Origin of the sequence: Fibrobacter sp. UWR4 (assembly GCF_003149045.1) — a bacterium.
In the GTDB taxonomy this organism is placed as follows: domain Bacteria; phylum Fibrobacterota; class Fibrobacteria; order Fibrobacterales; family Fibrobacteraceae; genus Fibrobacter.
This window is the reverse complement of the sequence record NZ_QGDU01000027.1, coordinates 1-54,638: the sequence shown is the minus strand read 5'-3', so window position 1 is coordinate 54,638 and position 54,638 is coordinate 1. Positions and strand designations below refer to the sequence as shown.

The following is a 54,638-nucleotide window of genomic DNA, read 5'->3' as shown; positions in this document are numbered from 1 at the left end:
ATTAAATTTTAGAAAATAGCCCATTTTTTGTTTAATTTAGGCGAAAGTCAACAAAAAAGGGTGGCGAAGCCACCCACACATGTTGATGAAGAGCCGAAAAATGTTGTTTTTGTTGCTGCCTTGTCAAGCTTAACAGGCACAACTTTCGCTGCAAATTACGATCTTTTGGGCAGAAAGGGAAGTCAAATGAATTCCCCAATGGTCTATAAGGGATCAAATCTTGGCTCAAAAATCGCAAATAACCGCCTCCAGGAATCCAAAGCAATAGCCCGCCAAGGGCTTAGCAACGTCCAGGCAATCTCCGGCACCTTTTATACCAATAACTTTTTTGCAGAAAACGATTGCGACTACGATTATCTGTACGAAATCTACACATCAAATGGGCACACCATCAAAACAACAGATGAGAGCGGTTACTTTACTGCGATGAATCAAAACTTCACTCCGGTAACTTTCGATGATCCTGAAAGTTCAGAAATGATAACCGTTCCCATGACCAAAACCAAATACACGGTAAAATTTCTTAACCAAGTCTACAACACAATCACCACGTCATACCTAGACATTGCGAAATATAATGGTCGAGGAGAAGACGCCCATGAGCACGACAATCACACTAAAAACATTGGCGTTTTCTTTTCTCACGACGCAGACTTCGTCAAGTTTTCCGAAAACGACAATACCCGATACATAGCAACACAAGAATGCTACAATAGGCCAGATCCATATGATGAAAGCAACGTATCTTCATACTTAGAAGCCGTCAAACGCTTATCAGGAAATTATATCGTTCCTTACTCCCATAACACACTGTGCACATCTAGATATCCCGTATCCCCAGAATTGAGAAAACCTCAGCTATATATGGGATTGCACACTCGCAAGGCAACCACATTAAATGGCGGCTCTGGTACCCAAAATTACACCTCTAGAGCAAAAGCTTTGGATAACTACATCTATCAAAACCACACCGTAGACATCGTTGCTGCAGGCGATTTTGGCAATTACATGACAGAAGAAGGCCACGCCGCAAATGCAATTACAGTCGGAGCAGTGACCTTAGACAAGAATAGACTTGCTAAAGCCACCTACTCTTCTTATATAAATCCCTCCTACGGAGCCGAAAAGCCCGAAATCGTAGATTATACGGATTTTGTACACGCCGAATTCCACTCTTATCCAAGGCGTAATATGGTGTCCCCTGTTACGCCAAGACAGTATCCCAACGGAGACACTTACGTTCCTTCCGTATGGAGAACTCCGGGCGCAGCATCACATACCGCCGCAACAGTTTCCGAACTTTTGGCTAAACAACCGTTCTATAGATGGCATCCGGAAGTAGTAAAAGCAGTCCTTCTCTCCTCTGGGGAAACCATCCCCTTTGACATGGACAGCGATCCAAAACTCGCTAACGTGGATGCGGTATTAAGTAGAGACCCTTACAAATGCTCTTTCGTAAACAATCGTCTTTCCCGTTTTTGGAACGGTAACACAAACGCCATATTCAAGGACTATAATGGCAGTCGCGAAATCCGCCTTACCGTCAAGGTTCGTAAAGGCTACAGCTATAAGGCTGCAATCTCCTGGCTTAGTAGCGGAAACGACATCGAAAAATTAGGTGCAATTCCTCAAGACTACGATCTAGCAGTTTACTACCATGACAAGGCAACCAAAACAACCATTAACGGGATTGAGGAGTACACCACCGATTACACCGGCGGCAGAAGCAATTTCATTGCCTCATCAAGGACTTCCTACAATCCGTATGAAGCCGTTTCCTTTAACGCTAATCGCGACAGCTACGCCACCTTCATCATCACGCTTTATTCAGACAACCCCCAATCTGAAAACTACGGAACAGCGCAATTAGGATTTAGTTTGTACGAAAAAGACAATGATTACAGATATTGCTTTGTCAGTATTTGATAGCCTGCATTCTTCATAAAATTACAAACATCCCTAGAAAAAGTTATTACAGCCAGCGCCTTAATGGCGCTGGCATTCTTTCACTATTCAGAATCTAAACAGAGTTTTTTTCTCTAATAGAGAATCGACTAGTTATCAATTTTCCATCCATATAGCTGTATTTAAAGAGAATCCTCGGATTCTCATCCAAGAATTTTTATTGTCTATGTATTCGACCGCATCATTCTGCATCACAGCCACAAGTCTATAGTATATTCTTCACCCGAATAAGGTTTAACACACCTGCCAAGAACTATCTAGACAAACGCAACCTCTCGCAGAGCATCATTGCACTGCGTCAAAACAGAATAACTTTTCACGTAATCCTCCTAACGGATTACGAAATTAACAAAGACGAAAAAGAAGCGAGGAAACATGTACCAAAATGTACAATAATTATAAAAAGACCCACCAGCTTTTTTACTGGTGGGCTCCTTTCTTACTTGCGCTTATGCTTCTTGGCTTTTTTCTTAGGCTCATCCTTCTTGGGTTCTTCCTGTTCGTCCTTCTTTAAATCGCTGAGACTTACAGGTTCTGCATCCAGCTCGGAGACCGCTGTTCTGACGCCCGCGATTTCAGTTTTCAGATCTACGATTGCGGGGAGCATATTATTCTCGAGGACGCCTTGAATCTTTTCCAGAGGCTGAACCACAGCAGCGGACTTGTCTTCGGAACCCTTTTCTGATGAGTTCAGAGAAGAAACAACCACACCTGCAACGGAAATGATTACTGCAAGGAACGCCAGAATGATTGCCCTGCCTGTTTTCTTGGTCTGAACCTTGGCCTGGGCAAGCATGTCGTCTTCGATACCCTTGAACTCATTGGTCAGAAGTTCCTTGAGGGAGTCGGTTACGTAAATGGAATTATTGACGAAACGCACCAGCTGTTGAGCAATAAGATCAGTTTCAATGTACACTCGGGATTCTACCAGACCGGCAGAGACATAAGATACGTCATCCCCATAAATGAGGGTGGAATCCTTATTGGATTCAAGTTCCAGAATCAGGCCTTCCTTCTTGAGGTAATCCAGAAGGGAAACTGCTTCAAGAATCTTGTTGATGAAGCCCTTGGACTTTTCACTGACGGATTCTTCCTTGCCTTCACTTACGTAAAAATTGAAATAGGCCACTTCGTCATTATGGAAGGTAACCTTGTTATCCTGGAAAACGGATTCCAGAGCCTTGATCGGGAAATTTGCAGTAGCGTCTGCGGAATTTGCGACAAGCTTGCTAACAAGCGTCTGTTCACTAAAATTAAGTTTTCTCATAAAGAGCTCCTGTTTTATTCTTCCTTTCAGGGAAACGAATAAAACATAGTCTTTTGAGACAAAGTTTTGCAGACAAAAGAGTGTAAAAAGATTTTTAGGACAACATTTGTAAAATAACGAGCGGAACATTCCCGCGTCAGCTATTTATCGGTTCCAGCCGTTGGGGGCATCCACTTCGATGAGGGGGTCGCTGTTCCCAACAATGCAGTGGGTTTCCACCGTACTTTTCACGCCCATCCATCCGCGCATTCTCTTTATGCGGTCAGCCCTAGCCTTTTCCGCAGAATCACGAGGGGAACTAGCTGCGGCATCGTCTGCCGGGATGTTCAATTTCTGTTCTTCGTTCATATTTTACCAGCTTAGTTCACCACCGGCTTACTCTTATCGGCAACCTTGGGACGGACCGTAAAGCAATTGCTCAAGCCCAGTTCCGCCAGGAAATGAAGCAGAATCTTGTACTCGTCACCGGCCACAAAGGAATCCATATTGCGACGGAAGATATTGTACATGTGAGCGGCATCGTCCACGTACTTCTGAGCTACGTCAAAAACGTTTACCATATTGACGCCGTACTGGCTCTTGAAAAGAAGAGCGGGCAGAACGAACATGACGCGGAACCAGTCCGTTACGGTTTCAGACTTCTGCGGTTTGGAATTCTGCTGCTTTACAATATTTGCGCAGGTGCGGACTTCCTTGCCCAAGGCATTCAACTGCAGCGGACGGAATTCAGCCATCTGGTAGATCTTGGCATCGGCCACCATATCCAGGGTTTCGCTGACGAAGAAGTTGGTGAAATCAGAATAGAGAGCCTGGGACATGGAAGCAAGAACTTCCGGCTGGTTACCGGGAACAATCTTTTCTAGATCCGCCTGGAACTTGCCCAATGCGTTCCTGTAATTTTCCTCGGTACAGCAGATTTCATAATCCATATTGGTAAGAACCGCCTCGCGGGACATTTCAAAGCGGACCACATCACGCAACTTGCGGTAGAGATCGTTTTCATCTTCGTAGGGGGCCATCTTGACACCGTATTTTTGTTCGGCGACACGAGCCTTCTGGTCGATGAGAGCGGCAAAATCCGTTTCGGCACAGATTTTCATGGAAGCCGAAATCATCTGCTTAAAAAGGGTGTTGAATTTCTGCTCCGCATTCTTTTCGGAATGGTCAAAGTTCAGCAAGCCTTCCAGGGCGTTTTCAAATTCTTTTTGCATTGTGTTTCCGCATGTATAATTTTTCAGATTAAATATAAAAAAAATGGGCACCGAAATTTTTATTCAAGAACATTAAAAATATTGATTCATAAATTATAAAAAACTATATTTCATACCATGCAACCAATTACAACCTACAAGAATTACCGTTCCTATATCCAGGACTATTACGAAGAATTTAAGAACCGGGGAATCCTTACCTGGCAGATTTTCGCCGACAAGGCGGGCTTTACATCGGCCTCCTACCTCAAGCTGGTCTGTCAGGACAAGGCGAACCTCAGCGACGACGGGATCGAAAAGACCGCCGATTCCATGAACCTGGTAGGTTTCGAAAAGGACTATTTCAAGGCACTGGTACACTTCAACCAGGCAAAGAAAATTGCCGACAAACAAAAGGCGCTAGAGAACATTTCCGCCGTAGCCGAAAAGTACAATGTGAAAATTCTCAACGAGGATTTTTTCAGTTTCTTTTCCAACTGGTATAACGTAGTCCTTCGCGAATTGGTTCCGCTGGCGCAGCCAAATACAAACCCCGCAAACATCGGACGGCAGGTCATTCCGCCCATTTCCGGGACTAAGGTTTCCGCCGCCATCAAGTACCTGGAAAATCAGGGCCTTCTCAAGAAGAACGAAGACGGCAGCTATGTCCAGACGGACGCAATCATCTCCACGGGAAACCTGGAGACATCATCCATTATCCTGCACCAGTATCACAAGCAGTTGGCACAGCTTGGCCTAAACGCCATCGATGAAATTCCTTTCGACGACCGCGATATTTCCGAAGTGGTCGTGGGAGTTTCAAACGAGAACTACAAGCGAATCTGCGAAGAAATCGCAGCAGCCCGCAAACGCATTCTTGCCATTGCCGCAGAAGACCAGAAAATCGAAAGAGTCTATTGCGTACAGACAAATGCATTCCCCCTCTCCACACCCCTTCGCATCAAGAAGAAGGAACAGAAAAATGAACCGTAGGATTTCTTTTTCAAAAGTTTGTAAGTTTGCTCTGCCCCTGACCCTAGGCACCTTTATCGCCTGCTCCGACGACAATAGCGTTGCCGGCGGCACCGAATGGACCACCCTGTTCAACACCGTTGGCGGCGCCGATATCGCAAGCAAGATGCTGCGATCCAGGGGCGGTTGGGACCTGAACATAAACACCGACATTGTTGAAGACAAGGATGAATTCTGCTTCTCCGGATTGCCCAGCGGAGTTTACCCCTACGGTGCCGAAGGCGTTCACGGCTACTTCTACGGGTCAACAACAATCCGATGCATTAAGGACGAAGAATAACGAAAAGGAGCCAGTTCATTTTTGAGCTGGCCCTTTTTTAACCCGACAACTATAGGATTTTCCACTGGCCCAAGGTGCGCTTTTCGGCATCGAAGGCAACACCTATCTTGAACAACTTTTTCGGTGTGCCGTCTGCGGCCTTAGTCACGGTATAGGGCACCAAGTAACCCTTGTCGTCGATTTGCTTGAGGGCATCGTCTGCGGTGCCGTTTGCATCAAGCTTGAATTCAAAAACATAAACAGCGTCGGCAGTTTCTACGACGGCATCGGCGCGGCCTGCGGCGCTGCATTCCTCGGTGCGAACGAGGTACGGCGTACATAGCTTAAAAATCAAGAAGAACAACGTCTTGTAATGATTTTCGTCTTGACGCTCCGCATTGTAGGGAATGCTGCTGAAAAATGCTCGCATCTGCAAAAGGGCATCTTCCAGCTTGCCAGCACGCATGGCGCGGGTAAAGGCAAGGACAAACGATTCGTTCGTCACCACGTCTTCAAAAGCATAATAAGGCATCAGGCTTCCACAAAAACCAACCTTGACCTCTTCATTGGGGAATCCCAGGACATATTCATAGCCATCAAAATTCCGGATGGTCAGGTAGCCACTTTGGTAAAGCATGGGAATAGGATTCGTAGCCGTTTCCGTAGGCGCATCAAACATGCCAAGCGTCGCAGGAAAACCCACATTAAACGTTTCCGGCTCCATCTTGAACTTGCTCACAAGCTTTGTCAAAACGGTCGGCGTTCCGGAGGCAAACCAGTAATTTGCGAAATTCAGCTTACTTAAAGAGTTTATCAAACTGAATGGATTGTAGATGTCCGGTGAGTTTTCGCTAAAATGGTAGCCGTCATACTGACGCTGTAAAGCAGCCACAGCCTCGTCGTAGGTCATTTTCTGCTTGTCGGCCAGCGCCTGGATTTCGGGCTGCATCTGGGAGAGCAATTCTTCCTTGGTGATGCCGCAGATGGCTGCGTACTCGTCATCCATGGTAATGACATTCAGATTATTCAATTCGCTAAAAATGCTGAGCTGGCTGAACTTGCTGATGCCCGTGAGGAACACAAAGCGGAGAATGCCGCCAAGGGCCTTGAGGGGTGCGTAAAGGTCCCGCATTGTATTGCGAACCTTTTCAAGAAGTTCCGCATTATGCATAGCCTCTAGCACTGGCGCGTCATATTCGTCAATGAGCACCACAACCTGTTCAGATGTTTGCTCATTGGCGGCACGGATCAACGCAGAAAGACGACTTCCCCATGCCTGGTTTGTCTTGTCGTTTTTGATTCCGTAACATTTTTCATAAGGCGCAAAGATATCGTTCATGTTGGAAGCAAAGACCTCTGCATCCAAATTTTTCACGGTACTCATATCGAGCCGGATGACCGGGTACTTTTTCCACTCGGTCTCCAGGCGTTCCATGGCTAGGCCAGTGAACAGTTCCTTGCGGCCTTCGAAGTAGCATTGCAAAGTGCTAATTAAAAGGGATTTTCCAAAGCGGCGAGGACGGCTGAGAAAGTAATACTTGCTTGTATGAGTCAACTTGTAAACAAGGTCCGTTTTGTCTACATAAAAGAAGCCTTCGTTGCGAATGCTCGCAAAGTCCTGGATGCCGATGGGAAAATTCTTTAACGCCATGCTTACAATATAACAAAAGGCGAAAGCAAGGACAACCGGGCTTATTTAAGCGGGCATTGCCGAGCCACACTACATGCATGCAAAGTATGCCATATAACAAAAGGGCTCCGTCCAAACGCTGCACCCTGATTTTTTTATATTTGAAGGCGTATGATTATTTATTCAGAACCTTTTGACAAAAAAATTCTCCTAGAAATGCAGACTCACTACTTTGGCGATATGGTCAAGGGAGTTGTTGATATCTCCGAAAGAAAAATTGCTTTAGATGCAGAAATGCATGCTGACCTAGAGACACTTCTTTTGCAGGAAGGGTCTCAGCAAAAGAATCTTTGGGGGATTAACCTTTACCCCGAAATGGAGGGAGAGGATTTTTTGGAATTTGACTCTCTAATAAACATTCGCCCCAACCAGGGCAACCGTAGTCGTGGAGTCGAAGACCCGGCTATCCAAGATGCTATCAAGGAGATAATCGCAACCTTATGCAAATAGATAACGCACAACATAAGGAACTTGCGGCAGGACGTTGGGCAGAAATGCCCCTCGCTCTTCAGATGCTGAATATCGGCAGTGAAATCTCTCGTGCAAACCGCTGGAAATCAAAGGGCAACCAGAATCAAGTTAAACGCGCCATTTTCAGGGCTCTGGAACTGATTGATTTGACGATTGACGCCCAGAGAGGTAAGCACAATCTCAAGGAATTCACCCGCATGCGTGAAGCCGTATGCGACTACTATCTTGGCGACAACTTCTACAAATCTACGGGAGAACAGATTCAACGGGATTTCGACATGTTCCTACCCTGCTCCAATAGACCTTAAGTTAAAAATTTGTGCAACAGATTAAACGAATTGAAATGTCCTAGCAAGCCACAGTAGCTGATGACACGGTTCTTTTGGCGCCAGGCAGGCTGCCACGGACACTTAAGACAGCGCTTAAAACTTTTTACAAGTCGGCGACTCGGATAGATTCGCCAAGGCAAAATGAACGCACCCAAAAAAGAAAAACCGTGCTGAACATTTTGCAAATACACCTTATTGGGGTGCAATTGCAACGACAGATTTTTCTCCAAATAATTGCGAATTTTTTCTGTTGCATCCAGGAGAATCGATTTATCCCGATGAACAAGCACCATGTCATCTACATAGCGTCCATAGCAGTGTATCCGCAAGTCGCGCTTTACAAACTGATCCAAAGGATTGAGATAGACATTCCCAAAAAGCTGGCTTGTCAAATTCCCGATAGGGAGCCCACAATTGTCTTGGGTATAACGCAACGACTTATTCCTGGGCAAGTCAGACCACATATCTTCAGAACTTTTGAAAACGGCATCTTTTAACGGATCATTGTATATAAATGTCTTCAGAAGGAACACACACAAATCCTTGTCTGGAACTTCCTTCCAATGAGTGCGGTAAAGCCCTTCTATGCATAATCTATATAAGACATCCCGATCTATCGACATGAAAAAGCCACTGATATCCAGCCGCAATACATAACAGGGATACATAAAATTACGGCTTTCGCTCTTGATAAAATGAGCAGCCCGCTTGATTCCAAAAAGAGTTCCCTTGCCTTTACGACAGCTATAACTATCGTAAATAAATTGTCGGTCAAAAACCGGATAAATCCAGTTATAGAGCAGGTGATGAACAACTCTATCTCTAAAGTTTGCAGCGATAATTTCTCGTTTAACAGGCTTTGTACTGATAAAGCACACCGACGGTTTCAATTTATATGTACGGTTTTCTAACTCATGAGCTAGCTTGACTAAATTTTCATCTAGGTTGCACTCGAATTCCAGCTGATTTACCGTATTACGCTTGTGCCGTCTAGCATCATAGTAAGCCTGTACTAATTGCGAATAAAACAAAGGAGTCCTGGAGGCAACGCACAGAGAACCCGTTGTTCTTGTTGTTGTTGTTGAGGTTCGCATTGCTCGCATTCATGTTCCAGTTGTTGGCGTTACTAGCATTGTTCTCAGTAGCACTCCAGAAGTTAGCGTTGGAGCCAACATTGTTGAAGCCGCCATTGTAGTTGCCAGCAGGGAGCGCAGTACGCCCCGATGGAAATGACAGCAGCCGCTAAGCAGTGATTCAGCAGGTTTCCAGACACTTATAATGCAGGACGAGCCACCGAATCGTTTTGTTTACTCTATCAAGGCACAAGTTACCCTGGGGCGAGTGGGCTGCTGGACTCCTGGGCGGCATCACCGGCGACCCTTGAGTCACCGGACTGTAGCCTAAGAGTTTTCTTGACTGTCAAAAGTTTATCGCTGATATAAAACCACTGCTCCTTGGAAATCTGCTTTAGATCCATGAGCAGACGAAGAATTTCAGATATTTGTATAAACTGTTTTTTCGAGAACTCCTTGTCAAAGGTTTCTAAGCCGTGTTGGCACAGGTCCAGATGATGGTACAAGTCCAGACATGCATTTCGGATTCGTTCAACAATGCTTACACGAAGACTTCTTGAAATTTCGGAGGTGCGGCCCACGATATAGCGGGTGCATTCATAAAATTCCTTGGTGGCGAACATCATCTGTGCAGGCTTTATATCGCAAGAGTGGGAAGGCTTTTGATTTGGCAAAGCGGGTGGTTCAAGCCCCGAATTTTTTTGTTCCGACGGAACGGAATCCTCCACCGCAGATTTTTCCGCATGAGCCTTGAACTTTTCCCGTTTCCAGAGGTCATAATCCGAATAGACCAGGAAGCCCGTAATGACAAAATGATTGTCGTCCACCTTGGTGAAGTTCATCTTCTTTTGTTGAGCCATGGTCTGGATTTGCGGTAACGAGCTGTTCGGAAAACCTAGATACAACATTTCGGCATTGATTTTCTTTACATACTTGCAATGGACTTCGTATTCAAAGAAATGCCTGGAAAAATGGAACGCAGACCTATTGTAGGCATGCATAAAACCACCTGCACGCAGAAGGTGTATTTCGGCGTGGTTGGCCTGTTCCATTTTTTGGATTTCCAGGGAATTCATTTACTATTCGTCTAGCTCATTTTTTTTCAAAAATTTTCGGACCGCCGCTTTCGCGGCGGATTGTGCGCGGGGGCGCTCCGCAGCCCCGCGGAATTGGATTGGGGCCCCGACCCCAATTCAATTCAGGTCCTGGAGGCAACGCACAGAGAACCCGAAGTTCTTGAAGTCGAAGTTGATGTTGAGGTCCGCATCGCTCGCATACATGTCCCAGTAGTAGGCGCTACTAGCACTGTACTCAGTAGCACTCCAGAAGTAAGCGTAGGAGCCAACATTGCAGAAGCCGCCACTGTAGTCGCCAGCAGGGAGCGCAGTAAAGCCACTTGCATTGGTAGCGTTAGGCCAACCCGGATTGCCGATTGCCTGCTGGGCTGCGTAGCCACCAGATTTTGAATTCATTGTACTCCACTCACTACTGGTCGGAATGTGCCAGCCCTCGGGGCAGATTCCTCGGTGGGGATTCTGGATCATGCCTGCAGGAACACTGGTAGATTGATAGCTCTTGTTAATATTCATGGCAGCAGTCCAGGTATAGTAGCGACCCATAGTTTCGCAATTTTCCGGTTTATGGTTGTAACACCAAGAATTTCCCTTTAGGTTCAAGGTTGCAACAGAGTCCGCGTACTGCAGATTTTCGGCCATCCAGACCTGGGTTCCGATGGTCACCTTCTTGTACCAGCGGCCATCGCGAGCATCCTGGAAGGAATCCAGTTTAGGCAGAGTCTTTTCCAGGTGGGCCTTCCAGTTTTCAAGGGTATATTCTTCCCAGCTGGCACGGTGCCAGCCCTTTTCGGTACAGAGCCAGTCAATCGTATTGGCAACCACACCATTAACGGCGATGGTATCCACATCGAACATTACATTGCCGGGGTTCTCCCTGTCGCACTTGGTCTTGGCGTTTTCCGCACTGATCTTTGTCTTGACCCAGGCATTGGAAGCGCAGCCATATACCACTTTGTCGAATGTGGCGAAAGTTCCTTCGGTAGATTGGGTACAGGCATTGCACACGCCATCCAGATAACAAGCCTCGTATTCGGCCTGTGTGGCCTTGCGCCACTGGTTTGCATCGCACACATAATACCAAGTATCAGCAGTTCCCGGAATTACGGAGCCATCGTTATCCGCGTTGCAAGTCAGCTTGTAAGTATTTTTCTGAACATCGTCGCTTATTAGATTCCATTTATTGTTTTTGCACATATAGTAGTTGCCATTCTTGGCGTACTTCATCTCGCCCTTGGCTTCCACCGCCTTGGTGCAACCGTTCAAGCCCAAAGTGCAATCCGTACTTTGACCGGTACGCCAGCCATTATAGGCGGGTGCGGTATCATAGACATAGCAGACATTCGTATTTACGGAACCCCACTGGGCAAATCCGTCGTCACCTTCGGTAAGGTTTGCGATATCCACCACGGCACTGCTGATCTGTTCCCACCTGCGGGTTTTCTCCTGGCACTGGTAATAGCCGGAGCTATCCGCACCAGTGTACTTCACGATTTTTTCGTATGAAATTTCGGTGCAGCCGCCATAGACGGATTCCGGCTTGGAGGCGGTACGCCATCCGGCCTTGTGGTCAGCCGTGTACTTGCCAAGACCATCGTAGATATACACCTTTCCGGTCACTTGACCATTCATCGTCTTGCCATCAGTCCCAGCCTTCCAATTGTAGGTATCCTTTTCGAAGTCAGTGGCGATGCGCCATTCATTTTCTCCGTTTGCATTTTCCGCACAGACAAAGCGGACCTTTGTCTTGGTCGTGTCCGTGTATGTCTTTGCGTAATACTTGCTGTTGGCGTTAGCGACAAAGGAAATTGACCCTGCCTTGCCAGCATCACATATTCCAAGTTTCAATTCTTCCACCCAGAAGTTTCTGATGTACGGTTCAAACTTCGGAACCATGGAGCCCAGCTTCCAGGCATCCACCTTGCCGCGGATGTCGGCCAGACGGTCGCTGGTGTCAGCGGCCATGGCCCAGTCGGCAATTTCTGCCTTAGCAGTTGCGTCTTCCCACTTACCTTCCTTTTCCATGGCGGTGGAGACGCGGGTCAAAAGTTCCGTCAACTGGGAAACGCTGCGGTCGCCCTGGAACAGGATGGAGAATGCAAGCAGTGCGCCGTCTTCGTCGCTGGAGCCTGCGATTGAAAGGTCTTCTGAATTGCTGAAGTTGGAGTTATCGATATGGAGGATGTCGAAGATTTCCTGCTGGGCCTTTTTCTTGGCTTTCTTGACAGTGTAACCTTCCTTGGTCACCAGATAATAGACACGCTCATATTCCAAGTGCGTCAGCAAATTGATGTTCACGATGTCGCGGCCGGTGACATCGGTAATGCCAAAGAGAGTCAGCGGTGAACTGGAATTTTCGCCGGTGACTTCGTTACGATAGTAACCGTTGGCTTCCAGCATCACATACTGGGAGACCAGCATGCGGGCGGTAATGCGGAACTCGCCCTTGTCATTCAAGATTTTACCATCGAAGTTGTTACCGGTCTGGGTCAGGCTGCGACCATCGCGAAGCTCCTTCACCAGCACCTTGGAACCGCTGAGGAACGGCCCCTTCTGGGAGGCACCCTTCACAGAGTCCAGAGAGACGGCCACCTGTTCGGAGTCGAGGACAATTTCCTCACCACCAATCAGCGAACCGTCCTCCCCTAGTTTCATCACAACAGACTTGTCGCCACAGGTAATAGTCAGCGCACCATTTTCGTTGGCTACAGTACAACCGGCACCATCTTGACCATTTTCACCAGGTTTGCCTGTTTCGCCAGCATCGCCCTTAGCACCGTCAACGCCATCCTTACCGTCAGCACCATTCAGCACAACGCCGATAGAATCGCCGTTGCAGATAATCTTAATGCCGCTATCGTCCTTCAGTTTTTCCGTTGTGCAGGCAAAGTCCCCACCCACGAAAACGGTATCGTTCTTCGATACAAAAATTGTATCTGCGGCCCCCGAACCCGCGCTGCCCATTGTCGCATACCACTTGCCATCGGAACAATAACGGATCGTCCCATCATCCTTAACGATGATTTGTTCACCTTCGTTATCGGAGGTGCACTTGGGCAAGTCTTCGACGGAGGAGACCATGTCGAGGCCGGTCTGGTTGATCTGGGTAACTTCGTCGCCGCAGGCAATGAGTCCTGCGAGGGAAAATGCTACACCGAAGGTTCCAAAAACTTTAGTCATTTTGTTATTCATATTTTACTCCCTTACGCAGCGGACAGAGGCGTAGTATATTTCGTCAAGTTCTTCGTTGTTGAACCATTCGTCGGAATTGCCGGACAGTTTCAGGACATATCTGAAATCAATGCTGGATTCTTCGGAGGTCCACCAGAAGCCGAGTTTTCCCATCATTTCGCATTCGGCGTCCTCATCGCAATAACCCGCGGGAAGGCCGTTGAACTTCGCCTTGTTGGAACCGTTTCCCGGCTCGCCGCTCCAGCCATTCTCAGACTTGAGCCAGTTGCCGGCCAGTTCGGAGGTTGCCTTTTTCAGGTAGTCGTGAAGATTGTCCAGGTCGGTCTTTGTGGGCAAGCGCCAGCCATCGGGGCAGACTTCCTTAGCACCAGCAAAGTTGTACATCAGGCCGTAGGTGGCGCAATCAGGATCATCGTCCAGGGAACAGGTGTAGTTCTTTTCGGGAATGGCATCCTTGTAGCGCAGGTTTTCCGCAGTCCAACAGAGCTTACCGATTCTGACGGTTTCGTATTCCACACCGCCGCGGGTCATCGTGGAATCGCCACAGGGGAACCCCGCTTCGCTGGAACTGGATTCTTCGGCGGGCTCGGGGACCTTGGAGGAGGAACTGCCGGGATTATCAACCGCGGAGCTGCCTGCGGATTCGACCTTCTGCGAGGAGCTGGACGGATTGACGATTACCACATAGGTGGTATCTTTTTTGCTGCTACTGGATTCCTCGCTACCGCTCGGAATGACGGAGGAGGAAGAATTGCCGGTCCCCTCGACGGATTCGGAGGAGGAACTGCTGGAATCTATGCTTGCGGTGGCGTCCTGCATCAGGTCGATGTCGTAGTTGTCATAGACGGAACAGGAGGCGAGCAGGAGAGTGGCCACGGAGAGGACCGCTAGATTCCCGGTCAAGCCGGGAATGACGTGAGAGAAAGCGGCCATGGAATGAACTCCTAGATTCTTCGCTTCGCTCAGAATGACACGAGGGAAAGAGCTCAGAATGACACGGGAGATTACTTTCAAAAAATTATTCATTGTTAATTTTTCATTGTTCATTTTCAATCCTCCCCCTTACAGGTTCCAGAACAGCGTGACATAGCCGCCGTTGCCGAGGTTTGTAATCACATCAAAGCCGGCTTCCACGCCGAACATGCCGAAGCTGTAGAACACGCCGGTCTTGAACTGCATCCATTCCTCGGAATCCTTTTCCGGGATGGCGATAACCGCGGTCTCACGAAGGCCGAAGTCCAGGTAGCCCAATTCCAGCTGGGCCACAGGCGCAAAATAGACGCGCTGCAGACCGTCGCCAAGACCTGCGCCCACATAGACACCCGCACCGAAGGCCACATGGAATTCAGCCTGATCGCCAAAGCCCACTCGCAGGCGGGCCGCCGCAATCAGGTCCGGCAGAATCATCAGCTGGTCTTCTTCAAGAGCAAAAGCCTTGTAGTTCTTGTCGCTGAAGGGAGCAAACGCAGCGGACACACCCACCCAGGGAGAGAAATGAACACCACGACGGTTCTCGACAGCGGATGCAGCCTCCGCAGCCTTGGCGGCCTGTTCCGCGGCATAGATGCTATCCAGCGCAGCCTCGTCCTCCTCGGGGCCAAAATCCACGCCGGCGTTGTTGCCCTGGTTTTCCCAGATCCAGCGGCCGTTCAGACGGGCGGACTTTTCGGCAAACTGCACGGAACCCTTGAACTTCTGGGGTTCGCCGCGCTTGATGACCACAGGCTCGCCGGCGACCTTCACGGCCTCCTTCTCGAAACGAATCTGCACCGGGCTTTCTGCAGCGGGGCCAGCACTGACGCGGGCATGGAACAGCTTGACGCCATTCAGGTAGTAGGCGCTGCGCACCGGCTTCGCGATATCCATGAAGACCGTGGGCGCGTTGACATCCGCAGTGTCGGTTTTATAGACGGCCAGGGATCCATTGCCGGCAAGGTCCGCATTTAAACTTTCAAGGCGTTCCAGGAAGTAAGGAGCAAAGCCCTCGCCGTCCTGACGCACCACCATTTCGCGGCAGGTCTCACCCCATTTCTGGGCAATTTCAAAAGAATGCCTGCGATGGTTGGGTTCGTACTGCAGGGTAAAATCGTAGTTGGCCTGGAAGCCTTCGCTGAGAGGTTCCAGAAACACGCCGCCCTCCAGATTCAGGAACTGGTCCTTGCTCTGGGCGAAGCTGTAAAGCGCATCCACGCAGGCGTTGATCTGCAGCTTGCGATCCTCGAGACCGCGGGCAGTCTCCATGTGGCCCAGCCGCACCTCGCCGGAGACCTTCATGTACTGTTCCTCAAAGGCGGGCAACTCAACGCGATAGAAAGTCCAGCACTCGTCATCCATCACATCGTTGATACTGATGGAGGAACAGCGGTCGTTCATGGCGGTAATGCGGTTGGTCCGCTCCAGCAGGGAATCAAGCCCCTCGTTCTTGCCCTCCACGGAGGCCTTCAACTTTTCCAAGTCCGCTTGACGCTGGTGGAAAATCGCCGGATCCTGCACGAAGATGGACGCGGACTGGGGTGCAGCCTCGCCTGCAGATTCAGCCACAATTTCGTTCGCGGACTGAGCGGAAGCTGTCCCTAACATTAAACCTAGAGTTATAAAAAATCTTTTCTTCATCATACGTATTTCACTTGTTTCAAAACGCAAAAAAGGCCACGCCAGAATATGACGCAGTCCACAGAAAGCATCGCCGAATTTGCGACGCGGTTAAAGTTTTCAGAATTTCTTAAAGATTTTGCCCATCCAGGGAGCCGATTGCGAACAAACTTGCTAGCCCCCCCTGCACACATTAGCACTAGTCAAACATAGCAATACAGAAAAATATATACAACTAGCAACGCCAGTCATATATCCATACACCTGTTTTGAGCAAAGTTTTCTCACTCTGGTAAATATACCTTAATTTGTAAAAATTCGTTTATCCTACTTCGTTTTACAAATCGGAATGTGACGAAGCTTATACACTCTGCGTATTTTTTTTGAGTTTTTGAAAAAAGACCAGCGATTTCTCGCTGGCCCTTTTGGGATGTGTGTATGAGATTCTTTTATTTCAAGTTCACAATCGTTGCGGCACCCTTTGCAGGTTTTGCAATGAATATGCCGTCGGTCTTTACCAGCTGGCGAGTACGGGCAGCCAATTCAAAAGCGTTGCCGCGAACCATTCCCAGAAGCTTTCCGCTCATAGAGAATACGCGATAATTCTGGACGATGTCGCGGTTCAATTCCAGAGTCTGGCCAATTGCATCGCAGTCGTCGCAAGGACCAACGGGAACCGGATCAACTTCTTCCTTTCCTTCGATGGGAGCATCGTCCTTGCCGTCCTTACCCTTCACGAAGTTGATGTAGTCGATGTCCATCCAGCTGCCGGTCACCGTGAAGCGCAGTACATGTTCACCGGCTTCTAGCGTTACGTTGGCGGATACCTTGTTGTAGTCGTCGTAATTGTCTTCGCCAGCAGTAGCCTGGGGAACCTTGATGGTATCGGTAATGTCCTTGCCATCCATGGAGAGCTTGAAGCTGGAGGTATTGTTTGCAGATGCCACCGCGGCAAACATGGTGTAATCACCGTTTTCAGCAACATTCACCGTGTATTCCAGCCATTCACCTTCTGCATTGTAGCCCACGATAACGCGGTCATTGGGTTTCTTGTACAGGTCAACGCCGGTATCCTTGCGGTAGTCGGAATCGCCGTGATTCTCCTTGTCGCTATCCTTATAGGAATCGTTACCGTTGCCAACGCCCGGAATGTCAAAATCTTCTGCCTCGATTTTACCCGGAATTGCCCAGGCCTTGCCTGCGACAGCAGCACCAGACGCATCATAACCGCCGAAGGGTTCCTGAGGAACAGGCTTCACTTCAACCGTATCGGTCCAGGAATACTGCATGCGATCTACGCCGGACTGATTCACAATATTCAAGGTGGTGTTGGCACCTTCCCCAGAACGGGTCACCATGCTGTACCAGTCTCCATCGCGGAGGCCCACCCAGTAGAAGCTACCCATCTTCCATTGACGCAGCTGTTCGGACATGCCGCGAATGTAAGCCATGAAGTAGTTGGTGGGATTGGGATCGTTGTAATCCATGATTTCGTAATGGACACCGTTCTTGTCACCAGGTCCCATGGCGCCACCCCATTCGGTTGCCACGGTGCGGTCGGCATACTTGCCCACCTTGCCCTTGAAACTGTTCATCCAGCCCTGTTCGGTGGTAATACTCATGTTCCAGAAGGTGTATTCGTGCACTGCAAAAAGGCAGCCGTCAAAGCGGGAGTCGTCGGCAATATCAGGCACATTCCATGCCAAGCCGGAACCATCCAGCAAAACATGATCGCGGGGAAGATCCGGATAACGAGCCAGCCACTTTGCGTACAAGTCGCGAAGTTCAGTCTTGCTGTACATGTGGGGTTCGTTAAAGATTTCAAAGTAGGCATCGGGATTGCTGCCGTATTCCTTGACAACGGTATCCCACATTTTCCACCAGTCGTCCATATTCTTGGGGCCAGCGGGCTGTGCAGGGCCCCAGTAACCGATAAGCATACGGCCATGAGCCAAGATGCCATCGATAATGCCCTTGTAGGAACTCCAGGCCTTTAAAGCCGTAGGTTCGTTAATAGGAATACGCAAACTGTTGATGCCCAGTTTTTCTACAAACTGGCTCATGACGCGATCGGACAGCGCATAGGCCGCCTGATAGTCTTCAGTTCCAGTCATACCGGAAAGTTTCAACACATCGGAAACGAAGTTATCGCGTTTGTCAGCCCAGTTTGTACCACGGAACTGATTTGTAACAGCGAAAGATTGTGTAGCAAAGCCTGCGATAAAGGCTGCAACGGCCACGGCAGAAACCGAGCCTTTAAAACTCTTTAACATTCCCATATTTTCCTCTCTGTTGACACGCTACCACCACAAAGCGCATCAGGTTGCCAACCACAACAACCGTACAAGAAGAAAAATACCTCAAAAAAGAGGGCTAATATACCCTCCCGAGAAATCTTTCATGGACGTTTTATCAACGATGTGACTCTATAAAAAATCTACAATAACAGCTAAAAACCAATCTTTACGCCAACTTTTGCGGAATGGTAATTACTGTTTTCGGTGAAAACGCCGGAGTACCCCGCAGGTATACCAAAATAATGCCTATAAATACTTCTTAGCACGGTATAGAAGGCAAGTTTGTTCCATTTCCAGCTTAGCTGGACATCACCGGAAATTTTCAGACCAGTCCAGAGAAAGGTTCTCGGAAAACCTGTAGGAAAGCGTCCCTTTTACATTAGGGCCTATGCGGGTCACCAGAGCATCCCCGTCAAATTCATATTGTAGTCAGGGGTTTTCCACAGACGCTTCTGACCCCAGAGCATGTACCCCAACATCAAATCCGTATCCGAGGAAAAATTGAAATCCACGCTGGCATCCAACATGAAGGACGAACTCATCAAGGAATATTCCAAGGCAGGCGTAAACGACCAGGCGCTGGAATCCCGTTCCGTCGTGATTTCGCCGGAGGCAGTCACCTCCAGTTCATTAACGCAATGTCTAGTGCAAAGGCCGTGCCAACTTTCAAACATGAGAATAAATTACTTTTTTCGTAAGAAATGAGCATTTTCCAACAATCATTCCGAAAAATACCGAAAAAAAACGGGAACCTTCCCTCCATTGAGAATATAAGTTCCAAAAAAATAAGACCCGCAACGTTCATTGCGAGTCTCATATAAGACACTACAAAATGTTAAAGGTTTTCTGCAGGACAGCCCTGCATTCACTCTTTAAAGAACTTACTTTACCAGAACTCGGGAAACTTTTCCGCCGTTCACGCCACGGACCATATAGACGCCCTTGGCAAAGCCAGCATTCTTGAGAGCTTCAGTCATGTTGTTACCCACGACATCTACGCGCCCCATGAACTTACCGATAGCGCCAAATACGTTATAGCTTTCGCTAGCCTTGACGAGTCCAGTAACCTTGGCAATTGCCTTCGGATCCTCAGGATCTTCAGGATTTTCCTCACATTCAATGATACTGCCGTTGACATCCTTACAGATCGGATCCGTATCAATACCATCGGTCGTGAAGTTGATGTAGTCAATGTCCATCCAGTCCTTTTCTACAGTAAAGCGGAGGATATGTTCACCCTTGGTGAGGTTCACCTTGGCTTCCACCTTATTGTAGTCGTCATAGCTATCTTCGCCGGAAGCTGCGGCAGGAACATCAAGAACTTCGGTAATAGCCTTGCCATCCATGGAGAGAGAGAAAGCGGAACCACCAGCAGATGCGACAGCGGCAAACAAGGTGTATTCGCCCGTTTCAGCGACGTTCACGGTGTATTCCAGCCATTCGCCGGCCTGGTTGTAGCCCACAATCACGCCAGTTGCCTTCTTGTAGAGGTCCACACCGGTACCCGGGCGAAGATCGCTATCGCCGTGGTTTTCGGAATCCATTTCGTTGAAGGAGGCGTTACCTGCGCCAGTACCCGGAATGTCGAAGTTTTCCATCTCGATCTTGCCAGGAATTGTAGCAGCCTTACCGCCAAAGGGTTCACGGGGAACAGGCTTTACAACAAGGCGGAGCAACACAGAGCCATGAGCAGGAACTTCTGCCGAAACACTAGATCTGGGACCAAGATCCTTCTTCTGCCAGGCATCACGGACTTCCACCTCGCCTTCTACGCCAATATCCTTAAAGTTGACTTCGATAGTCTGGGTAGAGGTATTGTCATTCAGGAGGGCTACAGCGAGGTCACCATTGCGCAAGGGCTTGGTCCAGACCTGCTTGCCGTTCACATTGGAAATTCGATGGCCCTGAACGCCCAGGGAGTCCTGATTAATGGCAATCATATCCTTGTTCAGGTAAAGATCCTTCACCTGGTCGCTCATCTTGCGGACATCGGAACTGATCATGATGGGAGCCGCCATAATGGACCACATGGTCATCTGGGACTTCTGTTCTTCGTAAGTCAGGTTTCTGTTATCCACTTCCAGCATGTCCGGGTCATTCCAGTTACCCGGCTTTGCAATCTTCCAGTACTTGTCATTGGCATCGATAATTTCGTAAACGCCGCGGTACCAGGAGGTAGATCTCCATTCGGGGCCAATATCGAAAGTGGTACGCCACAGATGGGCGATTTTCGGCATCCAGTCCTTATATTCCCAGGCGCAAATGCTGAACACGATGTCGCGGCCGGAATTGCGGAGAGCCTTACTCATGCGGGTGTAATCCGCTTCCTGATTGGAACCGGGAGCCGGGTCGCAGTTATCGTACTTCAGGTAGTCAACGCCCCACTCAGCAAACTTCTTGGCGTCCTGCTCTTCGTGCATGTAGGAGCCGTTTTCACTGTCCCAGTTGCTGTTGTAATGATGGCAAGTACGTTTACCGCGGTCGCCATACACGCCGAACTTCAGGCCCTTCTTATGAATGTAATCGGCCAGAGCCTTCATGCCACTGGGGAAAGTCTTGGGATGGTTCTGGAGGTCACCATTGGCGTCGCGTTTGGTATCCATCCAGTTGTCATCCAAGTTCAGATAGATGTAGCCAGCGTCGCGAAGGCCAGAAGAAACCATGGCGTCGGCCACTTCCTTAATCTGGGTTTCGTTAATATTTTCGTGGAACACGTTCCAGCTGTTCCAGCCCAGAGGGGGCGTAAGCACCAGGCTATCGGGGTGGGCGTTTGCAGAGGCAGCAAAGCCCATAGCGGTAAAGGCTACGGTTGCTAAAGCGCGACGAGCAAAACTTGAATTTTTAGACATCTTTATACTCCTGATTTTTTCAATACAAAACTACCTGTTAAAACACAAAAAAGGCGTGGTCAAGCCACACCTTTCATGGACGTTTTATCAACAGCTTATTTGTTGACTCGAATTATTTTTAAGGCGTTACCGGTACGAACCATGTACACACCCGGCTTTTTCGGCAAAACCTTTCCTAGGAATGCACCCGTAAGACTATAGACCCCATAGGACCTAGAGTCAGAACCCTGCAGCACGATACGAGAACCAATTGCATCGGGAGTATCGTCGCACTTTTCAGCAGCAGCGCCACACTTTTCCGGATCCTCAGTAGTCGTTTTAATCGGTTCCGGATCAGCTTCGCCCTTTGCAACAAAGGTCATGTAGTCAATATCAAACCATGCGCCTGTTACTGTGAGGCGAAGGATATGCTGTCCCTTGGACAGTTTTACGTCAAATTTCACCTTATTGTAATCGTCGTAGTTATCTTCGCCGGCCTTAGCTGCAGGAACAGAAATCTTTTCAGAGATTTCCTTACCATCCATGGAAAGCTGGAAACTGGAAGTATTGTTAGCAGATGCAACGGCTGCATAGACCGTATACTCGCCATCGGCCTCCACATCAACAGTGTATTCGTACCAGTTGCCTTCCGCATTGTAGCCAATAATGTTGCCGGTTGCCTTCTTGTAGATGCTGACGGGAGTATCCTTACGGTAATCGGAATCGCCCTTGTTTTCAGAAGTTCCCACACTATAAGACTGGTTTGTAGAGCCATCAGCATTTCGGCCTACACCGGGAATATCAAAATCTTCGGCCTCAACCTTACCAGGAATAGCAATGGCTCTGCCATTGAAAGGCTTCTGCGGTTCCGGTTCCACGGCATCAGCAGGACCGTCCAGAGTGTAATTCTTGATGAAATTCCAGATAGACTTGCTAGTATGAACCACGGCGTCATCATTGGAATGCCAGTGACCCTTGCCCCCTAAAGTGACAAGCTTGACGCTAACGCCACCGTCACAGGGGCCCCACATTTCGGACTTGGAATTTGCCGGGAAAGTTTTTGTTTCAGACGGATTTGCAGGGCAGTTAAACTGGTTCTTATAAGCATTGATGTGAGTCATCACGTTACTGTAAGTAACCACATCATCGCTGGTACCATGATGATGAATAATAGGTACAGGACGCTGGGCCTTGCCCGGACCACCCATCATGTAGCCGGAAACAGGGGCGAAAGCCGCAATCTTGTCGGCCATCTTGCCCATGGCATAATAGGTAAACATGCCACCCATGCTGAAGCCGGACAAATAAACGCGGGAAAGATCAATCTGATAGCGCTTGGACATTTCGTTAATGATGTCCTTCATCAAGTTGATATCCTTATCGCTACCAAGGTCCCAGCCCTTGTTGATACCGTTGGGATACACCACCGTAAAGCGGGCCGTATCCGCAATATCTTCCCAGCGGGCCTGATTGCTCTGGTAGGCGGCATCCTGATTCATGCCATGGCAAGAAATCAACAGCGGCTTATTTTTTTCGATATTTGCAGGAGCATAAACATAAATGGATCGACCATTCAAAGTTTCGGCTTTTGCATTTCCTGCGAAAGAGTTTGTTGCACCAACAAAAGAGACTATAGCCACAGCTGTGGCTGTCAAGAATTTTCTACAAAACATCCCATCACTCCTTTATGAATTGGACACCACTCCAATTCGGGTTAGTCTAAATCTATACCCATCGTGACGTAAAGTACATAGGCATAACAAAAACCCTATGGACATTTTATCCATAGGGCTAAATTCTGTTTTTTTCGCAATTTCAGGGAGGGGGCAGCGCCCCACTCCTGAAGATACTTGACGGTATTTTCCTTATAAAATTGAGTAGGCAGCTCCGCTGCCACTCAACGAGCAGGACAAGGCTAGTATCAGCGAAGCCGCAGTTTCGCGACGGGGGATCCAAGGGGGCAGCACCCCCTTGCATTTCTACTTCACGGTAATTTTGTGCAGCATGCCGCCACGAGTAGGCTTAACAATGTAAATGCCATTGCTCTTGACAAACTGACGGGTAGCCTTCACGATGTCCATGCCATTGGAACGAATCATGCCCAGCATATTGCCCTTCAGGTCAAAGACACGATAGTTCTGCACACCACCAAAATTCATCTGGATCTTGGCAATACCAGTCTTGCAATCTTCATCATCTTCGGGACAAACCGGATCCAGACCCTGTTCGGGATCCTTGGGATCCACGATAGGAGCCGGATCCTTCGCATCCTTACCTTCGGCAAAGTTGAAGTAGTCGATATCGAACCAGTCTGCAGTTGCAGTGAAACGCAGGATATGTTCGCCAGCAGGCAGAACCACATTTGCCTTTACCTTGCTGTAATCATCGAAGTTCTGTTCTTCACTATCAGTCTTCTTTGCAGCAGGAACCGCAATATCTTCGGTAATATCTTCTCCATCCAGGGAAAGCTTGAAGCTGGAGCCGCCATCGGATGCAACTGCTGCAAACAGGGTGTAATCACCGGCCTTAGACACGTTAATAGTGTATTCCAGCCATTCATCCTTCTGGATGTAACCAACGATTACGCCGGTTGCCTTTGCATACAGGTCAACACCAGTACCTTCACGATAGTCGCTATCGCCATGGTTTTCTGCATCGCCTTCGGAGTAAGACGGGCCGCCCTTGCCCTTACCCGGATCATCAAAATCTTCGGCTTCGATCTGGCCAGGAATTGCCCAAGCAGTCTGAGTTGCGTTATGAGCAGTCTGAGGAACAGGTTCTACAGCACCATCCAGGTAAATTTCGTCGTTATAATCGTTACCCACCTTGAACCAGTCGAATGCAGCGGTACCGCCAGCGGTCTTCTTGGCAAAGTTGAACAGGCCGAAGCGATAGCCTACGAACATGCCCAAGGTGTAGGGCAGCTTCAGTTCGTTACCGATCTTCGTCCAGCTCTTTTCATCAAGGCTGTAGTAGAAGTTTGCACGATCCCTGGTAAAGTCAAAGTCAATGCGGAAATAAGCCTCGTTACCGTTGATAGGCACACTCTTCAGTTTAAATTCGCGTTCGTAGTAGACCACTTCAAAGCTATTACCGTTCTTTTCGAGAGCCACAAAGCCAAGAGAGTCAGCCAGCGCAACGAGGCCAGCAACGTCACCATCCTTCATGTCCTTACCGTTTACAAGAGTACGGCCAGAGCACTTGGGACCATAGGTACGCTGGGTCAAGGTGTTCTTTGCAGTGTAGAGCTTGCCATCCACACGGCCGGTAGTAATTTTCAGCTTGCCGTCGGAAAGAGCCCACTTGCTATTGTCGGGATTGTGGTTCCACTGCCATTCCAGAGGAAGTTCAGAACCGTCGAAGTCATCAGAAGTGACCATACCATAGCCAGGATCCACTTCATTTTCCAAATTCAAGGTAGCGGGAGCCTTACCGCCCACAACTGTAGGCCAGCCATCCTTCCATTCAACTTCCATGAGGTACGGAATACGACCGATGCCACCGCTATCGCGGAACAGATAGCCATACCACTTGCCACCTTCGGTCTTAAAGATACTGCCCTGGGCAACACCGTTGTTCTGCAGGAAAATCTTACCGGAGTAGCCGCCCATCAGGTTCTTGGAACGGAACACCAGTTCTGTACGGCAGGGGCCAAACCAGCTAATGCCAAACAGGTAATATTCACCGTTGACCTTTTCCATGTGGGCGCCTTCCAGAGCCACAATGTAGCTGCTTGTTCCAGAGGTCTGATTACGCAGGGATTCGTTCACCAATACGGTAGAGCCGCCATCAGGGCCGGAAAGGTCAGATTTCAGCTTGACAATGCTAAGTTGGCCGCCACCATAAATCACATAGGCCTTGTCATCGTCATCGAAGAAGATGCTGGGGTCATGATAGAACGGCAAAAGCTTTTCGGTAAAGGGACCGTTTTCAATATCGTCGGTAATGTAAAGATGTGTCTTGTTGGTGGTATAAGACGGTGTAAGGATATACCACTTACCCTTGAAGTAGCGAATGGCAGATGCCCAGGAACCCTTACCGTAGGCGTTCTTGCCGCCATTCAGGTTCATGTTGTCGCTATTGGTCAAGGTCTGGTAAGCGTAGTTGACAGTACGCCAGTTGGCCAGGTCGGTAGACTTCATGATAGGCACACCAGGAGCATAGTGCATAGTGGTGCTCACCATGTAATAGTTGTCGCCCTCACCCTTGGCAATGCAAAGGTCCGGAACATCGGAATAAATCCACGGATTGGAAACGGATGCGGCAACCGCGGAACCCACAAAAGCAGATCCAATCAAAGCGGTAGTTGCAACAACCTTCTTAAACGCACTAAAGCATCCCATAAGAACTCCTTTTACAGGGTACACCACACCCCCGTTTTCATAGTCTAAAATTAAGTTCAAAAAAAAAGGACATTTTACCTTCGAAACAACGTTTCGTTGATAAAATGTCCACGGGGTGTTTGAATAAGTTCTTTGTTTTTTTACTTAGAAACGCTCATTTTCAGCGTTTTTGCGCCATTTTTGGACCTAAGCAGGTAAATGCCGGAGCGATTCACCAGGTTTGCAGTCCTGGAGTTCAGTTCCTGGTTTCCCTGGCCAAAAATCTTGCCCAACAGGTTGCCCTGAAGATCAAAGACGCTGTAAGAGGTAGGACCCGTCACCTGAAGAGACGTCAGGACGAAATCAGGAGTTGTATCCTTGGGACTTTCAGGGACGGAATCCTTGGGGTTTTCAACTTCAGGGACAGTATCCTTCGGGTCTTCCTTTACAGGGAGAGCGAACTTGATCCAGTCCATATTGATGTAGCTCTTGGTAATTTCCATCTTGAGAACATGTTCACCCTTGGTCAATGCAAGATTGCCAAGCTTGAGTTCCTTATACACATCAAAGGAATCGTCAATCTTTTCCACATCGATAGGCTGCAGCACTTCCTTTTCGTCCACATAGAGCTTGAAGCCTGCAGTTTCCATGGAGGTTGCCACATTTGCGGAGACTTCGTATTCGCCATCAGCTTCCACATTGAAGGTGTATTCGGTCCATTCTCCTGCAATGGTGTAACCCAGAGCCTTGCCGTCACCAGCCTTCACGATATCAACGCCATCGTCACGGTATTCACCGCCCTTGTTGTCGTAATCCTCATCGTGATAGGACTTGCCTTCGCCTCCGACATCATAATTTTCGAATTCGATCTTACCAGGAACAGAAACTGCCTTGTCGCCATAAGGTGCCTGAGGGATAACCGGAGTCATGTAAATGCGGTAGGCGTAATAGACATTCTTGATGTTGATAGGAACGGTAATGGAGCCGTTATTGACCGTATATTCCTTGCTGGATTCCGGAGTGGTAGAAGGAACTGCCTTGTCCTTGTCTTCCCAGGTCACGTATTCTACGGAAACATCCACCTTATTGCCCATGAAACTCGGAATCTTGTCAATTTTTACGTCAACATTGCCAAGGGTGTTACCGCCCACAACAATGCTTGCAACCTTTTTCTTGGAGTCTACTGCAGCAAAGCCATCAACTCCATCGCTCTTGTCGTTAGGAGGAGTAACCTTGGCCATGTAACCGGACATGTCGCCATACCACTTGTACATATGCCAGCCGCCGCCACGCTGATTCTGAGCGGTCAGGAGGCTACCTAGGCGCCCCGGCAGCGGTACGAACCACCAGGAAATCATTGCACTTTCAACACCATGGCGTTCAAACTTTGCAATGAAGGGAACGGAAACACCGGGGCATCCTTCCAGTTCATGCTTGCTGGAGGAGTATTCGTTAATGCTAATGGCGCGGGGAGAAATATTGTACTTCTTTTCAAGTGCGCGAAGATTTTCAATTGCGCCAGCAAGACCTTCGGACCCCCACTGATGCCAGCTGATCACATCGGGCAGGCAATTGTTCTGGATACAGAACTTCAGGAAGTTCTCCATGCGGGAGGAATTGTAGTAGGAGTAGGAAGGTCCAATGATCTTTGCACCCGGATCCAACTGACGGAGCAAATCATAGGTAGGCTTCCACAAGTCCCTTTCGAAGTTGTCAGAACCTTTCCAAGTATCGTTAGGTTCGTTCCAAATTTCATAACCGTCAAAATTCTGGGTGGCAGCAGACTTCCTGTCGTTCACCACGGAAGTCACTTCCTTTTTCCAGGAATCCCAATTCTGGTACTTGTAGGGCCAACCCGGCAGAATATCGGCCAAGCGAATCTGGACCTTGCCTGTAGTATTCTTAAGGCGGGGAGAAATCAAGAAAGCGCCACCAATTCCCTGCTGGCGACCTTGACCGCTACGAGCGGGAGCCAGGAACACATTGGGTTTCAGGGGAGCCACATCGGCATCCACATTACTGGGGAGCGTTTCCGTAAAACCGTAAAGGGAACCGGAGCCCACATGAGTTACAGGGCGAATGCTATCCCCAAGGCTAACACTAACGGTAGGAGCAGCCAAAGTGCTGCACGGCAGAGCCATCATAAAAGCGGCAGCAAGTACCGGCTTCATGCGAAAAAGTTTATCAAACATCCCATCTTCCTTTTTTTTCAGACACACAATCGTGTCTGATTTCCTAATCTCAAAATTACCTACTGGAATGCGTAAAATTCTGGATGTTTTGCAAACACTTTTGCAAAAATTGCAATAGCCAGGAACGCCAGGAACACCAGGAACACCCTAAAATGCAAAAAAATCCGGCCCCCAAGGCCGGATTTTCAAACTCTCAATCTCCTCCCGAAACTAACCGTAGATCAGTCCCAAAGCGATTGCAATGACCATAAAGACCGCAATCTGCTTCACGATGGAAATATCTTGGCGATTCATCGAGAAATTCTCCTTTTTTTACTTTTCGTTACGGACAATGAAGGTTTTTACACCCGGAATACGAACCAGGAATACACCCTGCTTCTGAGCGACAACCTTGCTTACGCGATTACCCGTCATATCGAAGTACTGGGCGTTGTCCATGTTCAGTGCGTCGGAAATCTTAAGGCTATTACCGATGGCATCCTTGTCTTCGGTTTTTGCCTCGACCTTCTTGAACTCCACATAGTCAATATCCACCCAGTCGTTGGTGATTTCCAGTTTCAATTCGTGTTCGCCTGCAGCCAGGGAAGCCTTGCCACCGCTAACCATAGAGTAACCGTCGTCATCCCAGCCCAGGCCGGCGTTGACAATTTCGTCACCGATGCGCTCGTCGTCCATGTAGAGGATAAAGCCACCAGTCTTGTTGTCGCCTGCAATAAGGGCAGAAATTTCGTATTCGCCAGCTTCTTCGACCTTCACGGTATACTTAAGCCATTCACCCTTTTGGCAGGAACCCACAGCCATACCCTTGTTGGGCTGCTTCACGTCCACATCGTCCTTACGGTACTTGCCTTCGCTATTGCCCTTATCCAAGTCGTAGTAAGCCTTGCCTGCGCCACCCTTGTTGTAATCCTCTGCCTGAATCTGGCCAGGAATAGTCATAGGTTCGCCGTAATAAGGGCCATATTCCTCGGGAGGAGCGTCAGGAACAGTAGACAGAGTAGGATCCACCACGTTCACTGCCGGAGCATCGGGATCAATGGTCCTATCAATAAGTTTCAGCATTTCGGAGGCATAACGCTTACCCAGTTCAATCACGCCAGAACGTCCAAAGTGGTAGGGATCCTTACCATTACCGGCAAGTCCCTGGGAGGAAGCCAAACCGAACTTCTTGAACTTGGTCTTGAGCTGTGCGATACCACCATTCTTGCTACCGCAGCAGGCACCCTGCGCCTGAAGCATTTCGCCCGCAACGAAGGGAACTTCGTTTTCGTCCAAACCGAGTTCATCGATAATGGTCTTATAAGAAGCATAAACACGATTACGCCAGTTATCGTCCACACCGTCACTTTCGCCCTGATGGAAAATAACACCCTTGATGACGCCTACTTCCTTAGCTTTCTTGCCCAGTTCCAGGATACGGCCCATGGGATTTCCGCCGTAGTCTCCCGCCCAGCCCTTAAAGCTTCTGCCATCGCCATCAAAGTAGGCTGCATATTGGTCCAGAAGGAAGGCGCGAATGCTTACGCCACCCACGGCCACCGGGATAATACCCACAGTTACGCCCGGCAAGGAATCCACCATGGCTCGGCCAAAGTAGTCTGCAGGAGAAAGCTGTTCAAAAGCGTGGAACATAGGAGGAATAGCAGGATACCATTCGCCAGTCTTGATGGACTGGGTGGTACTACCCGTACGATTACCCGCATTTGCATTATGGGATGCCAACATGATAAAATTCTTGGGATTCTAAGCCTGGTCCTGAGCAGGAACGATTTCACCGTTACCCGCCATGTTGGACTGGCCATAGGCAATGTAAATGTGGAAATTCGGATTAGGAGCCGCTTCCACCTGAGGAGCAAGCATCGTCAATCCAAATACGCAGCAGGCTGCTGCAGTCACTTTATGGAAAAAGTTCATTGAGACTAACCTCTTATTACTTTTCGTTACGCACAACGAAGGTCTTTACACCCGGAATGCGAACCAGATAAGCCCCCTGCTTCAGGGCAGAAGCCTTACCGATACGATTGCCAGCCATATCGAAGTACTGAGCCTTAGACATATCCTCTACACGGTTAGCCAAAACGCCGGCACGAATGCCAATTGGTTCAAAGCATTCAGAGCCTTCGCATACAACAGGCAACGTATCCTTCACTGTGGTATCAGACGGAACGGGATTTTCCGGGTCCGGCTCCACAACTTCGGCCTCAGCCTTCTTGAACTCCACATAGTCGATGTTCACCCAGTCCACTTCAATCTGGATCTTGAGATCGTAATCGCCCTTCTTCAAGGTCACCTTGCCGCCGCTAACATCGGAATAGGTGTCGTAATCCGGGCCCTTTTCGGAAACCATGGTCTCGCCAATCTTGTCGTCACCCAGATAGACTGCAATTGCACCGGTACCATTATCGCCAGCCAGGCGGCCGATCATTTCGTACTCGCCATCTTCTTCCACATGGACGGAATACTTCATCCATTCGCCCTTCTGGCAATAGCCTACAGCCATGCCCATGCCGGCCTTGTAGATATCCACGCCATCGCCGCGGTATTCGTCGCCCTGGTTCTTACTATCCATATCGGAGTAGGCAACACCGGAACCGCCCTTGTTGTAGTCTTCGGCCTGGACCTTGCCCGGAATCTTGAATACATCGCCATAGGGGCCATATTCTTCGGGCTTTTCGCTACCGGCAGATCCACCACCATAGAGCGGCACCTGCACGGCCGGGGCATCAGGATCCACGGTCTTGTCGATCAGCTTCAGCATTTCCTGGGCGTAACGCTTACCCATTTCAACGTAGCCGTCATGGTCGAAATGCAGACGGTCGCCCTGCATGCCCGTTCCCTGGGACTTTGCAACACCGAACTTCGCAAAGTACTTGGAAAGGCCATTCACGCGGGTGCTCATGCCATGACAGGCACCATTGTAAACCATTTCGCCAGCGACAAAGGGCAGTTCTTCCTTGATGCCCAAGTCGTTACGCATATCGTTGTAAGTCTTCTGGACCACCTGTTCCCAGTTGCCCATGCCGCCATCAGTTTCGCCCTGATGGAAAATGAAACCCTTGATGACGCCCACTTCCTGAGCCTTCTTCGCAAGGTTGATAATAGCAGCGTAGTCATTGCCCTGGGAATCATAATCCTTAGCCCAGTTGGCAAGCCAGCTTTCAGAAGAGTTCACATAGCTCTGCCACTGAGCCTTGTCGAAAAGCTTGATGGAGGCGCCACCCACAGCCACGGGAATAATACCGATGGTCACGTTGGGCATTTCCTTGGCCATGGTCTTACCGAAGTAGTCCGCAACAGAAAGACCTTCCTGGCAGTGGAACATGGGAGGAACCGCCTTGGACCACTGTCCCTTGGCAAGCTTGATATTGGTACCGCCCTTACGGGAGTTACAGTCCACACCGGAAATCATCACGAAATTATCCACAGGGTCCTGGTCCCCTGTCTGAATGGGACCTGCGCCGGCCATATTGGACTGACCGTACGCGATATAAATGTGGAAATTCGGATTAGGAGCCGCTTCCGCCTGGGGCGCAAGCATCGTAAGCCCAAACACACAGCAAGCTGCACCGGCAAACTTGTGGAACAGATTCATAACACACCTCTTTTTGAGTTTTCCCAAAATCTCTATTACCAAATCTATTCCATACCCCCTTAAATATACCCTCAAAAAACGTATCATTCATGGATAAAATGTCAATAAACTGGATTTTACAAACCCCATTTATTTTCATTTTTGCGTCATTTTCGGCACTTTTCGAGCTTTTTACGCATAATTTGCGTTTTTTATACGGATCCAGGAGAACCAAGCGCTTGAATTGGAAAAAACATCGGGTATTTCTACCTTTAAATCCGTAAGACAACCAACCTTTGGGAAATCATGGAAACCTCAGGCAATGAAATTCTCCTGGAAGCCATCCGCATGGTAGAAAGCGGCGTCAGCGTCACTTTCCCCGTAAACGGCAGAAGCATGCTTCCCTTCATTATCGGAGGCAAGGAAAGTCTGATCCTGGCCAAGCCCGAAAAAATAAAAGTGGGAGACATCATTCTCGCCTTTGTGGACGGAAAACGTTTTGTCATCCACCGTGTGTCCTGCATCCAGGGGGAAAACATCACCTTGATGGGCGACGGGAACCTGGGTTCAAAAGAGTACTGCAAGATCGGTGACGTAAAGGCCTTAGCCACCCACGCCGTAAACCCAGCCGGCATCCGACGCGACCTGTATACGAAACGTCGCAGAATTGCCGCAAAGCTCTGGAAGTGGGCAATTCCTGTGCGAAAATATTTACTTTTTATCTATCGAAAAACTCACCCAGGAAATTTATAGCCATGAAAATCAAGAACGGTTTTGTTCTCCGCGATGTGTGCGGCGAACAGGTGATTATGGGAGAAGGCGTCGGGGCTCTGAATTTCGGTCGCCTGCTGTGCTTGAACGACACCGCTGCATTCCTCTGGAAAGTTGCTGCAGAAGGCGAATTCACCGTGAATAGTCTGGCAGAAAAACTTTGCGAAGAATATGACGTAACCTTGGACCAGGCAACCAAGGATGTTACCGCCATTGTCGACCAGTGGAAAGAAGTTGACGTAATCGAATGAGGTATCTGACCTGGCTGTGGCACAACTCCCGCGGCGAGCGCCTGAACATGAGCGTTCGCGTGATGGTCGGTGTACTCCAGGTCGCCATTGGCTTGTTGACAATCTGGCTCAGCAAGCTTTTTATTGATGACACCATCCAGAAGGGAACGGACCAGGAAATCATCCTGATGATTGCGTTCCTGGTGGGAACCGTAGTTGCCGGCGTCTTATTGCGGCAGCTGAACTATTATCTGAACATCAAGTGCAATACCCGCGGGGCAAACTGCCTGAGGGCAGATGTTTTCAGAAAAATTTTCCAGAGGAAACTTTTCTGCAAGGGCGCGCTCCACTCCGGTGACGTCTCCTCCCGTGTGATGAAGGATGTGGAAACCGCCTGCGACGTGACCTTCGATAAAATACCCCAGATGATCGTCACGACCGTGCAGCTTATGGGCGGCTTCCTGATGATGCGCTGGTTCGACCCCAGACTGGCCTGGGCGTTGTTGCTGACCACCCCCGTTGTACTCGCCCTAGGGAAGCTCATCGCCAAGCGCCTGAGAAAGATGACTGCGGAAATCCGCGAGAGCGAAAGCCACATCCAGATGCATGTACAGGAATGTGCGGAACACGACGAACTGATCCGTTCCATGGGCAGCGAATGCTTCGTAGGGAACCTGCTGAAAGAAAAGCAGGACCACCTGATGAACCGGGTTAAAAAAAGAAGCCGCTTTACGGTCATCGTCCGAATTTTAATGGGACTCGTCTTTGGACTGGGATATATCACCGCCTTCGTGTACGGCGGTCTGGGTTTACGACACGGGACAATTACCTTCGGCGTCATGACCTCCTTCCTACAGCTGGTCGGTCAGATCCAGCATCCCATTTTCAACCTCCTGAATGCAGCCCCGCAGATTATCCACGCAACAGCAAGCATTGACCGTATCCAGGAAATCACTCTTTGCCGTCCGGAAGAGAATGACTGCGGATCCGAAAAATCCGAGACGAATTCCGTCGGCGTCCGCTTCGAAAACGTCTCTTTCGGATACGAAGAAAGCAAGCGTATTCTGGAAAATATCAATCTTGAATTCAAGGCAGGCAGCAAGACCGCTCTGATGGGCGAAACCGGCGCCGGCAAGACAACGCTCTTTAGGTTGATGATGGGATTTATCAAGCCAGAGGAAGGAAGCGTACATGTGGGCAGTTCCGTCGCAGGAGCCGCAACTCGCAGCCATTTCGTCTTTGTTCCCCAGGGCAATTCCCTCATGAGCGGTTCCATCCGGCTGAATCTGGAAATGGCCAATCCCCAGGCGTCCCAGCAGGAAATGGAAACGGCGCTCCATAATGCATGCGCCGACTTCGTGAAGGATCTTCCCGCAGGTCTTGATACGGAAATTGGTGAAAGAGGTTACGGCCTCAGCGAAGGCCAAGCCCAGCGTATCGCCGTCGCCCGCGGTCTTCTCCAGGATGGCAACATCATGTTGCTGGATGAAATCAGCGCCGCCCTGGATGTGGATACGGAACGGGAAATGTATAGCCGCATCTTCGCTGCATATCCCAACAAGACAATGGTCTTTATCACCCATCGTGATGCGGTCTGCAAGTTGTGCGACGAAATCGTCAAGTTGTAACGAATAGACCATAACGCCATGAAACTTCTACTGATTTACTTTCTGGTCCTCGGATTCATCTGCCTTCGGGACTTATTTAGGGTAAAGAACTTCGATGACTATGTGGTAGCGGGACGACGCCAGAGTACGCCCTTCGTATTCATGAGCCTGATGGCTACCGTCCTGGGAGCTTCCGCCACCGTGGGGATCGCCGCCCGTGCAGAATCCATCGGGTTTGCCGCCTTCTGGTGGCTTGGTGTAGGCGCCATCGGATTTATATTCCAGGCCGCATTCTTAAGCAAGCCCATTCACGATCTGGACGTAAGGACACTTCCCGAGCTTGCCGAAAAGACGGTAGGCAAGACCGGACGCAAGCTGGTCGGCCTTATTATCGCGGTTTCCTGGATCGGGATTATTGCCGCACAATTTGCAGCCGTCGCAGGATTTATCGGGCTAGTACTCGGTCATGACGCAGGCGCCCTCTCTGTAGTCATTACTGCAGCCATCGTTATTGTATATACCCTATTAGGTGGCCAGCTTTCCGTGGTGCGTACGGACGCGCTACAATTCGGCATTCTAACCCTAGGATTTGCCGCAGCCGCAATTTACCTGCTAGTTGGCGGCGAAGCCTCCGGCCATATTCCCGCTCCAATGGACTTTAGCTTACTGAACGAAAAATTCAGCGTCGCTGATTTAGCCATGATGCTGTTCACCGTCGGAGGAGCTTACTTCCTGGGCCCCGACGTCATTTCCCGTAACCTGGTGGCAAAGGACGCAAACTCCGCACGTAGGGCCGTATTTTTCGGAAGTGTCGCCATCCTAATTTTCAGCGTGATTATCGTATTCCTGGGAATGTGGGCTAACATCTACGTTCCTAATCAGGAAGGCGTAAACATCAACCCGCTTTTCCGTCTGGCATCAGGCGTGCTCCCCCTCCCCTTGGCGGCACTTCTTTCCGTAGGCCTACTATCAGCCCTGCTCTCTTCTGCAGACACATGCCTGATCAATTCCGCAGCCATCTTCGGCAGCGACATCCTGAACACCCGCCGCATTTCCGTGGTCCGCCTTCTGGTGGTCGTCATCGGGCTTATCGCCATGTTCCTCTCCCTAGGTGGCAAGGACATCATCAACCTGCTTACGATGACTTATTCCGTATACACGCCGGGCATTGTGGCGCCCCTTGCGGTAGCGGTTATCGGCCATAAGAAATTCCGGATTAAAAATATCCTGTGGTATGCAGGAGTATGCATCGGTGGTTTATTCGGACTGATTCCCGCAATTCTTTCCGCAGCTTGCACAATCGGCACCCCCGCCTATCTCCCCCACATCGGTATCGCAGTCTCTCTCATTTTCGCTCTCGCAAGCCTCCGCAAACGCTAGACTAAAAAAGAACATCCCGATTTTACTCGGGATGCCCTTTTGGTATTTGGTGTTTTGGTTTATGGAATTTCTTATTACTTCACATTCACGCGAGCGGTCATGTTACCGGACTTTACCAGGTAGGAACCGGACTGCTTGACGAGAGCGGAAGTCTTCTTCTGAATTTCTGCAGTACCCATAGCCTGGAATTCACCCATCAGGTTACCGTTCAAGTCGAACACGCTATAGTTACGGGCGCTTGCCACGTTGAAGTTGACGTTTGCGATACCGGTCTTGCAATCTTCACCTTCACAATCGACAGGCTGATCAGTCGGCTGAACGCTGGGCTGTTCGCCCGGATTTTCACCCGGCTGTTCCGGATCTTCAACATCCGGCTCCGGATCGGTAGCATTAGCTCCTTCCACGAAGGTGAAGTAGTCAACATCCATCCAGTCACCTGTGACCAGGAACTTCATGACATGCTTACCAGCAGTAAGCTTCACGTTACTCTGAACCTTGCCGAATTCATCGAAATCGCCTTCGGTTGCAGTCACAGTCTTGGGAACAACGATGGTATCGGTAATGGCCTTGTTGTCCATAAAGATCTGGAAGCTTGCAGTACCGTTGCTGGATGCCACGTAAGAGAACATGGTGTAGTCACCATCCTTCTTCACATCAACAGTGTATTCATACCATTCGCCGGCCTGGTTGTAACCAATCACGTCGCCGAACTTCTTGGTGTAGATATCAACGCTAGCGGCGTCTTCTGCACGATACTTGCTGTCACCATGGTTTTCAGAATCGTTTTCGTAGAAGGATGCGTTGCTATTGCCATTTTCATCCTTGCCTGCACCCGGAATGTCAAAGTCTTCAGCCTGGATCTTGCCCGGGATTGCCCAAGCAGTCTTGGTAGCGTTATGAGGTTCCTGGGGGATTACGATCTGGGGGCCAACGCCAACGAGAGTTACGATACAGTCCTTGTTGGAAGAGCCGGATTCCATCTTGATGGTAGCGGAACCGTTCTTCACTTCAATTTCACCTTCGTACTTGGCGTTCTTGGATTCGCTGGTGGTGTACATGTGGAAGGTTTCAATGTCAGCACCCTTCACATTCACAGTCACAGTCTTTGCGTTCTTGAAATCGCGGTTTACGAGAACCACGATGGTAGAGTCGCCATCGGCACTTTTATAAGCAGAAGCGAATACGTGATCTTCAGGCTTTGCAGTTGCACCTACACGGATGGCACCCGGGCGCACAAAGCGCGCAAACTGGGAAAGGATGTAGCCGCGCTTGGAAATCTTGCCGATTTCATTGGAAGGAATGGAAAGCTTGTTGCCAAAGTCCTTTTCCATGATCAGGCCGTAGCAACGACGGATGTACCACCAGGTATACTGATTGAAGTTACCCACCACCATGGCACGGTGGATTTCGTAGCCAACGTCCATGGCACGAACAGTATCCACCTTGGAAGCATTGGCCTGGTCACCGGTACGCATCACGGTGCGCCAGTAGTTGCCACTGCCCTGGCTTTCGGTGTAGTGTTCGGTCATCCAGCGTTCCACCTTCTTCTGGTCAGCGAGAGAGTACTGGAACCAGGAATCAGCAGTCTTTGCGTCGCTAGCATAGAAATGAGCACCAAGAATGTCCCAGTTCTTCAGGGCGTTGGCGTCATTCAGGACCTTATCGTACATGTTCTTTGCATAGGCAAAGGATTCGGTAGAAATCACCTTGGTGCCGTGCTTACGCATCTGGCCGGCATAGTTCTTGGTGAAGTTGTAAATTTCGTCAGCAGACCAGCAAGCCCATTCATGGCACCAGTCCGGTTCGTTACTGATGGAAAGACCATACAGAGGAACGCCCTGGTTCTTCATGTATTCGGCAAAGCTATTCAGGTGGTCCACATAGTTCTGATAGTTGGATGCCGCAATATGCTGGTTACCGCCTGCATACTGGGAAGTCCACGGAGTAGCATAAAGAATAAAATCATCGCCAGCATACTTCTTGGCCCACTTGGCAGCCTGTACTTCCTTGCCGAAGTCATTCTTGTTGCCATTTACCGGAATACGGAGGGTGTTAAGGCCCAAGGTTCCGTCTCCTGTACCGAAGGCAATCTTTGCGTCAGCCTCAGAAAGACCGGCATTTCCCTGCCAGGTATTGTGAACCATGCCGCCGAAGCCGCGAATCACCTGATGTTCTTCGCTCAAGTCGACATTTACTGTGGAAGCATTTGCAAGACCGAAGAGGCCTGCGACCAGGCTTGCGCCCAAAACAAAGTGGCATACGCCGTTCCAATTCTTTTTCATAATACACATCCCATCGCGGTTAACCACAACCACTAATCTAAAGATACCCTTGTTTATCCCAAAGCGAATAATCCCATCTGGAATTGTTATGGACAATTTATCAATGCCAAAAACGCCATTTTACGGCAAGAACAAGCGTTTTTTGAAAAAAAGAAACCCCTCGGGTTCCCGAGGAGCTTCCTGTTTGGATGTGTTATAGAGACTTTTTAGCGGGCTACACGCACCTTGGAAACCATGCCGGTTGCCTTATTGCGAATCAAGTTTACGCCCTGAGCGTTCTTAGTGTCAGCAGATTTCTGCCACTTGCTTGCAGCTTCCACCATAGTAGAGGCGATTACACTTGCAATCTTGTTACCATGGATGTCAAAGACTTCGAACACGGTCTTGCCCTGAATATCCAGCTTCATGCTCTGACCAAGAATCGCATCCTTAGTGGAATCATCCGGACTGGGATTCACAACAGTCGGGATAGAATCCTGAGGAGGATTAATGGGCAGATCGTCCTTCGCATCCTTACCTTCGACGAAATTGATGTAGTCGATATCGAACCAGTCGGCGGTTGCGGTAAAGCGGAGGACATGTTCACCTGCAGTGAGGCTAACATTTGCACTTACCTTGTTGTAGTCATCGAAGTTCTGTTCAGCCCCTTCTTCCTTCTTGGCTGCAGGAACCTTCACCTCTTCGGTAATGTCCTTGCCGTCCATGGAAAGCTTGAAGGAAGAGCCTCCGTCGGAAGCTACAGCGGCAAACATGGTGTAATCGCCAGCCTTTGCAACGTTCACGGTATATTCCAGCCATTCATCCTTCTGGATGTAGCCCACCACAATGCGGTTGTTGGACTTCTTGTAAAGATCAACGGACGGAGCGTCTTCCTTACGGTAGTCGCTATCGCCATGATTTTCTTCGTCATTTTCACTGTAGGAAGCATATTCATCGCCACGGCCAGTACCCGGCACGTCGAAATCTTCCATCTGAATGGTGCCAGGAATAGCCCAGGCCTTGCCGCCAAAAGCCTTCTGCGGTTCCGGAGGAGTCTTGCCGCTGCCTTCGAAGCCCCAGCCCTTGATAGCCATGGTAGAATCCTGAGAGCCCTTGAATACCAAGAACAACTGTTCTACAATGCCAGAGAGTCCATCCACATCGCAGGAGGTTTCTGCAAAGGAAGTCTTGGAACCAGTCTTCTTCAAGGTACAGGTACCAGCAAGAGTACCTGTTGCAGAGCCCTTGCGGATTTCAATCTTGTTGTTGTCGGCGGTACTTGCTGCTTCTACGGAGAAGCCTGTTGCACCCTTACCGAAGTCAACACCGGAAACACGAATCCAGGATTCGCTGCGGCTGGCGAGAGGAAGCAGAAGGCTTCCGGAAACCTTGCCAGGAGCATAAAGAGAACGGCTGCGAACGCCCTTCTGCTTGGAGCTGGTGAGAGCCGGATACCAGTCATAGGGATCGAAGTTTTCAATCTGCTTCGGGCCTTCGTTGGTACAAACCACCTGCTTGATGGTACCGTCGGCATTGTAGAACATTTCGTCTACAGAAACACTACGGTGATAACCCGGATCCGGATTGGGCCTACCGTCATCGGCAGGAATAATTTCAAGACCGTCATGGCCCTTGGCAATACGGCGATCATGATAAACCACATAGGAATGGCCCTTGAATTCGGCAATACCGTGATGATTGTTGTTGCCGTTGATGCTCTTGCCATTCATGCTGGGGTCGCCAAGAATAGTACCCTTCCAGGTGAAGGGACCCATGGGGCTAGAACCCATACCATAGTCGATGGTAGGTGCACCCTGCTGCCAGCCGGTACTGTAGGAGAAATAGTAAGTACCCTTGTGCTTATGGATGTAGGAAGCTTCCAGCATCTTACGGGTAGAAAGACCATTCACTTTCACATGGGAGCCATTACCCACCGGAGCATCCTTGGCGTCATTCAGCTTCACCACGTCAAAGTTGTCGGTATTCGGGCGGCTAGCGCTTTCGCCACCACCCCATGTTACATAGGTGGTGCCGTCGTCATCGATGAAAATACCCGGATCAAAGCACCAGGAAACGCCATCGCAGCCTATAAGTCCGTTACGACCGCCCACAAGTTTGTCGCTACCTCGGCCAACCGCATTGGACCAAGGACCAGCCATGCTGTCAGCCTTGATATAGCCAATGCCGCCACCACCGCCATCGGGGAACACAATATAGAGCTTGCCAGTCTTGGAATCAGCGGCAATGCCTGCAGCCCAAATGTCATTGATACCGCTCACCTGGCGGGCATCATAAATGATGCCGAAGTCGGTCCAGTTCTGCATATCCTTGGAACGGAAACCATAGAGAGCTTTAATATTATAGCCCGTTGCATTATAAGCAGCCGGATCATCGGAGTCCGTAATGATATAGAAGTATTCATCATCGGCGGCCGCACCGGGGTCTGCCAAGTAATGATAGGTAGAAATCGGGTTGTAGGCAAATGCCGTAGAACCCAAGCCAAAAGCAGCCGTAAGAGCTAAAGCACCCTTAAAAATCTGTTTCATATGTCATCCCATATTAGGATTCTGCACCACACAGAATCTCCCGCTTATAAATTACCCAACATTTAACCAAATATTCCTAGTCAAAACACACTTACTATGGACAATTTGACAATGACATCCTCAAAACACAAGAAAGCCCCCCGACTGTCGGGAGGCTTCTTAAAACGAGAGAGAACGACTTTTAAGTCTTAGGTGCACCCACAGGAACTACTTGGAAGTGCTTACCATCATCTGCCTGGAGCCATTGACCTGCTTAAGCATATAAACACCCTTGGCAAAGCCGGCGGACTTCAAAGCCAGAACGGCACCAGTGCCTTCGAAACGAACAGAACCCAGCTTGTGGCCCTGAAGGTCGAACACATGGTATTCAGCGGAAGCGCCAAGATTCAGACGAAGATCTGTGCGCAAACCTATTGCCAGAGGATCCTTGTCAGAAGTATCTGCGGGAACAACAACCTGTTCACCAAGAGGATTATCATCCTCGGAATCCTTGCCCTTCACCAGGTTGAAGTAGTCAAGGTCGAACCAGTCTGCAGCTGCAGTGATGCGAATAATGTTCACGCCTTCCTTCAAGGTAACATTGGTAGAAACCTTGTTGTAGTCATCATAGTTTTCTTCTTCGCTAGAGGAAGTTGCTGCAGGAACAGTAACTTCGCCAGCCTCATCGCCATTGACGGAAACCGTGAGGCTTGCACCGCCATTAGAAGCGGCCGCAATGAACATGGTATAATCACCAGCGGCAGCGGCATTCACGGAGTATTCAAGCCATTCTCCCTTTCTGATGTAACCAACCACGGTCTTCTTTTCGCTCTTCTTGTAAATATCTACGCCGGTACCGTCGCGATACTTGGAGCATTCGGCTTCCTTGCCGGCATCGGTGCAAGAATGGTTGTCGGTATCGTCTTCGTAGTAGGAGTCGTTGCCTGCGCCATAGCCCGGATCGTCAAAGTCTTCGGCCTGCACAACACCCGGAACCGGCCAGGGAGTCTTGGAAGCATTGTGAGCGGTCTGGGGTTCAGGTTCACGCTTGGCGCCCTGGAATTCCCATTCCAGAATGCCCATGGTAGAGTCCTTGGCGCCCTTGAACACGAAGAACACCTGATCCACAACGCCGGAAAGGCCCTTCATTTCGCAATCGTTATCGGTATAGGCCTGCCAGCCGCTGGTCTTTGCAAGTTCGCAAGAACCTGCCAAAGTACCGGTTTCGCTGCCAATGCGGATTTCCACCTTGTTGTTTTCGCCAACGTTAGCGGCCTTGATGCGGAGGTTTTCTGCACCCTTGCCAAAGTCTACGCCAGTGACGCGGATCCAGGAAGTCTTGGTTCCCAGCGGAGTCAGCACATGCTTTACGGGCTGGCCCTTGGTCCAGTCGGTACGGCTGCGGACGTTACGCTGCTTGGAGCTGGTAAGAGCCTTGTAAGTGCGGTAGGGATCGAAATTCTTGATCTGCTTAGGTCCTTCGCGGGTGAAGGTCAGCTGATTCATCTTGTCGCCATTCCAGGTCAACTCATCGATGGAAACACTACGATGGTTTTCCTTGTTGGGACTGTTGGTGCAAACGCCCGCCTGGGTACAGGAACCCGGATGTTCGTCTGCAGTAACCAAGCGACGATCGTGATAAACGGCGTACCACTTGCCCTTGAATTCAGCAAAGCCCTGATGGTTGTTACCACCTTCGTTATGGGCATCAGGTACTGCGGCAATGCCCGGAATCACGGTACCCACGAAAGTATAAGGACCCGTGATGCTGTTGGACATGCTGTAATCAATCTTCTGGGGCAGAGTATTGAAACTCAGGTAATAGGTGCTACCCTTCTTATGAATGTAGGGTGCTTCGAAAGAACCGGGGGCAGAAATTCTCTTAAGGGAATTCTTATCTACGGTAATCTTACCATTATTATCCGTAAACTTGACAATATCCAGGTTGTTTCCATACTTACGGTCGTTGTTTTCACCACCGCCGAAAATCACATAGCCGGTACCATCTTCTTCAATGAAGATACCCGGGTCAAAACAGTGAGCGATCTGATCGCACCCACCAATAACGCTGGAACCATAGTGGGCGGCAATGTATTCTACGCCGTGAGTTTCCTTGATAGGATCACGATAGGGGCCGGCAATATCGTCGGCAGAAATCATACCCACACCGCTGGCGCCATTGGGGGTACACAATGTAAATACGGCCCTTATGGACGGCAATGCCGGAAGCCCAGGTGTTGTTAGGATAAGTACCGAACTCACGCTTGGAACGGAAAATCATGCCATGGTCAGTCCAGTTCTTCATATCTTCGGATGAGAACGCATTCAGACCCACAATATCATAGTCGTAGTTCTTTTGAGGAGAATAGTCATCCACGTCAGTCAGGACGTAGAAAGTATCACCATCGGAAGCGGCAGAGGGGTCAGCCAGATAATGATAGGTAGAAAGGGGATTATCGGCCAAGCCGAACGTGACAAGACCTGCAGTAAGGCAGGCGCCACCTACTTTTTTAAAAATATTCATAAAAAACACATCCACAATTGAGACGGACTATTCCGCCCCATCTATAATCTAATCCCCATAACCCATATTTCATATAAGCATTAAAAAAGTCCCATGGACAGATTGTCCATAGAACCATAAAAGTACAAGAAGAATTTCAGGGGGCGGAGCCCCTGCATCCAAACATTCAGGAAAGGGTCCAGGGGGCGAAGCCCCTGCATCCAAACATTTGGGAAAGGGGTCCAGGGGGCAAAGCCCCCTGCATCTTATAACGGTCGGTCGAAGTCCTCAACTCCGTGGAACTCGATGTCGTCAATCCAAATTTCCTTGGATTTGCCACCACCAAAGATATTGAAGTTGGTGATATGGTCCTTGACCGCATTCCAACCCAGGTTGCCACCGTTTGTATCGGTAGAATCCCTGAAGTCAGCCGGGGTAACCACGATGCGCTTCCACTGATTGTTCACATTGATGTGAGCCCAAGCCTTACCTTCGATGAGACCCGCAGCGCTATCCGGTTCATCCAGAAGGACGTCCATGGAAACGCTAATCCACTGGGTTGTATCGTTATCGACGGTACCGCGTGCCCAAAGCACAATGGAATCCAGGCTAGAGAAGTCCTGCATTTCAACAAATCCGTAACCCATGAGAGCCCAGCTATACAGGGAGTCATTGGAATATACGAAGTGAGCGGCCTTACCCTCGCGACCCTTACCAGCATCGTCAGCAGACAGGTCTGCATTAGAATACTTGGAATAGTTCTTATACCAGCCGGAAACACCATTTTCAAAGTTTTCGAACAAGTATTCAGGATAAACGACGGTGGTGTCCAACGGAGCGGTACCAATCGCAATGTTAGAAGTTTCCTTTTCGGACTTAACACTGGTAGACTTGAAACCGATGTTCTGCAAAGCCTTACGACGATCTTCTTCGTCCCCCATGTTGGAGCCGGCGTCTCTAAGGACATAGCCAACCACATTGAAGGTGCCTTCGGGCAGGGATTCAAAAGTAAAGTTACCCAAAGTATCGGTCTGAGCAACATAATCAACACCCTGGACACCCACACTAGCAGTACGGACACCGTTAGGCAGGTAAACCCTACCAGAAACGGAACCAGGAGCGGCAAGCTTTATTTCGAGAGGATAAAGGGTATCCTTCTCGGTAACAGACACACGAGAGATGGCCTTATCCGTTTCGCCACGAACTTCCACCACATAGCTGGTGGGCTTCATCCTCGCCTTAATGGAGACCTGACCATTGGCGTCGGTTTCCGCATTGAAGATACCGAGCGTGGTATCCATAGCGCCAATGGGGGATTCGCCTTCAACACCATAAGTGTCATCAGTATCACGATCAACATAGCCGGCTACATAGTCAACACGACGGACCAGCACCCGAGCATTGGCTGCAGGAGACCCGTCCCTATTCAGAACGGTAAGTGCAATATCATTTTCTGTCTCGAAGGTCGTACCGGCAGTGTTCGTCGAGCACGCCAGCATGGTCACGCCCAAAGCGGACGCTACCACGACAGATCCAATTTTCCACACCCGTTTCATCATTTAGTCTCCTTTTCGCCAGCCTCCGTCTTATCGGCAGACCCCACGCCACCCTTACGGGCAACCGGGTAGAAGGCCATAGAGAGTTGCATCACCCTATCAGTATTCTTAGCGCTATCAACTCGCTTTTGGACCAGGCGGCGGAATTCTCTCAGCATATCGCGGAGATCATCAAAGCACGCCTGATCGACCGACAGGGTAAGTGTAGAAATATTTCGTTCCTCTGCAGGAAGGTTGTCAATGGAATCACTAGCCAAAGCAAGCACCTGCTTCTGGAATTTGCCAATGGCGGCACGTTTTTCGGGGCCACCAACAGTCAAATGGGCTTCAGTCAGGGCAAGACGGCCAGACGCCATCTTCTTGACAAGTCCCACTTCCAACAAAGTATCGATTGCTTCCTGAGCCTGTGCTTCGGTAATGGGCGGGCAGATTTCACGGGCAATCTGCTTGATATTCACCACGCCGCCATTCAAGTCCAGGTAGGCACGAACAGCAGGAATCCACCAGTTTTCCAGGAGTTTAAGTTCTGCGGCCTGCAGGCTGTGGCGTTCCACATCGCGAAGTGCGAGAGCCTTAGCCATGATTTCTTCGCGCTTAGCCTTGTCCTTGGTAACTGCAGCGGAGAACAACAGGTCAAAATATTCCGCTTCACGGCCAGAGAGGGCCAGGATATCCTTGGCGGCCGGGAGAGCATGGGCGGGGAGATGCTGCTTCTTCTGAAGCACACGGTAGAGATAGCTGGAGTCCAAGCCCAGCTTGTCGCCCATCATACGATAACTATAGAAGGGCATCTCGGCTTTTTTACGGTCGTAATAGTCCTTCAAGAAGTCGCGATAGTCCGCAATGTCAGAGAAAGTAACCATAATTTTCTTCTTCTTTCGTTGTTATATCTTTACAAACATTAAGATAGACTATGCGGACTCGAAAAAATACCAACCCAAACAAATCCTTATGGACATTTTATCAAAACCCAATGTGAATTTCGTCACATTATGGCCTAAAATAAAAAAAAACGGGGTTTTTGGCCCCTATTTTTGCAAATTGCGACGATTTAGAACCCAATTCAACCCCTTGCCGGAGTATAGGCCTGCAGGTATTTCTCCATCTCCTGGATGTAGAACCGGCAAATCGTGCTGAGCATGAAGTTTTTCTTCGTGATATAGCCGATTTCCATGGTACGGTCATCTTCGCCCTTGGCGTCCTTGAAGGGAACGGCCACATAATCGGAACCGTTGATCTCTTCGCTGATAATACCGGAGCATAGCGTATATCCATTGAGGCCCACCATCAGGTTCAGCATGGTGGCACGGTCATTGGCCTTAATCGTCTTGTGGTACTCGTTGGTACTGAGAATCTCTTCGGCGAAGTAATAGCTGCCACTTTCGCTCTGTTCAAAAGAGAGGCACGGATACTGACTCAGGTCATCCAAGTTCACGGATTTTTTCTTTGCCAAGGGATGGTCCTTCCACATGTAGGCGTAAGCATGGCAGTCGATGAGCTTATGGAATTCCAGGTCATGCTCTTTCAATAAATACGTGATGTACTTGCGGTTAAAATCACTGAGATACAGAATGCCGATTTCACTCTTGAGGGCGGCAACATCGTCAATGACGTCCTTGGTCTTGGTTTCACGAATGGCGAATTCGTAATCATCGATATTGTAACGCTTCACCAGATCCACAAAGGACTTGACCGCAAAGGAGTAATGCTGGGTAGAAACAGCGAACTTCTTCTTTTTCTGTTCCGCCTTGCTGTAGTTTTCAAGGACCGTTTCGTAATGATGGTACAGCTGGTTTGCCTGGGCGATAAAGTCTTCACCTTCGGGAGTAAGGGTCACGCCGCGGCTGGAGCGGTTGAAAATGACAATTCCGATTTCCTCTTCCAGGTCGTGAATGGCGGCAGTCAGGGAAGGCTGGGAAATGAACAGGGCTTCGGCGGCCTTGTTGAAGGAACCCACCTTGGCAATACCGATGGCGTAGCGCAACTGTTGAAGGGTCATGGAGACTCCCGATTTAAATATTCAAGCCAAATATAGGATATTGGCGATTCCTATAGGAAATATAGAATAATAGATTTTATTTTCCTATAGACATTGTAGGAATATGTTTAAAATATTCCTTTTCTGCAGATTACGTAATAATCAAGTAAGAAATGTTATTTCCAATTTTGATTAAATTTGGCATAATGGGAGAAGCGAAGAAGAAACAGGAGTTGACTAGCCGTCAGAAGGAGATTCTCAGTCTCCTTCGTAAAGGGTTAACCAACAGTGAAATTTGCTTCGCCCTGAATATCTCTACAAATACCGTCAAGGTCCATCTTGCGAACATCTACAAAATCCTGGAAGTAACCAACAGAACCGAAGCAGTTTCGGTCACCCTGGATTCCCAGGAGTCGCAGGATTCTCAGCAGGAAGTCAAGCTTGCTTTTTGCCATAATGACGATTTCAGTGATTTCCCGCTGGCACACACCCTATTCCTTTCCATCGTCGAGGAATTACAGGGTTGCAGTGTATTCCATATCAAGATTTGCCAAATCGACGAATACAACGACGACTGCGATTATCTGATTAAGTTGGCGACGCCCCAAAGTGAGGAAGAATCCCTGTTCATCGCCTTACAGCAAAAGAATAGCGATGCACTCCTATGGTCCATTCTGCAAAAAATAAAGAGCAGCGAAGACATCAAGCAATACACCGACCAGATTTCCATCCAGCTGTTCCGTCATATCATTCTTTCCGCAGCAGAAACTTACAAGTCTACACCCAATGCGACACCGCAATGGTTGTACACCTCCTGTGCAACCATCATGAAGATGGAAAATCGCAACAAAGCGGAATTTGAAGATTGCGAAAAGAAGTTGCAGGATATTTTTTCCAAAGGATTCCATAAAGACTTTATTTCCGCGGCCCTATCCACAATCTATTACGCGGCATCTACCGAGAACTGGATTGACAACGAAGAGTGCACCCAAAAACTGGGAGCAATCGCCATGGAAATCATGAGAGAGAACCCCTCATCGATTTACTCCCTGTACTCCATGGCGCTCTACAGCATGTTCCTGGGCAACGAAAAAATCGCCATTGATTATTTCGAATCCATCATCCATGTAAATAGCCCCCTGCACATTGTCTGCCGCCGACTGCTTTCCCAGATGTATTCCATCGTAGGCAGAAATAAGGATGCATTAAAGCAGCTCGATTTATACAACCAGCTCATCCCAAGCCCCTTACATCTGCCTTTCCAGTTCGTGGCCAAGGCATTCATCTATTTTATGCAGGGCGATTACAACTCTTGCAAGAAAGTGACGGAACAGATTCTCATGTTCCATCCAGAAATTCCTTATGCAAGGCTTCTCCTGATCGCAAGCAACTTCAAGGACGGCATTCTGGACGACCGTGAAATGCACATTGCCAAATTGTTTGAATACAATCCTGATTTTTCAAAAAAAACACCTGGAACGCTTCATCGCTTGCTTCAAGCCTGAACAAAGAATCCTGATTTCCAGTTGTTTAAGTGATCTCTTTAAAAGTGCGAACCAATGACAAACACCAATTCACTTCTGGCTTTTGACGCAGAACATTTGTGGCACCCCTATGCGGCGTTAAAGAATACTCCCGCACGTTTTTTGGCAAAGTCTGCGCAAGGCACAAAGATCCGCACCGCCGACGGTCTGGAACTGATTGACGCTGTTTCCAGCTGGTGGTGCGTGGCACACGGCCACAACGCGCCAGAAATTACGGAAGCCATACGCAAGCAAAGCGAAAAGTTGAGTCACGTGATGTTCGGCGGATTCACTCACGAGCCCGCCATTGAACTTGGGGAAAAGTTGGTGAAGTTCTTGCCCAAGGGTCTCAACAAGATTTTTTACGCCGACTCTGGCAGCATCGCCGTTGAATGCGCCGCCAAGATGGCAGTGCAGTACCAGTTCGCCTTGGGAAAGCCCGAGCGTTGCAAATTAGTGGCCCTGAAGGGCGGCTACCACGGAGATACCGCAGGTGCAATGGCTTTAAGCGACCCCGATGGAATGCATACGCTGTTCCGCGGAATCATGCCGCAGCATTATTTTGCAGAACGCCCCAACTGCCGCGCCGACGGTGAATGGGACGACCGCGATTTTGTTTCGATGGAACAAGTTGTCAACCAGCACGAAAATGAAATCGCAGCAGTTATCTGCGAGCCCGTTTTCCAGGGCGGAAACGGCATGTGGCTTTATAACGCAGGCTACTTAAAGAGACTGCGCAAGCTGTGCGACGAAAAAGGCATTCTGCTGATCTTCGATGAAATCGCCGCAGGCTTTTACCGCACCGGTCCCAAGTGGGGCATGGATCACACCAAGAGTGCCGATGGAAACTGCGACGGGATTCTCCCGGATATCATGACCATCGGCAAGGCTCTTACCGGCGGCCACATCACCATGGCTGCCTGTGTCGCTTCCGAGAAGGTGGCGGACACCATCACCAACAGCAAGATTTCCGCCTTTATGCACGGGCCCACCTACATGGCAAACCCGCTGGCCTGTGCCGCAGGCATCGCAAGCCTGAATCTGTTTGAAAGCCGCGACTACGCAAAGAACGTCGCCCGAATCGAAAGCCGCCTTCGCGCCAACCTGGAACCTCTCCGCAATCTGGAAAACGCCGCAGATGTCCGTGTTCTCGGAGCCATCGGCTGCCTGGAACTGAAGGCAATCCCCACCAGCGATGACATCCTTCGCGTGATTCGCAAGACTGGTGTGTGGCTCCGCCCCTTCTGTAACTACGTTTACACCATGCCGCCCCTCATCACAAGCGACGCAGAAATCGACCAGATTTGCGAAGCCATCAAGATGATAGGCCAGTGCGAACCTGGCCCCGTAAACGACGACGAATTCCACGAGTAGCCACAAAAGTTCGTGATTCCTTTCACGGACTTTTGCGACTTACATCTTTCCCGTATTTCCCTTCTGAAATAAGTTTATCTTTAAATTAGGAGGAATAAATATGAGTTACAAACAAAATTTCACTTTCATCGGAATGCTCGCACTTATTGCAGGTTTGATAGCCTGTGGCGGCAATGACAATTCCGCAAGTCCAAACAGCACCCAGAATAGTCAATCATCAAACAGCCAGACAAGTTGGGAGGCAAGGCCTTGCGACAAAACCGTTATCGACACGATACGGCATCAAATTACAGTCTATACAGACACCATGTACGATACCACCGAAACTAGTCAACAATACATCAGTTTCGTGTACGAGAAAGATTCCCTTGGAACATTGGACACCTTGACTACGGACACAGTTTCCACCAAATGTTATTTTGATGGAGATAAGGTTACTTCTTGCAATTCATTTAGATTCCTCACAACATATCCCGATCTTGGCCTTCAACCAGTTGTTGTTGTCTATAACTATCCTCAATTAACTCCCATTGACACATGTGACACCTGTCCAAAGATTTGCTACGACCAAGAATTTCTTTACGACACCACATATACCACAAAAACAATCCACACGAACATCATTCATCGAGATACCATTTTCGTTAACTATGGCGAAAACGCTTTAGCAACCAACGTAATTCCCTATAAAGCCGAAGCTCCGAAAGCAGACACTAGCGCCATTCGAGAAAAGTTCAAAGAAATTCCTGCAGACACTACTCTCAATGTTCAAGTTTATGGAACCTTGACCTTTGAAGGGCTACCAAAATCTGCGTTCGCTAATCCACTACCTATCATAGGAATAACAACTTCTTTTCCCATAAATCACTATCCCATAAGCGTCCCAACTCCTAAAATTTACTCGTTTAGTAACGGATTCCATCCAGAAAATGATACCACAATCACCTGGAACTTGATTATTTCTCAGGATGACACCAAAGACACCTTGGCGATTACATCTATTTTCAAAAAATAGCATCGCACAAAATTCAACCAGCCATATTTTTCTAAATTTCAATTTGGAAAAATTATGGATTACTACAGCTTAAAAATGCGCGCCTCCGAAGAGGTCGAGGACGAAACCGCCGAAGTTCTTGCAGACGGAAGTCGCCCCACCCGCGAGCAGCATATTTCCGGTGCAGAACGCATCGTCACTCGTGACGCTGTAGAAGAAGTTTGCCAGGCCATGGTGCGCCGCGCCATGAAACACCCCAAGGGCGATCCCGACAAAATCAACATCAAGATCGAGAAAGTCCCCGAAGAAGAAATCCAGATTCTGGATGCGCTTCCCGTGACCCGTATCGACGTTGACACCTGGCAGGAAGGCCTTGATAAAGCATTCGAGTTGGTTGGAGAAGCTGCGGCCGGTATCCGCGAAAAGCTCCCGGAACTTCTCCGCGCCACCTTCCCCATGCGCGGGGCCATGCTGTACGACATCCGCACCGGCAACCGCCTGGAACCAAACCAGGAACGCGGCGTGCGCGCCACCTACATGGACGCTCTAAAGTCCAACACCGTGGACGCCCGCGAAATCGGAGCCGCCCCCAGCGCCAACAAGAATCATTTTAACGAAGCCATCGTCCTTGCCACCAAGGTGGCAAACGCTCCCGGCATCGTTGCAGAACTTTGCATCAGCGACGACCCCGATTACGTCACCGGCTACGTAGGCAGCCTGGAACTTGGCTACGTCCGCATCATGAAGCTGAAGGAAATGGGCGACCCCAACGGCGGCCGCATTTTCCTCTTTGATTCAAACAAGGCCACCGCCGAAGAATGCATCGACTTCTTGCAAAAGAAAAAAGTGCTGGTGCGCTGCCAATAACTAGAAATATTTTTTCTCCAGTCTTTTGTGTCGCCGGTTGTATTCTTTACGATATTGCAGCTGCTTACGATACACCGGAAATTGCTCCAAAACATCTTCATTGATTTCCAGTTCTTGTTTGGTGATATTTCCATTGTCAAAGTATACATCCATTTCGTCGTCAAAGTCATAGAATAGTGAGTCGACGAATTTATACCCGCCGGTAGAGACCAGGATATCGGGACAATCTTGTCTCACGTTTTCAATAACCACCTGAGTCATACCATACGAAATGTTCTGGTCATATCCACAAATGAAGCCTTTCCAACGATTCTTTCTTTCGTCGAAGATTGGTTTCACTTCCACCAGATGATAGATAAAGAGATTCGGGCATCCCTCATCTTTCTTGTACGGATATACGATGCGACCGGCATACGGACAGATCCATTTCCCCTCGTGGAGAACCGGAATCGTAGAGAGAGCCAGCGCGGTCGAGTTGCCAGACATAGGCACAGCGACCGAGAATTTACCTGGATTGATAAAGTTTCTCGCAAAGATCGCTGATGCTAAAGCAAGGATCACGATGAAGATTTTCATAATTTACACCTATTTAGGAATCAGTCCATCACGCAACGAACGCTCATGCCAATATAGAGAGGTCGGTTGTCTACGCATGTAAAATTTGCAGAATGTCCCAGAAAGCAATGGCGAGGACGTGATTCGCCTTCCTTTCCCGTTGATGTCCAGAAGTAAGCGAAATTTCGGACATCCAAAAAATACCCTTCATTATTTCGCATTCCTGCAGGCATTAGGGAAATTCCAAATTCATCATCAGCTTCATCGCCCCAACCAAAGACAGTTTTCATTTTTTTGTTTTTTGAACCCGTCAAGTTCCTCATAGCAATAAACTCGTCTTTAGTAGGCAAATGCCACCCCACAGGGCACACGCCCTGTAAAGGTTCTTCAACCACCCCTTTTAACACACAAGGGGAATCCGTTCCACATTGAATTCCGTATTCTTTAAACAAACGTACAGAATCAATCGCAGCAGACCAAGTATACAACCTTCCTGTCACGTCACAGTGAGCGCCAACCATTCCATAGCACCAAGAGAGTCCATCGAGTTCTGGCATTGCATCCACATCATAATAGTTCAAGTTCTCCGCCATCCAAACTTGGCCCCCTATCATAGTGGTTCTATAAACATGTCCATCTCTTGAATCCGTCATAGTTCCGTAATCAATATTTTCATTGAAATATGCTTCTTTGGGTAAATCCCAATTCCACCTTTCGGCGGTACTCCATTTTCGGTCAAAACAAACAAGGACTTCATCCCTAGCAAAAACCTCATCATATACAGTAGCGTGTTTAAAATTACGCTTAACAGTACAACCCATTTTCAACTCAAGATCATACTCCGTTGTAGAAGACCGCCAGCCGTCACTTTCATCATACACATAAAGTTTAGCATCACAATCAACAACGACCATTCCATCTTCAGCAGTAGGCCAAGTAGAAATATCACCACTATAGCAATCACTCGAAGAAGAAGCCTCTACCGATGAACTAGAAAATTCGACTGATGACGACATATTTTCGGATGAAGAACTCATATCGTTTGAAGAAGACAACTCTTCGGACGAGGAAGAGAAATCCTCTTTGCTAGAGGAGGATGGCACGACGCTTGAGCTGGATTCCAATACAGAACTACTAGATTCAGTATTTTCCGATGAACTGGATTCATCCTTTTGACTGGAACTGGATTCCTCTACAGTACTAGAACTTGAGTCCTCCAGTCGATGCCAAAACTCGCCCTCGCAAATATAGCTGACGTCGGCATTTTTACTGATTGTATTCTGATTCTTCTTGATTTCGCCTTGGCGTTTCAATTCGCAAAGACCGAGCCCGTAATTATACCACCAGAATCGCATTGCATATTTTTCAAAAGAAGGAACACGGCCAAAGCCCCAATTTTCCACATTCTTGCGAATGCCAGCAAAGCGGTCTTTCAAGCACACTGCTTCCGCCCAGTCCGCAATATCGACTTTCAACTCTTCGTCGTCCCAAGTTCCATCAACAGCAACGTCATTTGCATACAAAGCCAAAAGCTCGCTAAGTTCCGCTTCGCTACGCGCCCCCTGCATCAACACAGAAATGGCCAATAGTGCGGCATCACCTTCGCCACCATTGAAGATATCCATATCTTCAAATTGTGCAAAGTCGCCTGTAATGTAGAACGAAGAGAAAACTTCCTTTTCAGACTGTTCCTTTGCAGCAGAAACATCTTCATCCGATTGAACAAGTTCTCGGATGCGTTCATAAGCAAGATGCGTCAACAGATTTATGTTTACACGGTCGCGATTTTCCAAATCTGTTACAGCATTCAAAGTAATCTGGCTAACGGACTTACTTCCAGTCACTTCATTGCGATAATAGCCATGAGCCTCAAGCAAGGCGTATTGCGATTTCAAATTGATTTTCGAAATGGAAAAATCACCCTTATCGCTGTTTGTCTTTCCAGCAAAACTTTTTCCAGTTTGAATAAAATCAATCCCGTTCAATTCATACAGATGGACTAAAGAACCCGTAAGGAACGGGCCCTTCTGAGATACGCCCGCAACTTCCTTATCCGTAATGGCGATTCCCTTCGTTTCTTCCGTTGCACCACCAGCACCTTTGTCATCTTTATCACCGCAAGACACGATGAGCAAACACAAAAAAATCTGCAGGCAAATAAACCTCAGGAAACCAAATACAGAAGTCTTACTTTTTTTCATGAATTTTTTTGGACAAAGGGAATAGCTGTAAATTTAATCTAAAAACTTGCTCAGTTTCATCGCTTTCTGTAGCAATCGCCACAATTCTACGCCTGCAGCGAGCAAGTTCTTCCTCAATCTTTTTCAGTGCATTACCGGCAAGTCCAAAGGTAACTCCGCTAAAGAGACGATCCGACTCGGGCATTTCATCAAGAGCGTTCAACGCGATCTGTCCCATCTGCCGATGCATATTCTTCACCGCCATGGGAACATTACCGAGGGGTCCCGTAGACAAGAACTTCCCCGTCTGATGATAAAGCCCATTTTCATCCTTGACGAGCAAGCCCTCGTTCAACAAAAAATCAAGAGTTCGGGCAATTTCATCGGCAGTTGTTTCCGGCAAACATTTTTCCGCAATTTGTTCATCACTTGCATTAGGCATAGCCGCAGCAAGTTCACGTATTACAGGATTTCGCCAGGAATCGAAATAGTTGAAATCATTTTTCTTTTGGATGTGTACACGATGTTTTTCGCCAAGAGACATCATCTCCTGAAATATTTTTTCTTTCTTTGAAGGATCCTTGGCATTATCATATTCCACCATCAAGATGAAGTAGCGGTACTTATAGCCCACAAGTTTCATGGCAGCAGCAACCTGCGGAGCACTTTTCGCAGACAAGCGCGTCTTCCGATCGCAAACCAGTTTCAGATAGGAAACCGACGCAAAGCCAGCCAAGGCCGCAAAACGACGCCAGGAGAAATCAGATTCCTTCCGGCGTTCGTCATAATAGTCAAAAATATAGCTGCGATAATCCTGATATTCTATAATGGGCTTCATTACATTTTAAAGATCGCGGATTCTCATCGTCAAGTAAATCCGATCTAGGCTGAAAACAAAAAAAAATCCCTAGAAAGTGAATTCTAGGGATGGTTAGGTTTCTAACTTGCGTTTTCGACCAAGAAAAGGACAAGCGATGAGACTTAACCGAGA

At 48.8% G+C, this 54,638-nt stretch carries 40 protein-coding genes and 2 pseudogenes; 13 read left to right on the top strand and 29 right to left on the bottom strand.

Annotated elements, in window-relative coordinates:
- The first annotated feature begins 27 nt into the window (after window positions 1-27).
- The gene (locus BGX12_RS11405; RefSeq protein WP_109736186.1) at window positions 28-1,926 is read left to right on the top strand and encodes a hypothetical protein; all 1,899 of its coding nucleotides are present in this window, start codon (window positions 28-30) and stop codon (window positions 1,924-1,926) included.
- Between the two features lie 478 nt (window positions 1,927-2,404).
- On the opposite strand, the gene BGX12_RS11400 is transcribed toward BGX12_RS11405, so the two are convergent.
- The 3 genes from BGX12_RS11400 to BGX12_RS11390 all read right to left on the bottom strand — a co-directional run bounded on the left by BGX12_RS11400 (window position 2,405) and on the right by BGX12_RS11390 (window position 4,443).
- Window positions 2,405-3,232: a hypothetical protein gene (locus BGX12_RS11400; protein WP_109736185.1), complete on the bottom strand. Its 828-nt coding sequence runs from the start codon at window positions 3,230-3,232 to the stop codon at window positions 2,405-2,407.
- A gap of 144 nt (window positions 3,233-3,376) precedes the next feature.
- Window positions 3,377-3,580, bottom strand: a complete 204-nt coding sequence (locus BGX12_RS11395; protein WP_109736184.1) for a hypothetical protein — start codon at window positions 3,578-3,580, stop codon at window positions 3,377-3,379.
- 11 nt (window positions 3,581-3,591) lie between these two features.
- A complete protein-coding gene (locus BGX12_RS11390) occupies window positions 3,592-4,443 on the bottom strand; it encodes a hypothetical protein (protein ID WP_109736183.1) in 852 nt (283 codons plus the stop codon).
- A 117-nt stretch (window positions 4,444-4,560) separates the two neighbouring features.
- Between BGX12_RS11390 and BGX12_RS11385 the strand changes: the two genes are divergently transcribed.
- A complete protein-coding gene (locus BGX12_RS11385) occupies window positions 4,561-5,415 on the top strand; it encodes a TIGR02147 family protein (protein WP_158278232.1) in 855 nt (284 codons plus the stop codon).
- The gene (locus BGX12_RS11380; protein WP_109736181.1) at window positions 5,405-5,734 is read left to right on the top strand and encodes a hypothetical protein; all 330 of its coding nucleotides are present in this window, start codon (window positions 5,405-5,407) and stop codon (window positions 5,732-5,734) included. Before BGX12_RS11385 ends, BGX12_RS11380 begins: the two co-directional genes overlap by 11 nt.
- 49 nt (window positions 5,735-5,783) lie before the next feature.
- Here BGX12_RS11380 and BGX12_RS11375 read toward each other — a convergent pair whose 3' ends face one another.
- Complete coding sequence (locus BGX12_RS11375) at window positions 5,784-7,364, bottom strand: ATP-binding protein (protein WP_109736180.1); 1,581 nt, start codon at window positions 7,362-7,364, stop codon at window positions 5,784-5,786.
- 150 nt (window positions 7,365-7,514) lie between these two features.
- On the opposite strand from BGX12_RS11375, the gene BGX12_RS11370 reads away from it, so the two are divergent.
- Window positions 7,515-7,853 (top strand): DUF5674 family protein, encoded by a 339-nt coding sequence (locus tag BGX12_RS11370; protein WP_109736179.1) that lies wholly within the window; start codon window positions 7,515-7,517, stop codon window positions 7,851-7,853.
- A complete protein-coding gene (locus BGX12_RS11365) occupies window positions 7,844-8,182 on the top strand; it encodes a hypothetical protein (protein ID WP_109736178.1) in 339 nt (112 codons plus the stop codon). Before BGX12_RS11370 ends, BGX12_RS11365 begins: the two co-directional genes overlap by 10 nt.
- Here BGX12_RS11365 and BGX12_RS11360 read toward each other — a convergent pair.
- The 15 genes and pseudogenes from BGX12_RS11360 to BGX12_RS11290 form a co-directional block, all read right to left on the bottom strand.
- On the bottom strand, window positions 8,179-9,297 hold the full coding sequence (locus BGX12_RS11360) for a reverse transcriptase domain-containing protein (protein WP_158278231.1): 1,119 nt from the start codon (window positions 9,295-9,297) through the stop codon (window positions 8,179-8,181). The two genes, BGX12_RS11365 and BGX12_RS11360, sit on opposite strands and share 4 nt — an antisense overlap.
- Entirely contained in the window at window positions 9,200-9,439 is a 240-nt protein-coding gene (locus BGX12_RS16125; protein ID WP_370245670.1) for an FISUMP domain-containing protein, read from the bottom strand. Before BGX12_RS16125 ends, BGX12_RS11360 begins: the two co-directional genes overlap by 98 nt.
- Before the next feature lie 91 nt (window positions 9,440-9,530).
- Window positions 9,531-10,352, bottom strand: a complete 822-nt coding sequence (locus tag BGX12_RS11350; protein ID WP_109736175.1) for a hypothetical protein — start codon at window positions 10,350-10,352, stop codon at window positions 9,531-9,533.
- A 117-nt stretch (window positions 10,353-10,469) separates the two neighbouring features.
- Window positions 10,470-13,541 carry a fibrobacter succinogenes major paralogous domain-containing protein gene (locus BGX12_RS11345; protein ID WP_109736174.1) on the bottom strand — a complete coding sequence of 1,024 codons (3,072 nt, stop codon included), beginning with the start codon at window positions 13,539-13,541 and terminating at the stop codon, window positions 10,470-10,472.
- 3 nt (window positions 13,542-13,544) lie between these two features.
- The gene (locus BGX12_RS11340) at window positions 13,545-14,567 is read right to left on the bottom strand and encodes an FISUMP domain-containing protein (RefSeq protein ID WP_158278230.1); all 1,023 of its coding nucleotides are present in this window, start codon (window positions 14,565-14,567) and stop codon (window positions 13,545-13,547) included.
- Window positions 14,568-14,603: 36 nt separating this feature from the next.
- A complete protein-coding gene (locus BGX12_RS11335) occupies window positions 14,604-16,121 on the bottom strand; it encodes a hypothetical protein (RefSeq protein WP_109736172.1) in 1,518 nt (505 codons plus the stop codon).
- 461 nt (window positions 16,122-16,582) lie between these two features.
- Entirely contained in the window at window positions 16,583-18,412 is a 1,830-nt protein-coding gene (locus BGX12_RS11330) for a carbohydrate-binding protein (protein WP_109736171.1), read from the bottom strand.
- Window positions 18,413-18,825: 413 nt separating this feature from the next.
- A complete protein-coding gene (locus tag BGX12_RS11325; RefSeq protein ID WP_146196322.1) occupies window positions 18,826-19,104 on the bottom strand; it encodes a hypothetical protein in 279 nt (92 codons plus the stop codon).
- A 207-nt stretch (window positions 19,105-19,311) separates the two neighbouring features.
- On the bottom strand, window positions 19,312-21,279 hold the full coding sequence (locus tag BGX12_RS11315) for a carbohydrate-binding protein (RefSeq protein ID WP_109736168.1): 1,968 nt from the start codon (window positions 21,277-21,279) through the stop codon (window positions 19,312-19,314).
- A gap of 362 nt (window positions 21,280-21,641) precedes the next feature.
- Window positions 21,642-22,757 (bottom strand): annotated as a pseudogene (locus tag BGX12_RS11310) (carbohydrate-binding protein); the annotation flags it as partial.
- A 480-nt stretch (window positions 22,758-23,237) separates the two neighbouring features.
- Window positions 23,238-25,601: a family 43 glycosylhydrolase gene (locus BGX12_RS11305; protein ID WP_109736166.1), complete on the bottom strand. Its 2,364-nt coding sequence runs from the start codon at window positions 25,599-25,601 to the stop codon at window positions 23,238-23,240.
- Between the two features lie 140 nt (window positions 25,602-25,741).
- Window positions 25,742-27,751 carry a carbohydrate-binding protein gene (locus BGX12_RS11300; protein ID WP_233246375.1) on the bottom strand — a complete coding sequence of 670 codons (2,010 nt, stop codon included), beginning with the start codon at window positions 27,749-27,751 and terminating at the stop codon, window positions 25,742-25,744.
- A 333-nt stretch (window positions 27,752-28,084) separates the two neighbouring features.
- Entirely contained in the window at window positions 28,085-29,497 is a 1,413-nt protein-coding gene (locus BGX12_RS11295) for a sialate O-acetylesterase (RefSeq protein WP_233246374.1), read from the bottom strand.
- A gap of 18 nt (window positions 29,498-29,515) precedes the next feature.
- Complete coding sequence (locus BGX12_RS15830) at window positions 29,516-29,686, bottom strand: sialate O-acetylesterase (RefSeq protein WP_233246373.1); 171 nt, start codon at window positions 29,684-29,686, stop codon at window positions 29,516-29,518.
- Between the two features lie 16 nt (window positions 29,687-29,702).
- A complete protein-coding gene (locus tag BGX12_RS11290) occupies window positions 29,703-31,364 on the bottom strand; it encodes a sialate O-acetylesterase (protein ID WP_158278229.1) in 1,662 nt (553 codons plus the stop codon).
- A 285-nt stretch (window positions 31,365-31,649) separates the two neighbouring features.
- On the opposite strand from BGX12_RS11290, the gene BGX12_RS11285 reads away from it, so the two are divergent.
- Genes BGX12_RS11285 through BGX12_RS11270 form a run of 4 tightly spaced genes read left to right on the top strand, consistent with a single transcriptional unit; the run spans window position 31,650 to window position 35,331 of the window.
- Complete coding sequence (locus tag BGX12_RS11285) at window positions 31,650-32,096, top strand: S24/S26 family peptidase (protein ID WP_109736164.1); 447 nt, start codon at window positions 31,650-31,652, stop codon at window positions 32,094-32,096.
- Between the two features lie 2 nt (window positions 32,097-32,098).
- On the top strand, window positions 32,099-32,365 hold the full coding sequence (locus tag BGX12_RS11280) for a PqqD family protein (protein ID WP_109736163.1): 267 nt from the start codon (window positions 32,099-32,101) through the stop codon (window positions 32,363-32,365).
- A complete protein-coding gene (locus tag BGX12_RS11275; protein ID WP_109736162.1) occupies window positions 32,362-33,972 on the top strand; it encodes an ABC transporter ATP-binding protein in 1,611 nt (536 codons plus the stop codon). The genes BGX12_RS11280 and BGX12_RS11275 overlap by 4 nt, the downstream gene beginning before the upstream one ends.
- A gap of 18 nt (window positions 33,973-33,990) precedes the next feature.
- On the top strand, window positions 33,991-35,331 hold the full coding sequence (locus BGX12_RS11270; protein ID WP_109736161.1) for a sodium:solute symporter: 1,341 nt from the start codon (window positions 33,991-33,993) through the stop codon (window positions 35,329-35,331).
- Between the two features lie 74 nt (window positions 35,332-35,405).
- On the opposite strand, the gene BGX12_RS11265 is transcribed toward BGX12_RS11270, so the two are convergent.
- The 7 genes and pseudogenes from BGX12_RS11265 to BGX12_RS11240 all read right to left on the bottom strand — a co-directional run bounded on the left by BGX12_RS11265 (window position 35,406) and on the right by BGX12_RS11240 (window position 46,175).
- A complete protein-coding gene (locus BGX12_RS11265; protein ID WP_109736160.1) occupies window positions 35,406-37,613 on the bottom strand; it encodes a carbohydrate-binding protein in 2,208 nt (735 codons plus the stop codon).
- Window positions 37,614-37,819: 206 nt separating this feature from the next.
- On the bottom strand, window positions 37,820-40,138 hold the full coding sequence (locus BGX12_RS11260) for a carbohydrate-binding protein (RefSeq protein ID WP_109736159.1): 2,319 nt from the start codon (window positions 40,136-40,138) through the stop codon (window positions 37,820-37,822).
- Between the two features lie 207 nt (window positions 40,139-40,345).
- Entirely contained in the window at window positions 40,346-41,200 is an 855-nt protein-coding gene (locus BGX12_RS15825) for a carbohydrate-binding protein (RefSeq protein ID WP_233246376.1), read from the bottom strand.
- A 33-nt stretch (window positions 41,201-41,233) separates the two neighbouring features.
- A pseudogene (locus tag BGX12_RS15820) lies at window positions 41,234-42,641 on the bottom strand (family 43 glycosylhydrolase); the annotation flags it as partial.
- 245 nt (window positions 42,642-42,886) lie between these two features.
- Window positions 42,887-44,179, bottom strand: a complete 1,293-nt coding sequence (locus BGX12_RS11250; protein ID WP_109736158.1) for a carboxypeptidase-like regulatory domain-containing protein — start codon at window positions 44,177-44,179, stop codon at window positions 42,887-42,889.
- On the bottom strand, window positions 44,176-45,039 hold the full coding sequence (locus tag BGX12_RS11245; RefSeq protein WP_109736157.1) for a DUF4423 domain-containing protein: 864 nt from the start codon (window positions 45,037-45,039) through the stop codon (window positions 44,176-44,178). The genes BGX12_RS11250 and BGX12_RS11245 overlap by 4 nt, the downstream gene beginning before the upstream one ends.
- 200 nt (window positions 45,040-45,239) lie before the next feature.
- Entirely contained in the window at window positions 45,240-46,175 is a 936-nt protein-coding gene (locus tag BGX12_RS11240) for a LysR family transcriptional regulator (protein ID WP_109736156.1), read from the bottom strand.
- A gap of 185 nt (window positions 46,176-46,360) precedes the next feature.
- On the opposite strand from BGX12_RS11240, the gene BGX12_RS11235 reads away from it, so the two are divergent.
- The 4 genes from BGX12_RS11235 to BGX12_RS11220 all read left to right on the top strand — a co-directional run bounded on the left by BGX12_RS11235 (window position 46,361) and on the right by BGX12_RS11220 (window position 50,912).
- Window positions 46,361-47,659, top strand: coding sequence for a helix-turn-helix transcriptional regulator (locus BGX12_RS11235; protein ID WP_158278228.1), 1,299 nt, complete (start codon window positions 46,361-46,363; stop codon window positions 47,657-47,659).
- Between the two features lie 54 nt (window positions 47,660-47,713).
- Window positions 47,714-49,051, top strand: a complete 1,338-nt coding sequence (gene bioA / locus BGX12_RS11230) for an adenosylmethionine--8-amino-7-oxononanoate transaminase (protein WP_109736154.1) — start codon at window positions 47,714-47,716, stop codon at window positions 49,049-49,051.
- Between the two features lie 100 nt (window positions 49,052-49,151).
- Window positions 49,152-50,066 (top strand): hypothetical protein, encoded by a 915-nt coding sequence (locus BGX12_RS11225; RefSeq protein ID WP_109736153.1) that lies wholly within the window; start codon window positions 49,152-49,154, stop codon window positions 50,064-50,066.
- Window positions 50,067-50,120: 54 nt separating this feature from the next.
- A complete protein-coding gene (locus BGX12_RS11220) occupies window positions 50,121-50,912 on the top strand; it encodes a 6-carboxyhexanoate--CoA ligase (protein ID WP_109736152.1) in 792 nt (263 codons plus the stop codon).
- Here the strand turns inward: BGX12_RS11220 and BGX12_RS11215 are convergent, their stop codons facing one another.
- Genes BGX12_RS11215 through BGX12_RS11205 form a run of 3 tightly spaced genes read right to left on the bottom strand, consistent with a single transcriptional unit; the run spans window position 50,913 to window position 54,485 of the window.
- Window positions 50,913-51,488: a hypothetical protein gene (locus BGX12_RS11215; protein ID WP_109736151.1), complete on the bottom strand. Its 576-nt coding sequence runs from the start codon at window positions 51,486-51,488 to the stop codon at window positions 50,913-50,915. It lies immediately after the preceding gene.
- Between the two features lie 20 nt (window positions 51,489-51,508).
- Entirely contained in the window at window positions 51,509-53,668 is a 2,160-nt protein-coding gene (locus tag BGX12_RS11210) for an FISUMP domain-containing protein (protein WP_109736150.1), read from the bottom strand.
- Window positions 53,655-54,485, bottom strand: coding sequence for a TIGR02147 family protein (locus BGX12_RS11205; RefSeq protein ID WP_109736149.1), 831 nt, complete (start codon window positions 54,483-54,485; stop codon window positions 53,655-53,657). Before BGX12_RS11205 ends, BGX12_RS11210 begins: the two co-directional genes overlap by 14 nt.
- Between the last annotated feature and the right edge of the window lie 153 nt (window positions 54,486-54,638).

Excerpts from the sequence above, each read along its gene's own strand:
- BGX12_RS11210 (WP_109736150.1), bottom strand. The coding sequence starts at position 53,668 with ATGAAAAAAAGTAAGACTTCTGTATTTGGTTTCCTGAGGTTTATTTGC.
- BGX12_RS11240 (WP_109736156.1), bottom strand. The coding sequence starts at position 46,175 with ATGACCCTTCAACAGTTGCGCTACGCCATCGGTATTGCCAAGGTGGGT.
- BGX12_RS11385 (WP_158278232.1), top strand. The coding sequence starts at position 4,561 with ATGCAACCAATTACAACCTACAAGAATTACCGTTCCTATATCCAGGAC.
- BGX12_RS11335 (WP_109736172.1), bottom strand. The coding sequence starts at position 16,121 with ATGTTAGGGACAGCTTCCGCTCAGTCCGCGAACGAAATTGTGGCTGAA.
- BGX12_RS11260 (WP_109736159.1), bottom strand. The coding sequence starts at position 40,138 with ATGAAACAGATTTTTAAGGGTGCTTTAGCTCTTACGGCTGCTTTTGGC.
- BGX12_RS11370 (WP_109736179.1), top strand. The coding sequence starts at position 7,515 with ATGATTATTTATTCAGAACCTTTTGACAAAAAAATTCTCCTAGAAATG.
- BGX12_RS11360 (WP_158278231.1), bottom strand. The coding sequence starts at position 9,297 with ATGCGAACCTCAACAACAACAACAAGAACAACGGGTTCTCTGTGCGTT.
- BGX12_RS11400 (WP_109736185.1), bottom strand. The coding sequence starts at position 3,232 with ATGAGAAAACTTAATTTTAGTGAACAGACGCTTGTTAGCAAGCTTGTC.
- BGX12_RS11390 (WP_109736183.1), bottom strand. The coding sequence starts at position 4,443 with ATGCAAAAAGAATTTGAAAACGCCCTGGAAGGCTTGCTGAACTTTGAC.
- BGX12_RS11280 (WP_109736163.1), top strand. The coding sequence starts at position 32,099 with ATGAAAATCAAGAACGGTTTTGTTCTCCGCGATGTGTGCGGCGAACAG.
- BGX12_RS11295 (WP_233246374.1), bottom strand. The coding sequence starts at position 29,497 with ATGTTGGCATCCCATAATGCAAATGCGGGTAATCGTACGGGTAGTACC.
- BGX12_RS11215 (WP_109736151.1), bottom strand. The coding sequence starts at position 51,488 with ATGAAAATCTTCATCGTGATCCTTGCTTTAGCATCAGCGATCTTTGCG.
- BGX12_RS11300 (WP_233246375.1), bottom strand. The coding sequence starts at position 27,751 with ATGAAGCCGGTACTTGCTGCCGCTTTTATGATGGCTCTGCCGTGCAGC.
- BGX12_RS11325 (WP_146196322.1), bottom strand. The coding sequence starts at position 19,104 with ATGTTTGAAAGTTGGCACGGCCTTTGCACTAGACATTGCGTTAATGAA.
- BGX12_RS11225 (WP_109736153.1), top strand. The coding sequence starts at position 49,152 with ATGAGTTACAAACAAAATTTCACTTTCATCGGAATGCTCGCACTTATT.
- BGX12_RS11285 (WP_109736164.1), top strand. The coding sequence starts at position 31,650 with ATGGAAACCTCAGGCAATGAAATTCTCCTGGAAGCCATCCGCATGGTA.
- BGX12_RS11290 (WP_158278229.1), bottom strand. The coding sequence starts at position 31,364 with ATGAATCTGTTCCACAAGTTTGCCGGTGCAGCTTGCTGTGTGTTTGGG.
- BGX12_RS11205 (WP_109736149.1), bottom strand. The coding sequence starts at position 54,485 with ATGAAGCCCATTATAGAATATCAGGATTATCGCAGCTATATTTTTGAC.
- BGX12_RS11350 (WP_109736175.1), bottom strand. The coding sequence starts at position 10,352 with ATGAATTCCCTGGAAATCCAAAAAATGGAACAGGCCAACCACGCCGAA.
- BGX12_RS11330 (WP_109736171.1), bottom strand. The coding sequence starts at position 18,412 with ATGGGAATGTTAAAGAGTTTTAAAGGCTCGGTTTCTGCCGTGGCCGTT.
- BGX12_RS11220 (WP_109736152.1), top strand. The coding sequence starts at position 50,121 with ATGGATTACTACAGCTTAAAAATGCGCGCCTCCGAAGAGGTCGAGGAC.
- BGX12_RS11275 (WP_109736162.1), top strand. The coding sequence starts at position 32,362 with ATGAGGTATCTGACCTGGCTGTGGCACAACTCCCGCGGCGAGCGCCTG.
- BGX12_RS11245 (WP_109736157.1), bottom strand. The coding sequence starts at position 45,039 with ATGGTTACTTTCTCTGACATTGCGGACTATCGCGACTTCTTGAAGGAC.
- BGX12_RS11270 (WP_109736161.1), top strand. The coding sequence starts at position 33,991 with ATGAAACTTCTACTGATTTACTTTCTGGTCCTCGGATTCATCTGCCTT.
- BGX12_RS15830 (WP_233246373.1), bottom strand. The coding sequence starts at position 29,686 with ATGAACTTTTTCCATAAAGTGACTGCAGCAGCCTGCTGCGTATTTGGA.
- BGX12_RS11365 (WP_109736178.1), top strand. The coding sequence starts at position 7,844 with ATGCAAATAGATAACGCACAACATAAGGAACTTGCGGCAGGACGTTGG.
- BGX12_RS11305 (WP_109736166.1), bottom strand. The coding sequence starts at position 25,601 with ATGGGATGCTTTAGTGCGTTTAAGAAGGTTGTTGCAACTACCGCTTTG.
- BGX12_RS11375 (WP_109736180.1), bottom strand. The coding sequence starts at position 7,364 with ATGGCGTTAAAGAATTTTCCCATCGGCATCCAGGACTTTGCGAGCATT.
- BGX12_RS11250 (WP_109736158.1), bottom strand. The coding sequence starts at position 44,179 with ATGATGAAACGGGTGTGGAAAATTGGATCTGTCGTGGTAGCGTCCGCT.
- bioA (WP_109736154.1), top strand. The coding sequence starts at position 47,714 with ATGACAAACACCAATTCACTTCTGGCTTTTGACGCAGAACATTTGTGG.
- BGX12_RS11235 (WP_158278228.1), top strand. The coding sequence starts at position 46,361 with ATGGGAGAAGCGAAGAAGAAACAGGAGTTGACTAGCCGTCAGAAGGAG.
- BGX12_RS11265 (WP_109736160.1), bottom strand. The coding sequence starts at position 37,613 with ATGAAAAAGAATTGGAACGGCGTATGCCACTTTGTTTTGGGCGCAAGC.
- BGX12_RS11315 (WP_109736168.1), bottom strand. The coding sequence starts at position 21,279 with ATGTCTAAAAATTCAAGTTTTGCTCGTCGCGCTTTAGCAACCGTAGCC.
- BGX12_RS11380 (WP_109736181.1), top strand. The coding sequence starts at position 5,405 with ATGAACCGTAGGATTTCTTTTTCAAAAGTTTGTAAGTTTGCTCTGCCC.
- BGX12_RS15825 (WP_233246376.1), bottom strand. The coding sequence starts at position 41,200 with ATGGGCATTCTGGAATGGGAATTCCAGGGCGCCAAGCGTGAACCTGAA.
- BGX12_RS11395 (WP_109736184.1), bottom strand. The coding sequence starts at position 3,580 with ATGAACGAAGAACAGAAATTGAACATCCCGGCAGACGATGCCGCAGCT.
- BGX12_RS11345 (WP_109736174.1), bottom strand. The coding sequence starts at position 13,541 with ATGAATAACAAAATGACTAAAGTTTTTGGAACCTTCGGTGTAGCATTT.
- BGX12_RS11340 (WP_158278230.1), bottom strand. The coding sequence starts at position 14,567 with ATGAATAATTTTTTGAAAGTAATCTCCCGTGTCATTCTGAGCTCTTTC.